General features: G+C 58.3%; 50 protein-coding genes and 2 tRNA genes (2 of these 52 only partly in view). 24 read left to right on the top strand and 28 right to left on the bottom strand.

Going from position 1 to position 57671, the window contains the following annotated elements; all coding sequences use genetic code 11:
* A protein-coding gene (locus PQR62_RS12570) for a cell division protein ZipA C-terminal FtsZ-binding domain-containing protein (RefSeq protein WP_408158287.1) crosses the window boundary here: on the bottom strand, window positions 1-871 show its 5' portion. The gene continues 467 nt to the left of window position 1, outside the view; the window shows 871 of its 1338 coding nt (coding positions 1-871); it begins with the start codon at window positions 869-871; its stop codon lies off the left edge, out of view.
* Window positions 872-1086: 215 nt separating this feature from the next.
* Between PQR62_RS12570 and PQR62_RS12565 the strand changes: the two genes are divergently transcribed.
* The gene (locus PQR62_RS12565) at window positions 1087-1272 is read left to right on the top strand and encodes a hypothetical protein (RefSeq protein ID WP_408158286.1); all 186 of its coding nucleotides are present in this window, start codon (window positions 1087-1089) and stop codon (window positions 1270-1272) included.
* Between the two features lie 191 nt (window positions 1273-1463).
* Here the strand turns inward: PQR62_RS12565 and smc are convergent, their stop codons facing one another.
* Window positions 1464-5000, bottom strand: coding sequence for a chromosome segregation protein SMC (gene smc / locus PQR62_RS12560; protein WP_408158285.1), 3537 nt, complete (start codon window positions 4998-5000; stop codon window positions 1464-1466).
* A 286-nt stretch (window positions 5001-5286) separates the two neighbouring features.
* A complete protein-coding gene (locus PQR62_RS12555; protein WP_408158284.1) occupies window positions 5287-7074 on the bottom strand; it encodes a methyl-accepting chemotaxis protein in 1788 nt (595 codons plus the stop codon).
* A gap of 132 nt (window positions 7075-7206) precedes the next feature.
* Here PQR62_RS12555 and PQR62_RS12550 point away from each other — a divergent pair, with 132 nt between their 5' ends.
* From PQR62_RS12550 to PQR62_RS12505, 10 genes are all read left to right on the top strand, one after another.
* Window positions 7207-7428 (top strand): hypothetical protein, encoded by a 222-nt coding sequence (locus tag PQR62_RS12550; RefSeq protein WP_408158283.1) that lies wholly within the window; start codon window positions 7207-7209, stop codon window positions 7426-7428.
* On the top strand, window positions 7425-8633 hold the full coding sequence (gene dapC, locus PQR62_RS12545) for a succinyldiaminopimelate transaminase (RefSeq protein ID WP_408158282.1): 1209 nt from the start codon (window positions 7425-7427) through the stop codon (window positions 8631-8633). The genes PQR62_RS12550 and dapC overlap by 4 nt, the downstream gene beginning before the upstream one ends.
* 85 nt (window positions 8634-8718) lie before the next feature.
* The gene (gene dapD, locus PQR62_RS12540) at window positions 8719-9555 is read left to right on the top strand and encodes a 2,3,4,5-tetrahydropyridine-2,6-dicarboxylate N-succinyltransferase (RefSeq protein WP_408158281.1); all 837 of its coding nucleotides are present in this window, start codon (window positions 8719-8721) and stop codon (window positions 9553-9555) included.
* 93 nt (window positions 9556-9648) lie between these two features.
* Window positions 9649-10008 (top strand): ArsC family reductase, encoded by a 360-nt coding sequence (locus PQR62_RS12535; protein WP_408158280.1) that lies wholly within the window; start codon window positions 9649-9651, stop codon window positions 10006-10008.
* A 2-nt stretch (window positions 10009-10010) separates the two neighbouring features.
* Window positions 10011-11138, top strand: a complete 1128-nt coding sequence (gene dapE / locus PQR62_RS12530; RefSeq protein WP_408158279.1) for a succinyl-diaminopimelate desuccinylase — start codon at window positions 10011-10013, stop codon at window positions 11136-11138.
* Window positions 11139-11263: 125 nt separating this feature from the next.
* Entirely contained in the window at window positions 11264-12154 is an 891-nt protein-coding gene (gene prmB, locus PQR62_RS12525; RefSeq protein ID WP_408158278.1) for a 50S ribosomal protein L3 N(5)-glutamine methyltransferase, read from the top strand.
* A gap of 234 nt (window positions 12155-12388) precedes the next feature.
* Window positions 12389-14440, top strand: coding sequence for an ATP-binding cassette domain-containing protein (locus PQR62_RS12520; protein ID WP_408158277.1), 2052 nt, complete (start codon window positions 12389-12391; stop codon window positions 14438-14440).
* A 253-nt stretch (window positions 14441-14693) separates the two neighbouring features.
* Window positions 14694-14822, top strand: a complete 129-nt coding sequence (locus tag PQR62_RS12515) for a hypothetical protein (RefSeq protein ID WP_408158276.1) — start codon at window positions 14694-14696, stop codon at window positions 14820-14822.
* 98 nt (window positions 14823-14920) lie between these two features.
* Window positions 14921-15736 (top strand): cystine ABC transporter substrate-binding protein, encoded by an 816-nt coding sequence (locus tag PQR62_RS12510; protein WP_408158275.1) that lies wholly within the window; start codon window positions 14921-14923, stop codon window positions 15734-15736.
* Between the two features lie 104 nt (window positions 15737-15840).
* The gene (locus tag PQR62_RS12505; RefSeq protein WP_408158274.1) at window positions 15841-16500 is read left to right on the top strand and encodes an amino acid ABC transporter permease; all 660 of its coding nucleotides are present in this window, start codon (window positions 15841-15843) and stop codon (window positions 16498-16500) included.
* Between the two features lie 170 nt (window positions 16501-16670).
* On the opposite strand, the gene PQR62_RS12500 is transcribed toward PQR62_RS12505, so the two are convergent.
* Complete coding sequence (locus tag PQR62_RS12500) at window positions 16671-16958, bottom strand: hypothetical protein (RefSeq protein ID WP_408158273.1); 288 nt, start codon at window positions 16956-16958, stop codon at window positions 16671-16673.
* Window positions 16959-17130: 172 nt separating this feature from the next.
* On the opposite strand from PQR62_RS12500, the gene ompR reads away from it, so the two are divergent.
* From ompR to PQR62_RS12485, 3 genes are all read left to right on the top strand, one after another.
* A complete protein-coding gene (gene ompR, locus PQR62_RS12495) occupies window positions 17131-17892 on the top strand; it encodes an osmolarity response regulator transcription factor OmpR (protein ID WP_408158272.1) in 762 nt (253 codons plus the stop codon).
* Window positions 17893-17995: 103 nt separating this feature from the next.
* A complete protein-coding gene (locus tag PQR62_RS12490) occupies window positions 17996-19360 on the top strand; it encodes a sensor histidine kinase family protein (RefSeq protein ID WP_408158271.1) in 1365 nt (454 codons plus the stop codon).
* Window positions 19361-19674: 314 nt separating this feature from the next.
* Window positions 19675-20007 carry a flagellar protein FlhE gene (locus tag PQR62_RS12485; RefSeq protein ID WP_408158270.1) on the top strand — a complete coding sequence of 111 codons (333 nt, stop codon included), beginning with the start codon at window positions 19675-19677 and terminating at the stop codon, window positions 20005-20007.
* A gap of 156 nt (window positions 20008-20163) precedes the next feature.
* Here PQR62_RS12485 and radA read toward each other — a convergent pair whose 3' ends face one another.
* Window positions 20164-21540 carry a DNA repair protein RadA gene (gene radA, locus PQR62_RS12480; RefSeq protein ID WP_408158269.1) on the bottom strand — a complete coding sequence of 459 codons (1377 nt, stop codon included), beginning with the start codon at window positions 21538-21540 and terminating at the stop codon, window positions 20164-20166.
* A gap of 42 nt (window positions 21541-21582) precedes the next feature.
* Window positions 21583-22662 carry an alanine racemase gene (gene alr / locus PQR62_RS12475; RefSeq protein WP_408158268.1) on the bottom strand — a complete coding sequence of 360 codons (1080 nt, stop codon included), beginning with the start codon at window positions 22660-22662 and terminating at the stop codon, window positions 21583-21585.
* Between the two features lie 462 nt (window positions 22663-23124).
* Between alr and lplT the strand changes: the two genes are divergently transcribed.
* Window positions 23125-24387 (top strand): lysophospholipid transporter LplT, encoded by a 1263-nt coding sequence (gene lplT, locus PQR62_RS12470; protein ID WP_408158267.1) that lies wholly within the window; start codon window positions 23125-23127, stop codon window positions 24385-24387.
* Window positions 24388-24472: 85 nt separating this feature from the next.
* On the opposite strand, the gene PQR62_RS12465 is transcribed toward lplT, so the two are convergent.
* From PQR62_RS12465 to tsaB, 4 genes are read right to left on the bottom strand one after another with little or no spacing between them, the layout of a single operon-like run.
* The gene (locus PQR62_RS12465) at window positions 24473-25504 is read right to left on the bottom strand and encodes a DUF1853 family protein (protein WP_408158266.1); all 1032 of its coding nucleotides are present in this window, start codon (window positions 25502-25504) and stop codon (window positions 24473-24475) included.
* A 28-nt stretch (window positions 25505-25532) separates the two neighbouring features.
* The gene (locus PQR62_RS12460) at window positions 25533-26621 is read right to left on the bottom strand and encodes a uracil-DNA glycosylase (protein WP_408158265.1); all 1089 of its coding nucleotides are present in this window, start codon (window positions 26619-26621) and stop codon (window positions 25533-25535) included.
* Entirely contained in the window at window positions 26618-27121 is a 504-nt protein-coding gene (gene rimI / locus PQR62_RS12455) for a ribosomal protein S18-alanine N-acetyltransferase (protein WP_408158264.1), read from the bottom strand. The genes PQR62_RS12460 and rimI overlap by 4 nt, the downstream gene beginning before the upstream one ends.
* Window positions 27118-27864: a tRNA (adenosine(37)-N6)-threonylcarbamoyltransferase complex dimerization subunit type 1 TsaB gene (tsaB, locus tag PQR62_RS12450; RefSeq protein WP_408158263.1), complete on the bottom strand. Its 747-nt coding sequence runs from the start codon at window positions 27862-27864 to the stop codon at window positions 27118-27120. Before tsaB ends, rimI begins: the two co-directional genes overlap by 4 nt.
* A gap of 109 nt (window positions 27865-27973) precedes the next feature.
* Between tsaB and PQR62_RS12445 the strand changes: the two genes are divergently transcribed.
* Window positions 27974-28399 carry a thioredoxin family protein gene (locus PQR62_RS12445; protein ID WP_408158262.1) on the top strand — a complete coding sequence of 142 codons (426 nt, stop codon included), beginning with the start codon at window positions 27974-27976 and terminating at the stop codon, window positions 28397-28399.
* Window positions 28400-28446: 47 nt separating this feature from the next.
* Here the strand turns inward: PQR62_RS12445 and PQR62_RS12440 are convergent, their stop codons facing one another.
* Window positions 28447-29355 carry a LysR family transcriptional regulator gene (locus PQR62_RS12440; RefSeq protein ID WP_408158261.1) on the bottom strand — a complete coding sequence of 303 codons (909 nt, stop codon included), beginning with the start codon at window positions 29353-29355 and terminating at the stop codon, window positions 28447-28449.
* A gap of 263 nt (window positions 29356-29618) precedes the next feature.
* Here PQR62_RS12440 and PQR62_RS12435 point away from each other — a divergent pair, with 263 nt between their 5' ends.
* From PQR62_RS12435 to PQR62_RS12420, 4 genes are all read left to right on the top strand, one after another.
* Window positions 29619-29897, top strand: coding sequence for a DUF4148 domain-containing protein (locus PQR62_RS12435; protein WP_408158260.1), 279 nt, complete (start codon window positions 29619-29621; stop codon window positions 29895-29897).
* 595 nt (window positions 29898-30492) lie between these two features.
* Window positions 30493-31746, top strand: coding sequence for an aspartate kinase (locus PQR62_RS12430; protein ID WP_408158259.1), 1254 nt, complete (start codon window positions 30493-30495; stop codon window positions 31744-31746).
* 144 nt (window positions 31747-31890) lie between these two features.
* Window positions 31891-31984, top strand: a tRNA-Ser gene (locus PQR62_RS12425).
* Between the two features lie 487 nt (window positions 31985-32471).
* Window positions 32472-33206, top strand: coding sequence for an MgtC/SapB family protein (locus PQR62_RS12420; RefSeq protein ID WP_408158258.1), 735 nt, complete (start codon window positions 32472-32474; stop codon window positions 33204-33206).
* Window positions 33207-33260: 54 nt separating this feature from the next.
* On the opposite strand, the gene PQR62_RS12415 is transcribed toward PQR62_RS12420, so the two are convergent.
* Window positions 33261-34463: a serine hydrolase domain-containing protein gene (locus PQR62_RS12415; protein WP_408158257.1), complete on the bottom strand. Its 1203-nt coding sequence runs from the start codon at window positions 34461-34463 to the stop codon at window positions 33261-33263.
* 467 nt (window positions 34464-34930) lie between these two features.
* Between PQR62_RS12415 and PQR62_RS12410 the strand changes: the two genes are divergently transcribed.
* On the top strand, window positions 34931-35830 hold the full coding sequence (locus PQR62_RS12410; protein WP_408158256.1) for an alpha/beta hydrolase: 900 nt from the start codon (window positions 34931-34933) through the stop codon (window positions 35828-35830).
* Window positions 35831-35979: 149 nt separating this feature from the next.
* The gene (locus PQR62_RS12405; RefSeq protein ID WP_408158255.1) at window positions 35980-36489 is read left to right on the top strand and encodes a DUF4118 domain-containing protein; all 510 of its coding nucleotides are present in this window, start codon (window positions 35980-35982) and stop codon (window positions 36487-36489) included.
* A 106-nt stretch (window positions 36490-36595) separates the two neighbouring features.
* On the opposite strand, the gene PQR62_RS12400 is transcribed toward PQR62_RS12405, so the two are convergent.
* The 7 genes from PQR62_RS12400 to PQR62_RS12370 all read right to left on the bottom strand — a co-directional run bounded on the left by PQR62_RS12400 (window position 36596) and on the right by PQR62_RS12370 (window position 44531).
* Entirely contained in the window at window positions 36596-37555 is a 960-nt protein-coding gene (locus PQR62_RS12400) for a TRAP transporter substrate-binding protein (protein ID WP_408158543.1), read from the bottom strand.
* Window positions 37556-37645: 90 nt separating this feature from the next.
* Window positions 37646-38770, bottom strand: coding sequence for a zinc-dependent alcohol dehydrogenase family protein (locus PQR62_RS12395; RefSeq protein ID WP_408158254.1), 1125 nt, complete (start codon window positions 38768-38770; stop codon window positions 37646-37648).
* Window positions 38771-38838: 68 nt separating this feature from the next.
* Complete coding sequence (locus tag PQR62_RS12390) at window positions 38839-39714, bottom strand: HpcH/HpaI aldolase/citrate lyase family protein (protein WP_408158253.1); 876 nt, start codon at window positions 39712-39714, stop codon at window positions 38839-38841.
* On the bottom strand, window positions 39714-40904 hold the full coding sequence (locus PQR62_RS12385; RefSeq protein WP_408158252.1) for a CaiB/BaiF CoA transferase family protein: 1191 nt from the start codon (window positions 40902-40904) through the stop codon (window positions 39714-39716). Before PQR62_RS12385 ends, PQR62_RS12390 begins: the two co-directional genes overlap by 1 nt.
* 98 nt (window positions 40905-41002) lie before the next feature.
* Window positions 41003-42379: an MmgE/PrpD family protein gene (locus PQR62_RS12380; RefSeq protein WP_408158251.1), complete on the bottom strand. Its 1377-nt coding sequence runs from the start codon at window positions 42377-42379 to the stop codon at window positions 41003-41005.
* Between the two features lie 9 nt (window positions 42380-42388).
* Window positions 42389-43549, bottom strand: a complete 1161-nt coding sequence (locus tag PQR62_RS12375) for an acyl-CoA dehydrogenase family protein (RefSeq protein ID WP_408158250.1) — start codon at window positions 43547-43549, stop codon at window positions 42389-42391.
* A 121-nt stretch (window positions 43550-43670) separates the two neighbouring features.
* On the bottom strand, window positions 43671-44531 hold the full coding sequence (locus PQR62_RS12370; RefSeq protein WP_408158249.1) for an HTD2 family dehydratase: 861 nt from the start codon (window positions 44529-44531) through the stop codon (window positions 43671-43673).
* Between the two features lie 341 nt (window positions 44532-44872).
* On the opposite strand from PQR62_RS12370, the gene PQR62_RS12365 reads away from it, so the two are divergent.
* A complete protein-coding gene (locus PQR62_RS12365; RefSeq protein WP_408158248.1) occupies window positions 44873-45835 on the top strand; it encodes a LysR family transcriptional regulator in 963 nt (320 codons plus the stop codon).
* Window positions 45836-45952: 117 nt separating this feature from the next.
* Here PQR62_RS12365 and PQR62_RS12360 read toward each other — a convergent pair whose 3' ends face one another.
* Window positions 45953-46717, bottom strand: coding sequence for a sulfite exporter TauE/SafE family protein (locus PQR62_RS12360; RefSeq protein WP_408158247.1), 765 nt, complete (start codon window positions 46715-46717; stop codon window positions 45953-45955).
* A 401-nt stretch (window positions 46718-47118) separates the two neighbouring features.
* Between PQR62_RS12360 and PQR62_RS12355 the strand changes: the two genes are divergently transcribed.
* Window positions 47119-47208, top strand: a tRNA-Ser gene (locus tag PQR62_RS12355).
* Window positions 47209-47379: 171 nt separating this feature from the next.
* Here the strand turns inward: PQR62_RS12355 and PQR62_RS12350 are convergent.
* The 8 genes from PQR62_RS12350 to PQR62_RS12315 all read right to left on the bottom strand — a co-directional run.
* Window positions 47380-48861: an SIR2 family protein gene (locus PQR62_RS12350; protein WP_408158246.1), complete on the bottom strand. Its 1482-nt coding sequence runs from the start codon at window positions 48859-48861 to the stop codon at window positions 47380-47382.
* On the bottom strand, window positions 48858-49355 hold the full coding sequence (locus PQR62_RS12345) for a TIR domain-containing protein (protein WP_408158245.1): 498 nt from the start codon (window positions 49353-49355) through the stop codon (window positions 48858-48860). Before PQR62_RS12345 ends, PQR62_RS12350 begins: the two co-directional genes overlap by 4 nt.
* A 209-nt stretch (window positions 49356-49564) precedes the next feature.
* Window positions 49565-51319 carry an ATP-binding protein gene (locus PQR62_RS12340; RefSeq protein ID WP_408158244.1) on the bottom strand — a complete coding sequence of 585 codons (1755 nt, stop codon included), beginning with the start codon at window positions 51317-51319 and terminating at the stop codon, window positions 49565-49567.
* A 77-nt stretch (window positions 51320-51396) separates the two neighbouring features.
* Window positions 51397-52356: a hypothetical protein gene (locus PQR62_RS12335; RefSeq protein WP_408158243.1), complete on the bottom strand. Its 960-nt coding sequence runs from the start codon at window positions 52354-52356 to the stop codon at window positions 51397-51399.
* A 2-nt stretch (window positions 52357-52358) separates the two neighbouring features.
* Window positions 52359-54035: an AAA family ATPase gene (locus PQR62_RS12330; protein WP_408158242.1), complete on the bottom strand. Its 1677-nt coding sequence runs from the start codon at window positions 54033-54035 to the stop codon at window positions 52359-52361.
* A 12-nt stretch (window positions 54036-54047) separates the two neighbouring features.
* Window positions 54048-55223, bottom strand: a complete 1176-nt coding sequence (locus PQR62_RS12325) for a restriction endonuclease subunit S (RefSeq protein ID WP_408158241.1) — start codon at window positions 55221-55223, stop codon at window positions 54048-54050.
* Complete coding sequence (locus PQR62_RS12320) at window positions 55223-56767, bottom strand: type I restriction-modification system subunit M (RefSeq protein ID WP_408158240.1); 1545 nt, start codon at window positions 56765-56767, stop codon at window positions 55223-55225. The genes PQR62_RS12325 and PQR62_RS12320 overlap by 1 nt, the downstream gene beginning before the upstream one ends.
* A gap of 32 nt (window positions 56768-56799) precedes the next feature.
* On the bottom strand, window positions 56800-57671 hold the 3' end of the coding sequence (locus PQR62_RS12315; RefSeq protein WP_408158239.1) for a DEAD/DEAH box helicase family protein. 2578 nt of this gene lie beyond the right edge of the window; only the last 872 of its 3450 coding nucleotides appear in the window; the start codon falls outside the window, past its right edge; the stop codon is at window positions 56800-56802.

The following is a 57671-nucleotide window of genomic DNA, read 5'->3' as shown; positions in this document are numbered from 1 at the left end:
TGATGACGTCCATCATGTCAGGCAGTTCAGGTTCGCCGTTCAGGCTGTCGGTCAGATCGCGCAGACGCATGACCATTTCCGAGTACTCGATTTCGTTGAGCGCATTGCTGCGGTTGGCCAGTTGCACGCCGGCCAGCAGCGCCGAATACACGCCGCCGTGCGCAATGCCTTCCCACTCGCCATCGGCGGTGCGGCCGATGAAATGCACCGGCTTGTTGCCGACATGGCGCAAACTCTGCAGCGCGGGCAACAGTTTGTCGCCGCGCACCGCGGTATCCAGCGCGATCGGGATATTGCAGTCGATCAGCTCATCCACCGGCAGATCGCGCTGTGCTTGCGGCTGCAGTTTGACCTGCATCTCAGGCGGCGGCGCAAAGCTCGGCATGGTGTCCTGCTGCTCTTCGGCGCCGGCGATGATTTGCGCGACCGTCGATTGCGGCGCGGCCGCCAGAGTTTCGGAGATCACTGCATCGCGATCATGTTCAGCGTCGCGCGTGGCCACCGGCGCATCACCGAGGTAAGGCTCTATCTGTTCGTGTGCAGAAGCCTCGTTCATATAGGCTTTCACCGGTGCCGACACCGGCTTGCGTTCGGGGATCTCATACAGGCCCGGTTCGGCGCGCTCATCTTGATCATCGTGATCATGTTGTCCGCCGGCTTGCGCCCGCGCCTCGCGCGCGGCCTTACGTTCTGCTGCGGCGAGGCCGTCGGCTTCGGCCTGATCCGGCGTCATCAGCACGTCGTCATGGGAAGAAGAAAAAGCGCGCTCGACCGTCTTGCGCGCCTTGTGCTCCTGCCATTTGTTATAGGAGAAAACGGCCACCACAAAGACGCCGCCGATCACAATCAGGCTGGTTTGAAGATCCATCATGCTGTATGCACCTTCAGGCTGGCAGGGGAAAATGCAGCGCGGCAAACAGCGGCGCTACCGGGAATGTAACCAGGGGCAAGACTGCGCATGCGCATAGAAATGCCTGACTCAAAAAAACTGCTCATTGAAGGAATCCGAAATCCTAAAAGTCCAAGAGGCTGATACGCGGCTTTGCGCGCTTGCGCCATGCATTCCAGGAGAAGCAACGCAGTCCGATGCAGCATCGGTCGGCGGGCTTGATATCCGCCGCGCCGATGGATGACCTGAACATCGGCGCAGATACTGGTGAAGCGGGCAGCGGCAAGAGTCGCGATCAAGATTTTATTATTTTTTCCGGGCTGATTATTATCGATACGGCCTGCATTTTCGGCACGGCACGCACTGTTCCGCACTGTCCATAACCAGCCGCAATCCATATCCGGCAAGGCCGACGCGAGCGCCGGAGGGTAAGACAAGGCAGTCAGGGTAGTGTTCCGCCCGGGGCTTGTCAAGCCGACAAAGGCCCGTGAGCCCCGCGCCAAAACTGCTTGCCGTTCCTTGCAAAGCCGTCGCCGGGCGCCGGCTTGCATGAATGACAAGTAACTCCCTTGCATCAGGCCGCCTGCTCCGACGACGAGAAGTTGGAGGCCGCTTCCATGTCGACTGCCACGATGCGCGACACACCCTGCTCCTGCATGGTCACGCCGATCAGTTGCTGCGCCATTTCCATCGCGATCTTGTTGTGCGAGATGAAGAGGAACTGGGTGTGCTCGGACATGCGCTTGACCATGTTGGCGAAGCGTTCGGTGTTGGCATCGTCCAGCGGCGCATCGACCTCGTCCAGCAAGCAGAACGGGGCCGGGTTCAACTGGAACATGGAGAACACCAGCGCGGTCGCTGTCAGCGCTTTTTCGCCGCCCGAGAGCAGGTGAATGGTCGCGTTCTTCTTGCCCGGCGGTTGCGCCATGACCTGCACGCCGGAGTCCAGAATCTCGTCGCCGGTCATGATCAGCTTGGCCTGGCCGCCGCCGAACAGAATCGGGAACAGCTCCGAGAAGTGACCGTTGACCTTGTCGAAGGTATCTTGCAGCAGGCCGCGTGTTTCGATGTCGATCTTGTGAATCGCATCCTGCAGCGTGGTGATGGCTTCGTTCAGATCGGCGTGCTGGGCGTCGAGGAAGTTCTTGCGCTCGGAAGCCGTCGCCAGTTCGTCCAGCGCGGCCAGATTGACGGCGCCCAGCGCCGTGATGGCATTGGTCAGGCGCGTTACTTCGCCTTGCAGATACTGAGGGCGCATGTCGCTGGTCAGCTTCTCGGACAACGCCGCTTCGTCGGCCTGCGTCTCGGCCAGCGCCTGCGAATACTGTTCCTGATTCAGGCGCGCCGCCTGCTCCTTCAACTGCAATTCGGTGATGCGGTCGCGTTGCGGCTGCAGGCTGCGTTCTGCCTGCATGCGGCTTTCTTCATGTCCGCGCAATTGCTGCGACAACTGATCCAGTTCGTGGCGGGCATCGGCCAGCGCACGTTCCTGCTCGGTGCGGCGATCCAGCAACTCCTGCAGACCGGCCTGCGCAGCCTGATCGTCCAGACTTTCCAGTTCCAGGCTGCCTTGCTGCATGCTGGCGAACAGTTGCGCCGCCTGCTCCAGCGCGGTGGCGATGTTGCGCTTGAGTTCGTCGATCTTGCTGCGATGCGACTTTTCGGCGAACTCGGTTTCCTGCGCGCTGCGTTCCAGCTCGCGCAGACGCTGACGGGCGTCGTTGAGCTGCTGTTCCTTGCTCAGATAATCGGTCTGGCCGTTTTCGTGCGATTCCTGCAGTTCGGCCAGCTCGATGTCGAGCTGCTCGAAGCGCGCTTCGGATTCAGCCTGAATCTGTTGCTGCTCGCCTTCCTGCGCCTGAATTTCCGCAAGGTCGGCCACGATCTGGGTGCTGCGCTGGTTGAAGCGCTCCTGCACTTCGGTCAGTTTCATCACTTCGATCTGCAAGGCATGCGCCGACTGCGTCAGGCCGTTGACGCGCTGACGCAGTTCCTGCAAGCGTTGCGAAGCGCTGCTGAGCGCAGCTTCTGCGCGCACTGCGCGAGTCTTGGCTTCTTCCGCCAGCATGTATTGCGCACGCTGCTGCTTGGTGATGTTTTCGATTTCCTGCTGGCGCGCCAGCATGCCGTCCTGCTCCGAATCGGAGGCATAGAAACGCACGCTGGACTGGCTGATCACGTGGCCCTGACGCGTCACGAACAGCGCGCCGGCCGGCAACCTGGCGCGATCGGCAAACGCGGTCGCGGTGTCGTCGGCGATGTAGATGTCGTTGAGCCAGTCCAGCATCAAGGCGCGCAGACCGGGATCGTTCAGTTGCAGCAGATTGATCAGCGGCTTGAGGCCGGGTACCTGTTGCGGCGAATCTTGGGCAGCGCTGATGCCGGCATTCGGCGCATACAGCGCCAGTTTGGCCGGCGGTGCGTCGCTGAAGAAGGCCTTGGCCCAATCCAGATTCGACATTTCCAGCGCCGACATGCGTTCGCGCAGCACGGCCTCCAGTGCGGTTTCCCAGCCCTGATCTATGTGCAGCTTCTGCCACAGGCGCGGCAACTCGGCCAGACCGTGCTTTTCCAGCCAGGGCTGGACCTTGCCTTGCGCCTGCACGCTTTCCTGCAGTTGCTTGAGGGCGCTCAGACGCGCTTCGAGCTGGGCATTGCTGGAGGTTTCCTTGCTGACCAGCTCTTGCGAGGTGCGGCGTTCCTCTTCCAGACGCGGCAGTTGCTCCTGCGCCTCTTCCAGCTGCATGCTGCCTTCTTCCAGCGAAGCCTGCTTTTCTTCCAGCTGCATCTTCAGATTCGCCAGATGCGACTCGTCCGGCAGGTTGAGGCCGTTCTTTTCCTGCATCAGGCGTTCGCGACGCGACGCCAGGCCGGACAGAATATTGGAAGCATTGCGTTGATGCGTCGATTGCAGTTCGATCTGCTGCTGCACTTGCATGATCTTGGCGCGCGACTCGGTGGTCTTGAGCTGCGACTCACGCCATGCCTGCTCCAGCGAGGGCAGTCTGTCGTTGGCGTCGTGCACAGCCTGCTGCGACTGTTCGACGCGCATGCCGAACTCTTCCAGCGCGATCTCGGCTTCGGCCAGCTCGTCCTGCTGCTGCGAACCCTGGCGTTGCCACTGGTCGCGCTGCGCGGTGAGCGAATTCAATTGCGACTGCAGACGATTGCGCGATTCGATGACGAACTTGATCTGCGCTTCCAGACTGCCGATTTCGGAGTTGGTCTGATACAGATGGCCTTGCGCCTGATGCAAGCGGTCGCCGGCGCCGTAATGCGCCTGGCGCATGTGTTCCAGCTCGAGCTCGACGTGGCGCAGCTTGGCGGTCTGCTCTTCCAGATCGATCTGGGCGCGCTCGATGTCCTTGAAGAATTTCTCTTGCTCGGCCTTGGCCTCGTTCTTGCGTAGCAGCCACAGCAGCTTCTGCTTTTCTTCCTGATCGTTTTGCAACTCGTGGAATTTCTTGGCGACCGCGGCCTGCGCTTCCAGCTTTTCCAGATTGGCGTTCAGCTCGCGCAGAATGTCATCCAGACGCACCAGATTTTCGCTGGTGTCGTGCAGGCGGTTTTCGGTTTCGCGGCGGCGCTCCTTGTACTTTGAGACGCCGGCGGCTTCTTCCAGGAAAATCCGCAGCTCTTCAGGACGCGCTTCGATGATGCGCGAAATCATGCCCTGCCCGATGATCGCGTAAGCGCGCGGGCCAAGGCCGGTGCCGAGGAAGATGTCCTGAATGTCGCGACGGCGCACCGCCTGATTATTGATGTAGTAGCTGGAAGTGCCGTCGCGCGTCAGCGTGCGCTTGACCGCGATCTCGGCATACTGGCTCCACTGCCCGGCGGCCTTGCCCAGCGAGTTGTCGAACACCAGTTCGACCGAAGCCCGACCAGCCGGCTTGCGATTGGTGGAGCCGTTGAAGATGACGTCCTGCATCGATTCGCCGCGCAGTTCCGAGGCCTTGGACTCGCCCAGCACCCAGCGCACCGCATCGATAATATTTGATTTGCCGCAACCGTTAGGCCCCACCACGCCCACCAGCTGGCCCGGAACGTGAAAATGAGTAGGATCGACAAAAGACTTGAATCCAGACAGTTTAATGGAAGTTAAGCGCACGTTATCGACTGATCAAGCTGTTTTAGAGAAGACGGACAAAATTCGCCGCAGAAGGCCGGTATCATAACATTGCAGGTGCACAAAGCAGGTATTTAGCGCGTCCGGCGGCCTTCCGGGATATCCGCGAGCGGCGCTCAGGTCAAGTCAGCGGCGCGCCGCCACCTTCAACTTTATTCAGGCTTGAAGCAAATCGATTTCGATTTCAGCCCGGCAATGCAAACGGGCCGGATGATCCGGCCCGTCTCGTCATGCTGATCTACTCACTGCCCGGCTAAACCACACCCACTCAGAAAGTCTCCCAACCGTCCTCATCGTTTTGCGGGGCCGCCGGCTTCCTGGGAGCCGCTGCGGCAGCGGCTGCCGGCTTGGCGCTTGCGGGCTTGGACGGCGCAGCAATACGCGGCGCGGCGCTGCTGTTGTTGCGTGCCGCCAGCGGCTTGGCAACTACCGGCGGACGTTGCACCGCCGCTTTCATAGACGGTGCCACCGGCATCGCTGCGGCATGGCCGAGTCCGGCGTCAAATTCGCTGTCGGTGCGGAATACCGCCACCGCCACCTTCAGCTTGCGCGCCTGATCTTCCAGCGAACCGGCCGCTGCGGCCGCTTCTTCCACCAGCGCAGCATTTTGCTGAGTCACCTGATCCATCTGGATGATGGCCTGGTTGACCTGTTCGATGCCGCCGCGCTGCTCTTCCGACGCCGAGGCGATCTCGCCGACGATATCGGTCATACGGCGTACCGCGCCCACCACTTCATCCATGGTCTGGCCGGCGCGCGCCACCTGCTCCGAACCGCTGCCGACGCGCGAGACCGAGTCTTCGATCAGTTCCTTGATTTCCTTGGCGGCCTGCGCGCTGCGCTGCGCCAGACTGCGCACTTCGGACGCCACCACCGCGAAACCACGGCCTTGCTCACCGGCGCGGGCGGCTTCCACCGCTGCGTTCAGGGCCAGAATATTGGTCTGGAAGGCGATGCCATCAATCACCCCGATGATGTCGGCAATGCGGCGCGAGCTTTCGGTAATGCCCTGCATGGTCTGCACCACCTGCCCGACCACCTCACCGCCGCGCAAGGCGATATCGGAGGCGCTGTTGGCCAGTTGCCCGGCCTGACGCGCGTTGTCGGCGTTCTGCTTCACTGTGGAAGTCAGCGTGTCCATGTTGGACGCGGTGGTCGCCAGCGAACCGGCCTGCTGTTCGGTGCGCGAAGAAAGGTCGAGATTGCCGGCGGCAATTTCGCGGGCGCCGACATCGATGGCATCGGTGCCGAGGTGAATGCCCTTGATCACGGTGGCCAGACGTTCACGCATGCTGGCCATTTCAAACAGCAGACTGCTCTTGTCGCCCGGCCGCGTCTGCACCGCCACGGTCAGATCGCCGCCGGCGATGCGGGTGGCGATATCGACCGCGTAGGCCGGCTCACCGCCCAGACTGCGCGTGATACGGCGAATGATGGTCAGCATCATGGCCGACACCACCACGCCCACGATCACCAGTATTCCCAGCAGCTTGAACAGACTGGAGCGGAATTCAGCCTCGACGTCATTCATGAAGACGCCCGATACCAGATTCCAGTCCCAGGTCTGGTTGTGAATCAGATAACTCAGCTTGAGTGTGCGATTGGTATCGTCCGCGCCCGGCAGCCGGCCCATGTATTCGACGAAGCCGCGCTGCTGTTCTTTGCCGACCTTGACCATTTCCACGTAGTAAAGCTTGCCGTCGCTGTCCTTGCGGTCGCCCACATTCTTGCCAACCACCGCCTTGTTGGTCGGGTGCATCAGCACCACCGGCTTGGAATCGAACACGAACAGATAGTTGTCGCCGTCATAACGCATCGCCGAGATGCGCTCCAGCGCGCGCTTCTGCGCTTCCGCCAGTTCCAGCTTGCCGCCGGCCACGTCCGCCACATAGGCCTTGACCACACCGTCGGCCGCCTCGACCACGCGCCGCAGACCGGCCTTGCGCTCTTCCATCATGTTTTGACGCGAGTTGAACGCCGACCAGGTGGCCAGCACCAGCAAACCGGCCCACATGACGACCAGGGCCAACAGCAATTGGGACTTCAGACTTTTCATTTTCTTCTCCGCTTGGGATCCACGCAGCAATTTAGGCAAACCTCGACAATAAACGCTGGCAGCCAGGCACCAAGCCGAGAACAGATGAACTTAGCCCCTTCGATTGCAGAAATTGCCCACAGGAAATAATCGATGAACAAGACTTTCGGTGAAGCCGCTCAAACCGAAGCGCGCCCGAAGTTTGCTCAAATCGCAAGCCACCACCTGTACGCGGCGGACAAGTATAATGGCGGGCTTCGATCCGTTCGCCGCCGCCAATCCATCGCGCGGCCAGCCGGCAGACCGTCACACCGTCTGAACATCGAACCGTCGAACCCTGGTTTGTCGCCCTCATTTTCTTTGCCGCCGCCGTGAATCCATTACTCGATCAGTTGCAACCCTATCCTTTCGAAAAGCTGAAGAAGCTGTTCGCCGATGTCACGCCCGCAGCCGGCCTCAAGCCGATCAGCCTGGGCATAGGCGAACCCAAGCATCCGACGCCGGAACTGATCAAAAAGGCGCTGACCGACAATCTGGCCGGTCTGGCAACTTATCCGAGTACGCTGGGCACCGAGGCGCTGCGCAAGGCCATCGCCGGCTGGCTGGAACGCCGCTATGACTTGCCCAAGATCGATGCCGCCACGCAGGTATTGCCGGTCAATGGTTCGCGCGAGGCCTTGTTTTCGCTGACCCAGACCGTGGTCGACGCCTCGCGTCCGGGCGCGCTGGTGATGTGCCCGAATCCGTTTTATCAAATTTATGAAGGCTCGGCCTTTCTGGCCGGCGCGCTGCCCTACTTCGTCAACTCCGACCCGGCGCGCAACTTCGCGCCCGATTTCAGCCTGGTGCCGGAAGACGTCTGGGCCCGCGTGCAATTGCTGTTCGTGTGCTCGCCGGGCAATCCGACCGGCGCCGTGCTGTCGCTGGACGACTGGAAGGAATTGTTCGATCTGTCGGATCGCTACGGCTTCGTGATCGCCTCCGACGAGTGCTATTCGGAAATCTATTTCAAGGACGAGGCACCGCTGGGCGGCATGGAAGCGGCACACAAGCTGGGCCGCAGCGATTATCGCCGTCTGATCTCGTTCTCCAGCCTGTCCAAGCGTTCCAATGTGCCGGGCATGCGCTCCGGCTTCGTGGCCGGCGATGCCGCCATCCTGAAGAAATTCTTGCTGTACCGCACCTACCACGGCGCGGCGCTCAATCCGGCGGTGCAAGCCGCCTCGGTGGCGGCCTGGAACGATGAAACCCACGTTCAGGAAAACCGCGCCAAGTACATTGCCAAGTTCGCTCAGGTGACCCCGCTGTTGCAGCAGGTCATGGATGTCGCATTGCCGGACGCCAGCTTTTATCTGTGGGCGCGCATCGACCAGAGCAGCGGCTTGTCGGACGTCGAATATGCCAGGCGCCTGTATGCCGAATATAATGTCACCGTTCTGCCGGGCAGCTATCTGGCGCGCGACGCCCACGGCGTGAACCCCGGCGCCGGCCGCATCCGCATGGCGCTGGTCGCCGAAGTGGAAGAATGCCTTGAAGCGGCGCACCGCATCGTCGAATTCACCCAGAAACTGAAAGCCTGACACCTGAAGGCCCGGCGCATCTGATCCGGGCCATCCGGCCAGCCATTTTTTCTCATTTTTCATCCAACCGTTCATAGATATCAACATGACACAATCCATTCAGCAAATCATCGATCAGGCGTGGGAAGACCGCGCCAGCCTGTCCCCGAAGTCCGCTCCGGCCGACATCCGCAATGCGGTCGCCGAAGTGATCTCCGGCCTGAACGATGGCACGCTGCGCGTCGCCGATCGTCAGGGCGTCGGCCAGTGGCAGGTCAACCAGTGGGTGAAGAAGGCCATCCTGCTGTCGTTCCGCCTGGAAGACAACGTGGTGGTCTCGTCCGGCGTCGCCGGCTATCCGCAGTTCTACGACAAGGTGCCGACCAAGTTCGCCAACTACACCGCTGAAGACTTCGCCAAGGGCGGCTTCCGCGTGGTGCCGCCGGCAGTGGCGCGTCACGGTTCCTTCATCGGCCGCAACGTGGTGCTGATGCCTTCCTACGTCAACATCGGCGCTTACGTCGATGAAGGCGCGATGGTCGACACCTGGGCCACCGTCGGCTCGGCTGCCCAGATCGGCAAGAACGTTCACCTGTCCGGCGGCGTCGGCATCGGCGGCGTGCTGGAGCCGGTGCAGGCCGGCCCGGTCATCATCGAAGACAATTGCTTCATCGGCGCCCGTTCGGAAGTCGTGGAAGGCGTGATCATCGAAGAAAACTCGGTGCTGTCGATGGGCGTCTACATCGGCCAGTCGACCAAGATCTATGACCGCGAAACCGGCGAAGTGCATTACGGCCGCGTGCCTGCCGGCTCCGTCGTGGTGCCGGGCAACCTGCCGTCCAAGGATGGCAAGTACAGCCTGTACGCAGCGATCATCGTCAAGAAGGTCGATGCCCAAACCCGTTCGAAGACTTCGATCAACGAACTACTGCGCGGCGAATAATTCCTGACGCAGTGTAGTACCCCGCGCCGCGCCGGCTGTCGAGTACGCCGGCGCGGCGTCGTGTTCTGAAGCATCCCCATCGAGAACGAAAGCATGGCAAAGAACATCACGCTGTACGGCATTCCGAACTGCGACACCGTCAAGAAAGCCCGCGTGTGGCTGGACGAGCAAGGCATCGCCTATACCTTCCACGATTTCAAGAAGGCAGGCCTCGACGCGGCGCAGGCGCAAGCCTGGCTCAAGGACGTCGAGCGCGACGTGCTGGTCAACCGCAAGGGCACGACCTGGCGCGCACTGACCGACGAGCGCAAGGCAGCGATCACCGACGACGCGGCTGCAGTCGCACTGATGGTGGAGAACCCTTCCGTGGTCAAGCGCCCGGTGCTGTTCGACGGCAAGCAATATCACGTCGGCTTCAAGGCCGACCAGTATCAACACATTTTTGAAGACTGATCATGAGCAAGACGCTGGCCCTGACCCAGGAACTGATTTCCCTCTCCTCCGTCACCCCTGAAGACAAAGGTTGCCAGGCGCGGCTGGCGGAACTGCTGGCGCCGCTGGGCTTCGTGTGCGAAACCATCCAGTCCGGCGAGGTCACCAATCTGTGGGCGCGCAAGGGCACGGCGCAGCCGCTGCTGGTGTTCGCCGGCCATACCGACGTGGTGCCGACCGGCCCGCTTGAAAAATGGCAGTCGCATCCCTTCCAGCCGACCGAGCGCGACGGCAAACTGTTCGGGCGCGGCGCGTCCGACATGAAAACCTCGATCGCGGCAATGGTCGTGGCCTGCGAAGAATTCATCGCGGCCCATCCGGAGCACAAGGGTTCGATCGGCTTCCTGATCACCAGCGATGAAGAAGGCCCGGCCACCGACGGCACCGTGGTGGTCTGCAACGAACTCAAAGCGCGCGGCGAGCAACTGGATTACTGCATCGTCGGCGAACCGACTTCCGCCAAACAGTTGGGCGACATGATCAAGAACGGTCGTCGCGGCACCATGTCCGGCAAGCTGACGGTCAAGGGCATTCAGGGCCACATCGCCTATCCGCAACTGGCGAAAAATCCTATCCATCTGGCCGCGCCGGCGCTGGCCGAACTGGTCGCCGAGCAATGGGATCAGGGCAATGAATACTATCTGCCGACCTCGTGGCAGATGTCGAACATCCACGGCGGCACCGGCGCATCAAACGTGATTCCGGGCGAGGTGGTGATCGATTTCAATTTCCGTTTCTCGACCGCCAGTACGGTGGAAGGCCTGCAGCAACGCGTGCATGCCATCCTCGACAAGCACGGCTTCGACTACGACCTGAAGTGGACCGTGGGCGGCCGCCCGTTCCTGACGCCGCGCGGCGATCTGAGCACCGCACTGGCAGCGGCGATCAAGGATGAAACCGGTCTGGAGACCGAACTGTCGACCACCGGCGGCACCTCCGACGGTCGCTTCATCGCGCAGATCTGCCCGCAGGTGATCGAGTTCGGTCCGCCCAACGACAGCATCCACAAGATCGACGAATACATCGAACTGCGCTACATCGATCCGCTGAAAAACATCTACCGCAAGACGCTGGAAAACCTGCTGGGCTGACGCTGCACCGACCCCGTCGGCAGCATGCATCGCCATTCCGGCCTACACCGGAATGGCGCAGTATTTTTAAAGACGCCATCGACCAGGGCGAACAAGCATCAGCGAACTCACCAAGAGATCAGACCATGACACCGAACAATTTTTCTACCGTACGCGATCTGCTGCGTTACGCCGTTACCCGTTTCAACACCGAGAAACTGTTCTTCGGCCACGGCAGTACCAACGCGCTCGACGAAGCCGCCTATCTGATCCTGCACACGCTCAAGCTGCCGCTGGATCAACTGGATCCTTTCCTCGATGCCCGTCTGCTGCAAAACGAAGTCGATGCCTTGCTGAACATCATCGAGCGCCGCTGCACCGGCCGCGAACCGGCCGCATACATCACCAACGAAGCCTGGCTCAGCGGCTATCGCTTTTACGTCGATCAGCGCGTGATCGTGCCGCGCTCCTTCATCGCCGAAATCATCCCCGATCACTTCGTGCCCTGGCTGCAGGATCCAGCCGCAGTCGAGCACATTCTTGATCTCTGCACCGGTTCGGCCTGCCTGCCCATCCTGATGGCGGATGCTTTCCCGGAAGCGCAGATCGACGCCGTCGATATCTCGAAGGATGCGCTGGCAGTGGCGCGCCGCAACGTCGATGATTACCAGATGCAGGCGCGCATCAATCTGGTCGAATCCGATCTCTACACGCAACTGCCGCCACGCAAGTACGACCTGATCATCAGCAATCCGCCGTATGTGAATTCGGGCTCGATGTCCAAGCTGCCCAAGGAATATCTGCACGAGCCGCAACTGGCGCTGGCCGGCGGCGACGATGGCATGGATCTGGTGCGCAAGATCGTGGCCGGCGCCGCGGAACGGCTGACGCCGAACGGCATATTGGTGGTGGAAATCGGCAATGAACGCGCCTTCGCCGAAGCCGCCTTCCCCGAGCTGGAACTGACCTGGGTCTCGACCAGCGCCGGTGACGACATGGTGTTCCTGCTGACCGCCGAGCAGTTGCAGCTGAGCTGAGAGGCATCCGGCGCAGGCTCGGATGCCAAGGCAGGCGGCGAGCGATGTCCCCGATGTCGCGTGCCGTGATTCGCGGATTCGCGGATTCACGCATTTTCGGATTCACGATTTCATTGATTTACCGATTGACTGATTGATTGATCGACTCTTGCAGGCGGCTTTCGCCTGTTCATTTTTTTGCAGCGTCATGCTCGTTTTTCGCGATGGCGCCGCGCCCTCACCTTTGATTTGGCAATGATTCGTTTCCAGCAAGTTTCCCTCGCCCGCGGCATCAAGCCTTTGCTTGAAAATGTCGACGTCACGCTCAATCCCGGCGACAAGATCGGTCTGATCGGCGCCAACGGCGCCGGCAAGTCCAGCCTGTTCGCAATGCTGCGCGGCGAGCTGCATGCGGATCAGGGCGACATCGACTTCCCCAGCAAGTGGCGCATGGCCTACGTGGCGCAGGAAACCCCGGCGCTGGATCGCGCTGCGCTGGATTACGCGATCGACGGCGACGTTACTTTGCGCAAGCTGGAAGCCGAACTGGCAATCGCCGAAGCGGCTCCCGAGAGCATGGAAAACGGCACCCTGATCGGTGAGCTGCATGGTGCGCTGGCCGATGCCGATGCCTACACCGTGCGCTCGCGCGGCGAACAATTGCTGATCGGTCTGGGCTTCACGCTGGAGCAGATGCAACAGCCGGTGGCCAGTTTTTCCGGCGGCTGGCGCATGCGCCTCAATCTGGCGCAGGCGCTGATGTGTCCTTCCGATCTGCTACTGCTCGATGAACCGACCAATCACCTGGATCTGGACGCCATCATCTGGCTGGAAGACTGGCTCAAGCGCTATGCCGGCACGCTGGTCATCATTTCCCACGACAGAGATTTTCTGGATGGCGTGGTCAACGTCATCGTCCACATCGACGAGCGCAAGCTCAAGCGCTACTCGGGCAATTATTCCGCCTTCGAACGTCAGCGCTCGGCCCAGCTGGAACTGATGCAAGGCATGCTGGAAAAGCAGACGCGCCAGCGCGCTCACCTGCAATCCTTCATCGATCGCTTCAAGGCCAAGGCCAGCAAGGCGCGTCAGGCACAGAGCCGGATGAAGGCACTGTCCAAGATGGAAGAGCTGGCGCCGCTGCGCGCAGCGGCCGAGTTTTCATTCGAATTCCGCGAGCCCTTGTCGGCGCCGAATCCGCTGCTGGTCATGGAAAAGGTCAACGCCGGCTATCGCATCGAAAATCCGGATGACGGCAGCTTCCAGGAAAAAGCCATCGTGCACGGCATCGACTTTTCTCTGCAGACCGGGCAGCGCATCGGCCTGCTGGGCGTGAACGGCGCCGGTAAATCAACCCTGATCAAGACCGTTGCCGGCGAGCTCAAGGCGCTCAACGGCACCGCACAATTCGGCAAAGGCCTGGTGATCGGTTACTTCGCTCAGCATCAGGTCGAAATGCTGCGCCATGACGAATCGCCGCTGTGGCATCTGGCGCGCATCGCGCCCAATGTGCGCGAGCAGGAGCTGCGCAACTTCCTCGGCAGCTTCAACTTCAACGGCACCATGGCCTCCTCCAGCATCGCCCCCTTCTCGGGCGGCGAAAAAGCGCGGCTGGCGCTGGCCCTGATCGTATGGCAACGTCCGAATCTGCTGTTGCTCGATGAACCGACCAATCACCTGGATCTGGAAACGCGAGAAGCACTGACCATGGCGTTGGCGCAGTTCGAAGGCACATTGGTTCTGGTGTCTCACGATCGCCATCTGCTGCGCGCGACCACCGACCAGTTCCTGATCGTGGCCGACGGCAAATTGCAGCCCTTTGACGGCGATCTGGACGACTACAAGGATTGGCTCTTCAAGACCAAGCTGGCGGCCAAGAATCTGGCGGCGACTGCGGCCACAAATACGGCAACGGCAACCCCGGCGCCGGTCAAGGCGATTGCAGTCGCTGCCGCGCCGGCAGCAGCAACACCGGCGCCGGCGCCGGCGGCCAAGGCTGCGCCCGAACCTGCAGGCGGCGACCGCCGCGAACAAAAGCGTCTGGAGGCCGAACAACGGCAACGCACGGCCGCGCAGAGAAAGCCGATTGAGACCCGCATCAAGCGCCTGGAAGAGCAGATCGCCAAGGCCAATGCGCGCAAGGCTGAAATCGATGCGCGCCTGGCCAGCCCTGACATCTACGACGACGCCAACAAGCAGGAACTGAAGACGCTGATCACCGATCAGGCTTACTGCATCAAGGAACTGGACCAGCTGGAAAACGACTGGCTCGGACAGCAGGAACTGCTGGAACAGATTCAAGCCTGAAGTTGAATCGGGTTCTGAAGATCGTTCCGATTCTGATCAATTTCTTCGCCAGAGACCGACGCGGCCCGCCGCAAGCAGCCGGAAGCTTGCGGCAGCCAACGATGGATTACTGCTCCACGATCCGTTCAAATCCACGGCCTTGCAGCTTGAGGCAGGCCGCTGCCCGGTCAGATCGACCAAAGCCCCATTTCCCGCAAGGCTCATCCGCGATGCAGGCCGGCGCTGAACAAGGGGCTGGCTCGGGCTTGAGCTGGTGCTGGTGCTGGTGCTGGTGCTGGTGCTGGTGCTGGTGCTGGTGCTGGTGCTGGTGCTGGTGCTGGTGCTGCGACGCGATGCGCCGGGGCATGATGCGAATCAGACGGCGGAAGCCGGCGCGGCATGAGCTTCTTACATGTTTGTCTAAAGCGAGTGCTTGCGAAAAATGAACCATGAGGCAATATGCACGTCCATGTTCATCTGTATTTCGAAAGGATAAGAAAAATGACAACGACAAGCTTGCGCACACTCATCAAACTGCCCCTGCTGCTGGCAGGCCTGACGCTGGCGGCGGCCAGCCTGAATGCGAGCGCTGCCGACGTGCTGGACAGCATCAAGTCGCGCGGCACCCTGAAGGTGGCGCTGGAAGGCAATTACCCGCCCTTCAATTTCAAGGATCAGAAGACCGGACAACTGACCGGCTTTGAAGTCGACGTCGCCAATCTGCTGGCAGCGAAACTGGGCGTGAAGCCCGAGTTCACCACCACCGAATGGAGCGGCATTCTGGCAGGTCTGGGCGCCGGCAAGTACGACGTCATCATCAATCAGGTCGGCATCACCGACGAACGTCAGAAGGCCTTCGATTTCTCTGACCCGTACACGCTGTCGAGCGCACAACTGATCGTGCGCAAGGACGAGAAGCGCGAATTCAAAAGCCTGGAAGATCTGAAGGGCAAGAAACTCGGCCTCGGCCAGGGCACCAACTTCGAGCAGAAGGCCAAGAGCATTCCCGGCATCGACGTGCGCACTTATCCCGGTGCGCCTGAATATCTGGCCGACCTCGCCAGCGGCCGCATCGATGCGGCGCTCAACGACAGCCTGCTGGTCGGCTATCTGCTGAAAAACGCCAATCTGCCGCTGAAGGGCGGCGCACCGGTCGGCACGGTAGACAAGATCGGCATTCCCTTCCGCAAGGGCAATCCTGAATTCAAGGCCGCGCTGAACAAGGCGCTGGCGGAGATCCAGAAGGATGGCAGCTTCAAGGCGGCATCCATCAAATGGTTCGGGATTGACGTCAGCAAGACACCGACCGCACAATAAGCCGTTGCCGGTTACAGCCTGACCGGCAGGCCGCCCGCACCGGGCTCGGCCTCACCACAATATCCCCGCGCTGCAGCGGGGATATTTTTATTTGACGGTACATCATGGAAATCTTCGAACTATTGCAACAAGCCATGCCGACCTTGATGAAGGGCGTCGGCTACACGCTGCTGTTCGCCCTCTCGTCGATGCTGGGCGGCCTGGTGCTGGGATTCATTCTGGCGGTGGCGCGCATCGTCCCCTGGCGCGCGGTGCATTGGCCGGCGGCGATCTACGTCAGCCTCATGCGCGGCACGCCGCTGCTGGTGCAGATCTTCGTCGTGTACTACGGCCTGCCGAGCGTGGGCATCGAATTCTCGCCGCTGGCAGCGGGTGTGCTGACGCTAAGCCTGAACGCGGGCGCGTATCTGTCGGAAAGCCTGCGCGGCGCCATCCTCGGCGTCGGCAAGGGGCAATGGAGCGCAGCCTACAGTATCGGCCTGACCTATCCGCAAACCCTGCTTCACGTGGTGGTGCCGCAAGCCGTACGCATCGCTGTGCCGTCCATGAGCAATACCCTGATCAGCCTGATCAAGGATACCTCGCTGGTGTCGGTCATCACGGTCACCGAGCTGATGCTGGCGACCAAGGAAGTGATTGCTGTCACCTTCAGGCCACTGCCGCTGTACGTGGCTGCGGCGGTGATCTACTGGATGCTGAGTCTTTGTTTCGAAGCCGTCCAGCATCGATTGGAGCAAAAGCTGGAGCGCGCGCATCGGAGCTGAAACGCAGCCGCAGGATGATGGCATTGCATACCGGCAATTCATACTTGCCGATCCATATGGTCTAAAGTGACGCAACTGAAAATAAAAAAGCCCGGAGGCAGAACCTCCGGGCTTTTTTGACTTCTGATGAGACGCTGCTGAGTGACCGGTAAATGGTGAGTCGGCAGTGCTCAGCGTTTTACGCGATAGATATCCTGTCCCGCTTCGTTGATCTGGCGTCGCAATTCACGCCGTTCATCAGGACTGAGTTTGCCGCGCCGCTGCGCCTCCTGCTCATTGGCAAAGTCGTTGCGCTGTCCGCCGCCGTTGCCGAATTGCGGTTGCGCGCCCTGATGCCTGAAATCATTTGATTGATTCGGCATCGGGCGACCACCTTCGGGAGGCCGGGCCACAGCAACCGACAACCCCAGCATCAGGATTGCGGCCAGACCAAGCTTTTTGATCACAACGATATTCATAACGCTTTTTTTCCACTATTCCGGGTAGACAATGATCTAACGGATCTGTTGTTTACCAGTGTAGGACGCTCGGCGCGATGGTATAAGATGATTAAAGTAAGGGATGTAACAGTTTGTAATCTTTCAATGAGCGCATATTGCCGAATTCCGCGAAGACGTTACCATAGGCCCCATGAATACGAATAACGCAGCTAATACTAATACGACAACATCGGCCAATCAATTCAAAATATTGGTAGTCGATGACGACATCCGCCTCCGAGATCTTCTCCGACGTTATCTCACCGAACAGGGCTTCAACGTTGTCACCGCCGAAAATGCGCAGGCGATGAACAAGCTGTGGATACGCGAGCGCTACGATCTGCTGGTGCTCGACCTCATGCTGCCAGGCGAAGATGGTCTGGCAATCTGCCGCCGTCTGCGCGGCGCCGGCGATCAAACGCCTATCATCATGCTGACCGCCAAGGGCGAAGATGTGGATCGCATCATCGGCCTCGAAATGGGCGCCGATGACTATCTGCCCAAGCCCTTCAACCCACGCGAACTGGTCGCGCGTATCAACGCCGTCCTGCGGCGCAAGGGGCCGGACGAGTTGCCGGGCGCACCTTCCGAAACGCCGGAGACCTTCGAGTTTGGCGATTTCATCCTCGATCTCGGCACCCGCACTCTGAAGAAAAACGGCGAAACGATTTCCCTGACCACCGGCGAATTCTCGGTGCTCAAAGTGTTTGCCCGCAATGCGCGGCAACCGCTGTCGCGCGAGAAGCTGATGGAAATGGCGCGCGGTCGCGAATATGAAGTTTTCGATCGCAGTCTGGACGTGCAGATTTCACGCCTGCGCAAACTGATCGAGCCCGATCCGGCCAACCCGCTCTACATCCAGACTGTATGGGGCTTGGGTTACGTTTTCATCCCCGAAGGGAAGCCGCGCTGACTGGTTCGTTTTGGCAGTACTTGCCTCGCCCGCTCTTGACTCCGTCGCTCAATATTCTGTCGCCCGACATTCTGTCTGTCCATAACCGGCCCGCTGTACGCCCATGAAAGTCAGAACTCAATTCGCATGGTTTAGCAACGGGCTGTTCTGGCGCACCTTCTTCCTGCTGACGTTCCTGATCACCGCCAGCATGGTGGCCTGGGTGGCGAGCTTCCGCATGGTTGAACGCGGCCCGCGCGCAGAACAGCTGGCGGCCCAGATTGTCTCCGTCGTCACCATTACGCGCGCCGCGCTGACCCACTCGGCGCCGGAGATGCGTCGCGAACTGCTGTTCGATCTGGCCAGCAACGAGGGCATTCGCATCTATCCGCTGGAAAAGTCGGACAAGGTGATGCCGCCCGACGATTCTCCCCTGCTTCCCGAGCTGGAATACTACGTCCGCCAGACGCTGGATGAAGACACGCTATTCGCCTCCAGCGTCAACGATGTGGAAGGTTTCTGGATCAGTTTCAAGATCGACGAAGACGAATACTGGCTGATGCTGGATCGTGGTCGTCTCGACCGCACCTCGAGTCTGCAATGGCTGGGCTGGGGTTCGATTGCGCTATTCCTGTCGCTGATCGGCGCGGTCTTCATTTCGACCCTGATCAACCAGCCGCTGGCGCGCCTGACGGCTGCGGCACGCGCGATTGCCAAGGGCAAGCAACCCGATCCGCTGCCGGAATCCGGCCCCACCGAAATCGAAGAAGCCAATCGCAGTTTCAATCAGATGGTGGCCGATCTGAATCGCGTCGAATCTGATCGGGCGTTGATTCTGGCCGGCATTTCGCACGACCTGCGTACACCGCTGGCGCGCATGCAGCTGGAAGTGGAAATGGCCAATCTGAGCGACGAGTCGCGCGACGGCATGCATTCCGATCTGGCGCAGATGGATGCCATCATCGGCCAGTTCCTCGACTATGCCAAACCCTCGGACGCCAGCAGTTTCATGCCCATCGATCTGAGCGGCCTGCTGCAGGATGCCGCGAATAACGCCATGCGATTGAGCGACGTGCGAATGCAAACCAAGATTCAGCCGGTGCTGGAAATCCCTGGCAACAGTACCGAACTGGAGCGCCTGTTCAGCAACCTGATCGAGAACGCCAGACGCTACGGCAAAACGCCGAATACCGATTGCGCAGAACTCGATATCAGTTGCCGCGCCGAAGGACATCAGGCCATCGTGGAAATTGCCGATCATGGTCTGGGTGTACCGGAACACGAACACGAACGTCTGCTGCGTCCCTTCACCCGCCTGGATACCGCACGCGGTCAGGCCAACGGATCGGGCCTCGGCCTCGCGATCGTGAATCGCATCGTCATGCGCCATGGCGGCAAACTGCTGTTGCACGGCCATGCCGACACTAGCAGCGGTCTGGTGGTGCAGATGAGCTTTCCGCTTTACGGCCAGTCGCGCCGTTACGGCTGAAGCAGCCTCACATCATGTTCAGCCTGCGATTCTTTGCGCTCAAAAAATTCATCCTCACAAGCGGATCAGGATCGCAGTTGCCCGTGCTCGCGCTGCTGATCCTCGCCCTTGGACACACTCCGGCGCAAGCACAGACCTATGTTGACCGCACTCTGAGCGTCGCGCCTGCGGCCTCTGCACATAGCGGAAATGGGCCAGGCGTGTTCATCATGGGGGCACCGGCACAAGCCGCCCCTGTAGCATCTACCACGCCGCCCCCTGCGCCCGCAGTCCCCGCTATCAACCAACGCTCCGCCTCTTACTCCAGTGAAGCGATGGGCCCTGGCATCGTCGCCAAAAATGCCGACTACGCGACGAGCTTCCGCGTGAGCGTGCCGGTGCCGCCGGGCGCCAGCATCAACAATGTATCGTGGAGATATGGAGTCGCTTCCAAGCCGGCCGGCTTCGAAGCGGTGCTGTGCTGGCAAGATCAGAACAGCTGCTGGAATGTCACGCGCAACGCCGCTGGCAGCACACGCTTCTTCAACGGCAAGGATGCCGCACGAGGCTTCACGCTCTACTATCGCGTGAAGGGCAGCGGCCCCTTGCCGGGGCCGGTCAACGGAGAAATGAATCAGGTCATCGTGACCTATGATCTGCCGGGCTGAGCCTGCGACTGCAGCACGCTCCGCAAAGCGAAATGCGAAGAGATCCGGCACTCGCCTCGCTTACAAATTGTGACCAGCGACTAACATCCATGGTTGTAAATCGGCACAGTCAGCACGCTGACCAGCCGGCCAATCAATCGCAACTCAATCGCCAATTCAATCATCAATATCGCGCGCCTTTTGCAAAGCATCGTCGATACGTTCGACCGGAATCACGCGCAAGCCTTCGATTTCCTGCTTGGGCGCGTTCGCCTTCGGCACCACCGCAATCGAGAAGCCAAGCTTGGCAGCTTCGCGCAAACGTTCCTGACCGCGCGGCGCAGGACGGATCTCACCGGCCAGCCCCACTTCGCCGAACACCACCAGACCACGCGGCAGCGGCTTGTTGCGCATCGACGAATTGATCGCCAGCAGCACCGCCAGGTCGGCTGCCGGTTCGGTAATCTTGACGCCGCCCACTGCATTGATGAAAACGTCCTGATCGAAGGCGGCGATGCCGGCATGGCGGTGCAGCACCGCCAGCAACATCGCCAACCGGTTCTGTTCCAGACCGACCGACAGGCGGCGCGCGTTGGGCACGTGCGAACTGTCCACCAGCGCCTGAATTTCCACAAGCAGCGGACGCGTACCTTCCTGCGTGACCATCACACAAGAACCCGGCACCTGATTGTCGTGCTGCGACAAGAACAGCGCCGAGGGATTGGAAACACCCTTCAGGCCCTTCTCGGTCATCGCAAACACGCCCAGCTCGTTGACTGCGCCAAAACGATTCTTGAAGGCGCGCACCAAACGGAAACTGGAATGTGTATCGCCCTCGAAATACAGGACGGTATCGACGATGTGTTCCAGCACGCGCGGACCGGCCAGCGCGCCTTCCTTGGTGACATGACCAACCATGATGATGGTGATATCCGACATCTTGGCCGCGCGCGTCAGTTGCGCCGCGCATTCGCGCACCTGCGCCACCGAACCCGGCGCTGAAGTCAATGCATCGGAATAGATGGTCTGGATAGAGTCGATCACCGCGACTTCGGGCTTTTGCTCGGCCAGCGTCGCCAGAATCTTTTCCAGCTGAATCTCAGCCTGCAACTTCAGCTCGCCGGCGTCCACCGCCAGCCGTTTGGCGCGCATGGCAATCTGCGATCCGGATTCTTCGCCGCTGACATACAGCGTTTTCTTTACTTTGGAGATATTCGCCAGCGCCTGCAGCAACAAGGTCGATTTGCCGATGCCGGGATCGCCACCGATCAGCGCCACCCCGCCCGGCACCAGACCGCCACCCAGCACGCGGTCGAACTCGTCGATGCCGGTGGTGAAACGCGGCACATCAATCGCTTCAATATCCGACAGGCTCAATACCGGCGCAGTTTGCGCCAGACTTTGCGGCTGCGACGAATAACGATTGACGCCGCCGGTCTCGATCAGTGTTTCCACCAGGGTGTTCCACTGGCCGCAGGCCGGGCATTGGCCCGCCCACTTATTACTGACGCCGCCACACTCGGTACAGGTGTAATTGGTTTTTGCTTTCGCCATTGAATCTCTGTTAAGCCTTTACTGTTTCTTTTGCTACCGCATTCATGCGGTTTCTTTGACTGCCACGCGCGCTGCCAGCGCGCACATCAATTCATAGCCGATGGTGCCGGCGGCGAATGCGACCTCATCGATCGACAAGTCCGCGCCCCACAACATTACCTTGCTGCCGACGCCGCTGTCCGGAACATGGCTCAGATCGACCACCAGCATGTCCATCGATACCCGTCCCACGGTCACGGTGCGCACGCCGTCCACCACAACAGGCGTACCGTTCGGCGCATGGCGCGGGTAGCCATCGGCGTAACCGCAGGCCACCACGCCGATGGTCATGCGCTTGTCGGCCACGAAGCGGCTGCCGTAGCCGACCGCATCGCCGGCCACGATGTGCTGTATGCCGATGATCCGGCTTTCCAGTGTCATCGCCGGCTTCAATCCAAAATCCTGGGCGCTGCCGCCACCCGGTGTTGCACCATACAGCATCACGCCGGGGCGCACCCAGTCGAAAGCGAATTCCTCGTGCAGCAGATCGCCGGCCGAGTTGCAGACGCTGCGCTGGCCGCTGAGGCCGGCAGTCGCGTCATTGAAGCGCTTGATCTGTTCAGCAAACGGCAGATCCGGATTGCCGGCGTCGTCGGCATTTGCGAAGTGCGTCATCATGGTGATGCTGCGCACCGAGGGCATGGCCTTGAGTTGCTCGTAGGCCGCGCGGTAGGCATCGGGCTTGAAGCCGAGGCGATTCATGCCGCTGTTCATCTTCAGATGGACGTCGTATTGCGCCTCCCGGGGGCCGGCTTCCAGCATCGCGATCTGCTCCTTGCAATGCACCGCAAACTGAATATCGTGCTGCACCAGCAGCGGCAGATCGCTGGCATCGAAGAATCCTTCCAGCAGCAGAATCGGCTTGCGCCAGCCCCACTCACGCAATTGCACGGCGTAATCGACTTCGACCAGCGCCAGCCCGTCAGCCTCGGCGAACGCTTGCATGGCGCGCCGCAAACCATGTCCATAGGCATTGGCCTTGACCACGGCCCAGGCCTTGGCGCCGGCGGCGTGCTTTTTGGCGACCGCCAGATTGTGTTGTAGCGCAGAAATACTGATCGATGCGAGGATAGGTCTTGGCATAAAACTGGGGATGGAGAGGAGAAGTGAAACCCATGGGCGGGGAACCAGCGGCCATTTTACCGAACCAAGTAGTCTTTAAGAATGCATTTCCTCGCGCCGGCATGATACAAAGCATCTTTTCAGGGAGCCGATCGGCAGATACTGCGGTCTAGGTATATACGCTGAGGAGCCGGGGGCCGTCAGGCCAACACTTAAGAACAGACGAGGCCATACCGGAGCTTGTTTTAGCGCGTGCAGGCCTGATCTGATGTCGACACAGCATTGAAGTCGGCTCGAATCCGCCGGCATCCGCCTGGATCGCGGCGCCGTAAAAGGCGCTGCAAGTTCCTTACCGCCAGCATCTCAGCCGCGTCCATCCGGGTGGCGAGAATGAATTGTCTTTACGTCCAGCCTAATCACTGAGACGTCATCTTTTCATGGTATAAAGCTAGCCGGAGATAATTTGTTACATCTTGGATACGGATGAATCGCGGTTTCTACACCATCATGGCGGCGCAGTTTTTTTCTTCGCTGGCCGACAATGCATTGCTGATTGCAGCCATCGCCCTTTTGGCGGAAATGCACTCTCCTGCGTGGATGACGCCGATGCTGAAGCTATTCTTCGTCGTCTCCTATGTTTTACTCGCAGCCTTCGTCGGCGCCTTCGCCGATGCCTTCCCCAAGGGCAAGGTCATGTTCATTACCAACATGATCAAGATCGTCGGCTGTTCCATGATGTTCTTCACGGTTCACCCCTTGCTGGCGTATGCGGTGGTCGGTTTCGGCGCGGCGGCCTACTCGCCAGCGAAATACGGCATCCTCACCGAGCTGCTACCCGCCGAAAGCCTGGTCGCCGCCAACGGCTGGATTGAAGGGCTGACGGTCGGCTCCATCATTCTCGGCACGGTACTGGGCGGCGCACTGGTCAATCCGCATATTTCAGGCGCGCTGCTGCAACTCGATTTCCCCTACTTCGATCTACCGATCGACACTCCCACCGAAGCCGCACTCTGCATCATAGGCGTGATCTACATCATCGCCGGCATCTTCAATCTCAACATCCCCGATACCGGCGCCCGCTACGAGCACCAGCAACGCAATCCGATCAAGCTGATCGTCGATTTCGCCGGCTGCTTCAACACTCTGTGGAAGGACAAGCTGGGCCAGATTTCACTGGCGGTCACGACGCTGTTCTGGGGCGCCGGTGCGACCTTGCAATTCATCGTGCTGAAGTGGGCGGAAAAGTCGCTGCACATGCGTCTCGACAAGGCTGCCATTCTGCAAGGCGTGGTGGCCGTCGGCGTGGCGCTCGGTGCGATTGCCGCCGCTCGTTTCGTGCCCTTGAAAAAATCGCTGAGCGTGATGCCTCTAGGCATTGCAATGGGCATCGTGGTGATGTTGATGACGACGGTCACTTCGGTCTGGGTCGCCTATCCGCTGCTGGTGATCATCGGTGCCCTGTCGGGTTATTTCGTGGTGCCGATGAATGCACTGCTGCAGCATCGCGGCCACGTACTGATGAGCGCAGGCCATTCGATCGCAGTGCAGAACTTCAATGAAAACCTGTCGGTGCTGACCATGCTGGTGCTGTATGCGCTGATGGTCAAACTCAATCTGGACGTCAACATCGTCATCATCATCTTCGGCAGCTTTGTGGCTTCGATCATGTATCTGATCATGCGCCGTCATGCCGCAAATCAGCGCGAGCACGACTCACTGTCGCTGATCGGTGAGCACAAGCACTGACACAAACACGAACCCTGCAGCAAAACAAAAGCCGGCATGTCAGCCGGCTTTTTTCACATTCAAATTCAATATACTGCCGCTGCGGTCAGACTCGCACCAGTGCATGCCGCACGCGCTCCGCGGCGCGCGTCTGCCAGTCGTCCGGCACGATGAAGGCGCGTTCAATCTCCATTACTTCACTGGCATCGGCGTCACCAGCGCGCTCACCCTGCGCATCGAGCGGCTCGCACAAGGCCAGCATCAGCGGCGCCGGTTCGCGCTGGAATTGCTGTTCCAGCACAGCCGGCAATTCTTCCGCACTCAAGGTGGCGTTGATGCCTACCCGCGCCGGCGCCAGCCAGCTCAGCCGCGGCAGCAACAGATAACGCAGAGCATGCGGATCTGTATCGATGCGCTGCTGCAATTCGCTGACGGTGGCCCAGAAGCCGCGGCAATGCTGCGCCGATATGCCCAGGCCGGCCGGCAACTGCATCGCGTGATGCCGATAAAACAGCCAGCCCTTGACCAGTGCCTGCGCTGAAGTCACCGGCGCCGGCAGTAAGGCCTGCGCGGCAGGATGCTGCGACAACATGAGTTGCTGCTGCATGATCTTGCGCATTTTGGCACCCAGCGAATCGGCCAGATTGGGGCCGACGAAGGCATCCGACTGCAGGCGATCGGAGTCGCTTTCCAGCAGATAGAACTTGGTTGCGAACTCCCAGTGCTCCAGGCCTTGCACGCCATTGGCATCGCGCGCGGTCTGCGGCCGCCGCACCAGAAAATCGAATTCGCCCAGAGTCTCGCGGCTGCCGCTGTCATTGCGCACCTGGAGATTGCCGGCGACCAACTGCCCATGCTGCTGCAGATAAAAGCCGAGCAGTTTTTCGGCATAGCGGCCGAGACGCGCGGACGGCTGATGCGCCAGATGCTGATGCAGCGCCTGCGGCTGGCGATCCAGCTCATGCAGCCAGCCGGCGACGCTTGCATCGACCTCGCCCAGCGTCGCAATACGTCCGCTCCAGCATGGCGCCTCGGCGTCCATCAGATCGGGCGCATCCAGCAGCCAGGCCAGTGCGCGCACATGGGGATCGCGCAAGTCAGGCCAGCGGCGCTGGAAGTTGCGCTGAAAAGCGGTCATGCGACGACGTGCGCCATGCAGGTCAGCATCATGCGCTAGCGGTGTGCTGACTGAAGCTTTCCATCGCCAGACAGAGATCAGCCCAGGTCTTGCCCTTGTCGCCCAGCTGGCGCAACAGATAAGCCGGGTGGTAAGTCACCACCAGCGGCAGATCCTGATAGCGATGCACGGTGCCGCGCAACTTGGAAACCGGCGTCGCCGGATCAAGGCCGAGCAGCGACAAGGCCGCAGTCTTGCCCAGCGCGACCAGCACGGTCGGCTGGATCAGCGCGATCTGGCGTTGCAGATAGGGCATGCAGGAAGCGATTTCCTGCGGTGTCGGCGGACGATCCTTGCCGTTGTCGTCGGTGGGACGGCACTTCACGATGTTGGCGATATAGGCGTTGTCACCGCGCTTGAGGCCCATCGCCAGCAGCATGTTGTCCAGCAGCTTGCCGGCCGGGCCGACAAAAGGTTCGCCTTGCTGATCCTCATTACGTCCCGGACCTTCGCCGATGAACAGCCATTTGGCCTTTTCATCACCAACGCCGAACACGGTGTTCTTGCGGCCATTGCACAAACCGCAGCGGCGGCAGGCAGCCACGGTTTCTTTCAACTCCGGCCATTCCATCCCGGCGATCCGGGCGATCTGCGGATCGATGGCGGGCTGAGCGTCATCTTCCTCATCGTCTTCACCGCGCGGCACAAAAATATGATCGACCGCAACGCCGGCCTGATCCATTTCATCCAGCCAGGACGGAGGACCGTCGTTATCGCCTGCGCTGTTGCCGGGACTGTTGCCGGAACTAAAACTGGGCGCAGGAGGCGGATTGCGGCGGCCGCCGTCGGATGACAGCGCGGGCATGCGCGTGGGCGGCGCGGACAGTTGCGGCATGGCAGGCACGGCTGGCCTGGATTGCTGCGATGGCACGGCCGGCGCGGCGGGTGCCTGCGGCAGCGGCGCACTTTCGACCGCAGGCTCGTGCATCAACAGCACAGACTCCGCCTGCATTTCGGCAGCCGGCGCAGCCAGCTCCCGACGAATCCAGACCGCGCCTATGCCCAGCGCTTCCAGCATCTGCAGCGAAGAGCCGGGAGCGGGCGCCGCAGTTGCTGCGGTATCGATGTCAGCGCTCATAAGACCAGACTCATCACGATTGCGTCCTCACGCATGAGACCGCCGGCCGGGTAGTAATTGCGGCGGCGGCCGAGTTCGGAAAATCCATAGCGGTTGTAAACCTTCATTGCGTGCAGATTGGAGGCGCGCACTTCCAGCAGCATGCTGGTCATGGCATGCTTGCGCGCCAGTGTAGTGGCCTGCTCCAGCAGCAAGCGGCCGAAGCCCTGGTGCTGCATGTCGGCGGCAACGCTGATATTGAGCAAGTGCGCCTCGTCGACCGCCAGCATCACCAGAAAATAGCCGATCAAGCGGCCGTCGGCAGTGCGCAGCGTCTGCGACTGGTAACCGCTGTAAAGCGAATCAAGGAAGTTGCCGCGGGTCCAGGGATGCGAGTAGATCTGCTGCTCGACGGCAACCACCTGATCGATGTCGTCCACCTGCATGGGCAAAAAATCGAGCTTGCCGAAACGCTGTTCCAGCATGTTCAGCATCGACAAACCTATGCCCTGTGCACTCATGCGGCATCCTTGGCGGCGACGGCAGCGGCGCCTTTCGCCTGCTTTTCGGCATCTCTGACTGCGCGCTCGGCGGTGGTCAGCGCGACCTTGTTGCGCAGGTAAAGCGGCTGCGCTTCTTGTGGGGCGATCGTATGGCCATTGCTGAAAGCGCGCAGGCCCAGTGCTGCGACATGCCTGGCGTGCGGCATCACGAGCGGATAGGCAGCGGCAAATTCACGCGCCTTGAAGGCATCGCTGAAATAATCGGCGTAAGCGTTCAGGCCATTGCCGCAGGCGACCGGCTTGCCGGCAGTTTGCACCTGATCGGCGGCCGACAACGCCGGCGCATGCAACTCGCGCCAGTCGCCGTCCACCAGTTGGTAGCGCGCCCAGTAAACCTCGCCCATGCGCGCGTCGAGAATCGCCAGCACCTCCTCCGCCTGATGCTCTGCATGACAAGCCTGCGCCATCGCGGCCAGGGTCACCACCGGCACTACCGGCAAATCGGCGCCGAAGGCCAGGCCCTGCACGATGCCGCAGGCGGTACGCACGCCTGTGAACGAACCCGGCCCGACGCCGAAGGCCAGTGCATCGCATTGCTGCAGTCTCAAACCGGCCTCGGCCAGCAAGGCCTGCACCAGGGGCAGAATACTGTCGGAATGTGTTTGCGCGCCGAGCGATTCGCGCGCCAGCAGCTTGCCGTCCTGCAGCAGCGCGGCGGACGCGAGTTCGGTCGATGTTTCAATGGCGAGTATCGTAGACATCTCGCTATTTTACCGTGCCCGAGGCCAATCGCCCTGCTCGGCACATGGATTCATTCGCTTGCGCCGGCGCAAACCGCGCTGCCAGCTGAACAAGGTAAAATAAGCCGCCATGTCCTACCAGATACTTGATCAAACCAACCGCCGCCAACTAGCCGATGCCCTGCGCAACGACACCTGGGTGGTGGCCTGCCTGTGCGCGCAATGGTGCGGCAGTTGCCGCGAATACGACGCCGCTTTCCGGGCCTGGGCCGAACGCTACCCCCAGCATCATTTCGTCTGGATCGATATTGAAGATCAGGCCGATCTGGTGGGCGACATGGACGTCGACAATTTCCCCACCGTGCTGATTCAACTGGGCCAGACCGTGGCCTTCTTCGGTCCGATGGAGCCGGACACCCGGCTGGCTGAACGCATTTTGCTGGCCCAGACTCAAAAAACCGACGGCGAATTGCAGCAGGAAGCCATCAGCTCGGCCGAGCGCCGGCAATGGCAAGAGGAATGCAGCCTGTTCGACAAGCTGCGCGATCTGGTCTGAGCCCTTCAGACCGGCACAATAACTCCCCCGTCCCAGCCTGAATTGGCTTACAGCCAGGCATCCGCCTCGGGATGCGGAAACATCTCCGAAATGTAATCCACAAAGCTGCGCACCTTGGCCGACATCTGCCGGCGACTGGAGTAAGCCAGCGAGATTGCGATTTCGCCTGCGCGGTGGTTCGGCAGCACCCGCTGCAAGCGGCCTGAGCGCAAGTCGTCGCCGAGGCTGAACGAAGGCCGCATTACGATCCCCATGCCGGCCAGCGCAAAATCGCGTAATAGCGTGCTGTTGTTGGACACTACCCTGCTGATGATGGCGACATCGCGCATCCCGTCTTCGGTTTCCAGATGCCAGTAGTGGCGCAGATGCTCATGAGAAAAATTAAGACAGATATGACTGGAAAGTTCATCGGGCGTCTGCGGCGCGCCATGTTTTTCGATGTATTCGGCCGAGGCGCACAAGATCGCCCTTGATACCCCCAACTTGCGCACCACCATGCTGGCATCGATCTTTTGCAGACTGCTGAAAAACCCCACGTCCATGCCCTCTTCCACCAGATCGACCGGGCGATCCGACAAGGTGATGTCCAGCACCACCTCGGGATAGGCTTTGGCATAGCCGGGCAGAATCTTGCCCAGTTGGGTCTGGCCGAAACCGGAAACCGAATACAGCGCCAGTGTGCCGGTCGGCCGCTTGGTCTCCAGCGAGACCAAGGCTTCGGCATCGTCGATTTCCGGCAGAATGTGACGTACGCGCTCCAGATAGGCCTGCCCGGCTTCGGTCAGCGACAGCTTGCGCGTAGAGCGATTCAACAGACGGGTGCCGAGATGCGCTTCCAGATCGGCGATGAAGCGGGTAGCGACCGCATTGGAGATTTCCAGATTTTCGGCCGCGCGCACAAAGCTGCCCTGCTCCGCTACCTTGGCAAAGACGCGCATCGATTGCAGCCTGTCCATTTTCAACCCCTTTATTGTTCCAGAAACAGAAATAGTCAATTCCGATTAAACCCATTTTTCTTTGATCGCGCAACTCGTACACTGCTTCCATCGGTTAAGACAAGCAATAGCAAGACATCTCAACCGGGGCCCGAAGTGCGTAGCCCTCTATGACGACCGGCAACGGCCGCCCGAATCAGTTGCCTCAAAGAAAATTATTTGGACATCAATTCGTTTTACGCATTTCAGGATTGGAAAATCCACTGTCAGAAGGAACAATCATCATGAACATCAAGCAAATCATCGTCGCCACTACTCTTCTCGCCGCCGCAGGCGCAGCAATGGCTGAAGCTCCATATCCGCCAGAAACCAAGTTCGTGTCGACCAAGACCCGCGCCGACGTGATCGCTGAGCTGCAACAAGCACAAGCCAATCACGAAATCGCTTCGCGTAACGAATATCCTATCGTGCGTCAGCCAAGCACCGGTCTGAGCCGTCAGGAAGTGAAGAGCGAAGTGCAGCAAGCACAACGCAAGTCGGACAGCCTGTATAGCGGCGCTTGATTCGACTGCGAAGATTGACAGCTTACCGGCTCCGCTCCCCGGAATCGTCAGCTGCAGATCCAGCTTTCAGCAGCTCTGCAATACCGATGTTTTAGTAGTCAGCATGCAGTCGTCTTTTTAGATGTACTGCCAGCCAACAAACATTTGTCCCTGCATCATTTGTTGTGATCAAGTTGTAGCGTTACCCGCTGTACCTGCAAGACCGCCGCACCTGTTGCCATATCCGCTGTCCTCCCCTCAGCCCATATGGCGGCCGGTGCCCCAAACCCTCAAGCGCCGACTTCAGTCTTACCTCCCGTCTCACCCGCCCTTATCCAACTCCTGCTTTGGCTCATCAGCGCGGACTCAGTCTCCACAACCGCATGTGCTCAATCTTTTATATCGTTTGAATGTTCATTCAGATGACTCCCGATTTGATTCGAATGATTCTCAGCAAGCCCGGGCCGCTTATTGCCGAACCGCCAAAATCGTCTTGTGCGCCTGCAAATCACAGCTTTTTCTTGTGAATTTCACGCCAGCCATGTAGAGTCAAGGGTTTGTTTTCCCCGGCCTAGCTCGCATTCCGTCAAAGTCAGGCCCCATTCTTTCATTCCCTATGGCTCTATACGTTCACAAATACGGCGGCACTTCGATGGGCTCAACCGAGCGCATCAAGAATGTCGCGAAGCGCGTTGCCAAATGGCACGACGCTGGCCATCAGATCGTTGTGGTTCCATCCGCAATGTCTGGTGAAACCAATCGCCTGCTGGGCCTGGCGAAAGAAATCATGGCTCAGCCCGAAGGCCGCGAACTCGATATGCTGGCCTCGACCGGCGAACAGGCTTCGGTCGCGCTGCTGGCCATCGCGCTGCAGGCGCTCGGCAAAGAAGCGGTGTCCTACGCCGGCTGGCAAGTGCCGATCAAGACCGATTCGTCCTATACCAAGGCGCGCATCCGATCGATCGACGACGTCCGCATCCGCAAGGATCTGAATGCCGGCAAGATCGTCGTGATCACCGGCTTCCAGGGTGTGGATGCCGACGGCAACATCACCACGCTGGGCCGTGGCGGCTCCGACACTTCGGCCGTGGCGGTTGCTGCCGCGATCAAGGCCGCCGAATGCCTGATCTACACCGACGTCGATGGCGTCTACACCACCGATCCGCGCGTGGTGAGCGACGCCCGCCGTCTTAACACCGTCACATTTGAAGAGATGCTGGAAATGGCATCGCTGGGTTCGAAAGTACTGCAGATCCGCTCGGTCGAATTTGCCGGCAACTACAAGATGCCGACGCGCGTGCTGTCGTCGCTGACTGACCCACTCATGTCGCTGGACGAAGAAACCGTTTCCGGCACCCTGATTTCGTTTGAGGAAGACACCAATATGGAACAAGCCACCATCACCGGCATCGCATTTTCCCGCGACGAAGCCAAGATCACCGTGCTCGGCGTGCCGGATCGTCCGGGCATCGCCTATCAGATCCTGGGCCCGGTCGCCGATGCCAACATCGAAGTCGACATGATCATTCAGAATCAGTCCTTCGAAGGCAAGACTGATTTCACCTTCACCGTGCCGCGCGCCGAATACGCAAAGGCCATTGATGTGCTGAACAACGGCGTGAAGAGCCACATCGGCGCCGCCAGCATCAGCGGCGACACCAAGGTATCGAAGGTCTCGGTGGTCGGCGTAGGCATGCGAAGCCACGTCGGCATCGCATCGCAGATGTTCCGCACGCTGTCGGAAGAAGGCGTCAACATCCAGATGATCTCGACATCCGAAATCAAGATCTCGGTGCTGATCGATGAGAAATACATGGAGCTGGCCGTGCGCGCATTGCACAAGGCATTCGATCTGGACAGCCCTAAATAATGCTGTCGGCGGCATAGGCCGCCGCTCATTTGCAGGACCTTCCCCGCTCTGCATAAATTATCGAGCGATGTGATTGACCAAATGCGGATGAGAAGTTATTATGCGTGACTTCGCTGAGGCAGCGCAGCAATTTGCCTTCAGTGTGGAGACGTGGCCGAGTGGTCGAAGGCACTTCCCTGCTAAGGAAGCATACGGGCTTAAACCTGTATCGAGGGTTCGACTCCCTCCGTCTCCGCCAAAATACGAACGCCCGCAAGCAATTGCGGGCGTTTTTATTTTGCAGTTCAATTTTCGTTTGCGCAGCAAACCCATATGCGGCGGCGAGTAAGCCGCCTGCGCGGCTTACGTGAGGGATTCGAAGGGAATCGCTTGCAAGCGATTCAGCGGCCTGCGCGGTGCAGGCGACTCCCTCCGTCTCCGCCAAAATACAAACGCCCGCAAGCAATTGCGGGAGTTTTTATTTGTACTGCGATTTCATCTCTCAGGCTTCCTCGCGTAAACGATTCCATCGTCCGACCGCTGCAGTGTGCGGGCGAGCTTGATTCCCCCTACGGTAAAAACACACCATCTCTGCCGCCTCACATCCTTGCTTTCATGCTGGACGCATCTCTCATCTGCTGATAATGTCTGCGCAAATTTTGCGCGGGACGATGTGCGCCGAAAACTCTTGCGAGTCTAGGCAGTTCCCGCACACCATTCATCTGCCATCACGCGAGCGACGCCCTATGCAATCCCTGCAATCTCTCCAAGCCCTGCAGAACATCAACCTGATGTCGCTGCTCGACACGCTCATCAGTCTGACCACCGCCTTCGTGCTCGGCAGCCTGATCGGTCTTGAGCGTCAGTACCGGCAACGCACCGCAGGCCTGCGTACCAATGTATTGGTCGCGCTCGGTTCTGCGGTGTTTGTCGACATGGCGAATCGCCTGCACGGGCATGACGGCGCGGTGCATGTGGTGGCGTATGTCGTTTCCGGCGTGGGTTTTCTCGGCGCCGGCGTGATCATGCGCGAAGAAGGCAATGTGCGCGGCATCAATACCGCCGCCACGCTGTGGGGCTCGGCCGCCGTCGGCGCAGCAGCCGGTGCCGATCTGATTCTGGAAGCGATACTGGCGACAGTCTTCGTCCTTGCCGCCAATACCTTGCTGCGCCCCATCGTCAACGCCATCAACCGCAAGCCGCTGGATGTGCCTTCGGTGGAAGTCACCAACACGCTGCACCTGATCGTCGAGCGCGCGCATCAGAAACTGGTGCTGGCGCAGCTCACGCAGATTCTCGACAGCAGCAAATATCCGACGCACGATCTGGAAGTCCGCACCTTTGGCGACGACGAAGTCGAGATCGAGGCGACGCTGGCGGCAACCTCGGTCAACGGCGACGAGCTGGAAGTGCTGGTGCAGCGCCTGGCGGCCATGCACGCCGTCAAGCAGGTGTTCTGGAGTCCGAGTACCACCGATTGAGTTTCTCTCGATTACAGAGGCTTACAACGCGCTCACAGGGCCGGCAATCAGACCTCAGTGCGCCTGCTTCTGCAGCGCGGCGACCATGCTGCGAAACGCAGCCACCGTCAGCGCCTCATCCTGTTCCGCGCCGTGATCGCTCAGCTTGACGATCACGGTATCGCTGACCGGATCGATATACACGTATTGCCCATGAATCCCGATCGCGGTGTAATCGCGCGCGTCGCCTGAGCCATTCAGGCGCGGCAGCCACCAGCCACGGCCATAGTCGAAATGGTCGTCGGCATGGCCGGTCGCCTCCGGTTTTTGCATCCACTGCGCCGGCAGAATCTGGCGTTCGCCAAGCTTACCGTTCCGCAAATGCAGCAGACCATAGCGCGCAAAATCGATCGCGCGCGCATTCACACAGCAGAAGCCTTTTTCGACTTGATTACGATCGCTGTCGATGCTCCAGCTCGCGGCATACTGCGCCCTCATAGGCTGCCAGATCTTGTGCTGCAGGTAGTGACTCAGCGATTCGCCGGTGGCCGCCGACAGCAGCATGCCCAGCAACAGATAATCGACGCTGCGATATTCGAATCCCTGCTGCGGCGTATAGGCAACGGTATCCAGCTCACGCACGAAGCGCCGCAGATCGGTGGTGATGTACATGTAGGCGATCCTGGAAAACACGCTGTCGTAACGTTCATCGACATGAATGCCGGAACGCATGTGCAACAGATCGTAGACCCGCAGCTTGGAAAAGCGTGCCGGCAGCTCCGGCAGATAAAGGCTGACAGGATCGTCGAGCGAGCCGATCTTGCCTTCGTTCAGCGCCACGCCGACCAGATCGGAGAGCATGGATTTGGCAAGCGAAAAAGACGGAAACACAGTATCGCGCTGCGAGCCACGCGGATAACTTTCGAACACCAGCGCGCCTCGATGCAGCACCAGCAAAGCATTGGTATGCGTGGCCTTAAGGAACTGCGCAAAGTCTATGGATTGTCCATCGCGCCAGGCAATCTGCGGCGCCAGGGCTTGCAACTGCTCCGGTAAAGGCTGCGTATCGACGGAATCCGGCGGCGGCGCAATTTGCACCTCGCTGCTGTCAAAGAATTTATAGCTGCCTGAAGGCGGCTCCCATTCCAGCGCCAGGGCCAGCAAAGCCGGTGGCGCCGGTATCCTGCTCAGGCGCGTTGCGGCATAGGACAACAGGGCAAGCAAGGACACTGAAATGACAATGAAGAGCAGCGTTTTCTGCAGCGTTTTTTTTGACATGAAGCGGCGACATTTCTCCAGAGAAATTTCATCAAGAAATTTTTCCAGGCATTTTTAATGAATAAGTGCGAAACAACATCGGCAAGCTATCAAGAAGCTATCAAACGCGCCGATGAATAGATGAGGAAGAAAAATTTCCGACAAATGCTCTCATCGGCCTGTCCACGCCGCAAGACTTTTGTACGTTAACTTGTCTGAAAAAGAAGGACAAAAAGACGGCTCCCCAAAGCCCCAAAAACGCCGCAAAAAATGCGTCCATGCGTGAATGAAAATGCATGAAATATGCAACGCCTGGCAACATTTTCTGTCCACGAGTAGACTAGCGATCGAAGTTAATTGATTTTTTGCATGTATGTTGAGGTTTTAGTTAAAAGAAAGCATAAGAAATGCTCCGGATCTGCAGCATAACGGGGGGCGAACGCATCGCCGGATAGAGCAGTGGGATGCTCATCAAATAAAACAGGTTTATGGAATCGAAGGCAAGCGTCGAAGTCAGCGACGACATCACTGAAGAACGGCCCTCCGGCCCGCACAAGGATCACGCCGTGATTCTGCTGCACGGCCTGTGCGGCTCCGCGCTGGAACTCGGCACCATTCCCAAGCTGCTCAAAAAAGCCAACTGTACGGTGGTGCTGCTCAATATCGACAACTACTCCGCTGCGCTGACCAACGAACGCGTCTCGCCAAACTGGATGGACTGGTGCGCCATCGTCGAGAGCAAGGTGTCGCGCCTCAAGGAAGAATTCAAGACGGTCTCCATCTGCGGCCTCAGCATGGGCGCCACGCTGGCGCTGGCGGTGGCATCGCGCAGCAGCGAATTGCTGAGCGTGGTGCTGCTGTCGCCAGTGCTGCAATACGACGGCTGGTCGGTGCCCTGTTATCAGAAACTGCTGGCGGTGGTCTACGACATGGGCTTTCGCAACTGGTCGTACAAGGAAAGCGAACCCTACGGCATCAAGAATTTCGAAATGCGGCGCCGTGTCAGCAATGCGTTGAAGAAGGACGGCGTCGCCGCAGTCGGTGCGGCTTCGATCCCCGCGCGCCATCTGCGCGCAGCGCAAAGGATGATGGCCTATGTACGGCAGGCCTTGCCGCTGGTGCGGGCCAATACCTTGATCATTCATTCCATCGACGATGAAACCGCCTCCCCGCGCAATGCCGAAATGATCCAGCAAGGCATCTCCTCTGAAGTGCGCAAGATGGTCTGGCTCGGCGATTGTTATCACATCATCACGGTCGACAACGAACGCGAGATTGTCAGCAATGAAACAGTGCAATTCATTCGCCGCAGCATCGATCTGCATGGCAATGAATTGTCGCGCAAGTACTTGGCGCACACCTCGCCGCTGAAAGACCGGCGTCAATAAATACAACAAAAACCGAAACACGGAATACGAGTTGCAGCATCGTCAGGCCGCTGCAAGATAAGTAATTTACTATTCACCAGGCCGCTTCATACACGGCGCTAAGGCAGAGCAAGACCATGGACACCTCAAGAACAAGCGCGAAAGCCCTCATGAGTCTGATCAAACTAAAAAATGCGAAAAGCTGGAGACCACAGGGGATACGTCCGGTGCTGGCCTGTGCACTGGGATTTATCATCGCCTTCGGCCTGCGCTATGCACTCAGCCCTTTCGTCGATGAATCGATGTCGATGCTGTTCTTCGCACTGAACTGCATCATTGCGAGTTATCTGTTCGGCTATTTCTATTCCTTCGTCCTGCTATTCGTCAGCGTGCCGACTGCGATGTTCTTTTTCCGCAAGCCCTTCTACACCATGGATGGCCTGAACCAGAAAGACATCTTCCTGGTTCTGGTCTACACCACCATCGTCATGCTGGCCTCGCTGATCATCGAATGGCTGCAACGCGAGCGCTATGCCGCCGTGCTGCAACAGCGCGTCTCGGAAACACGTTATCAGTTGCTGATCGAATCGGATCAGGCGCGCCGCGCTGAATATGCCGAGCAATTCGCCGCCAGCCAGGCACAGGCTGAAGCCGACAGCAAGCAGATGGTGCAAGGCTGAGGCACAAACTTCATCGGAAAACAGAGCGCTCAATAGAAAATGCCGTTCAGCCAACAACTGAACGGCATTTTTTTCCTGCTACCGGCAGACCAGCCGCCTTCTCGCCTTATTTGATACCCAGCGCCTCGGACTCCTTGTAGATCGCCTGAATCAGATCCTTGCCGACGCGCGACTCCATCGATTTGTGTACCGGCATCAGCGCCTTGCGCCACTCGGCTTTCTCGGCATCGCTCAGGTAATACACCTTGGTCTTGCCGGACGCCTTGATCGCGGCCAATGCATCTTCATTTTCCTTTTGCGCGATGGCATTGGCATACTTGCTGGCATCCTTCATTGCGCCCTCCAGCTCGCCGCGCACATCGGCCGGCAGCGAATCCCAGAACTTCTTGTTCACGATCACCGCATAGCCGATATAGCCGTGATCCGACACCGTGAGATTGCTCTGCACCTCATGCATTTTTTGCGTGTAGACATTGGAAGGCGTGTTCTCGCTGCCATCCACCACCCCGGTCTGCATGGCCTGATACACCTCGGAGAAGGCCAGCACCTGCGGATTGGCCTTCAGGGCACGGAACTGTTCGTCCAGCACCTTGGATGACTGGATGCGCATCTTCAGCCCACGGAAGTCGCTGACCTTGTGCAGCGGCTTGTTGGCGGTCATCACCTTCATGCCGTTATCCCAATACGCCAGGCCTTTGATGCCCTTGCCTTCCAGTTTCTGAAACAGGCCCTGCCCGACCGGGCCTTCCGTCACGCGCGCCAGTACAGCGCGATTGGGGAAGATGTAAGGCAGGTCGAACACTTCAAACTCCTTCACGCCCAGGGGGCCGAATTTCGCGAGCGAAGGCGCCAGCATCTGCACTGCGCCAAGCTGCAGCGCTTCCAGTTCTTCCTTGTCCTTGTACAACGTACTGTTCGGATAAAGCTCCACCTTCACGCGGCCCTTGGTCGCTTTTTCCGCCAGTTCCTTGAAGCGCTCCGCACCCTTGCCCTTGGGCGTATCGTTGGCCACCACATGGCTGAACTTGATCACGATAGGCTGCTGCGCCAGCGCGCTGCCCGACATCGCAAGTGCACCCAGCGTCAGCCATACACCACTCACGGCTGCGAATAATTTTTTGTTCATTAGCCTGTCTCCTCAATCATTTTAGTTTTGCTAAAACACAATCAGATCGCGCAAGCCCTCCCCTGAAGCAAGGCGGTCGAAACCGCTGTTGATTTCCGACAGCGGCATGCGCTGCCCCATCAGTTTGTCGACCGGCAAGCGGCCACTCCGATACAAGCCTATGTAGCGCGGAATATCGCGCAGCGGCACACAGGAGCCAATGTAACTGCCCTTCACCGTGCGCTCCTCCGCCACCAGGCTGACCTGTTGCAAGGCCCATTTCTGATCCGGCGCCGGCAAACCTGCGGTGACGGTCATGCCGCCGCGCCGCGTCATGCGATACGCAGCTTCCATCGCCTGCACCGAACCGGCCATCTCGAATGCATAATCGACGCCGCCCTTGGTCAAGGCCTTAACCTTTTCCACCGCATCGGGATCGCGCGCATTGACCGTGGCGGTCGCGCCCAACTGCTTCGCCAGTTCCAGTTTGCTGTCATGCAGATCCACCGCAATCACTTGGCGCGCGCCGGACGCCAGCGCGCCCAGCATCGCGCACAAACCGACTCCGCCCAGGCCCAGCACCGCCGCCGTGGTGCCGGCCTTGACCTCGGCCGTGTTCACGGCGGCGCCGACGCCGGTCAACACCGCGCAGCCGAACAAGGCGGCTTCCACCGGATCGATGTCGGCGTCGATCTTCACACAGGATCGCCGCGAAACCACGGCATGATCGGCGAAGGCAGACACCCCGAGGTGGTGATTCACATGCTGGCCCTGCCCATGCAAACGCATGGCGCCGGACAGCAACTGGCCCTTGGTATTGGTCTCGGCGCCGGGTTCGCACAAGGCCGGACGGCCTTCCATGCAGGGCATGCAATGCCCGCAGCTGGGCACGAACACCAGCACCACCAGATCGCCCGGCCGCAGATCGTTCACGCCGGCGCCGGTCTGCACCACTTCCGCCGAGGCTTCATGTCCCAGCGCCATTGGCACCGGTCGCGGCCGCGCACCGGTAATGACCGACAGATCGGAATGGCATAGCCCGGCCGCGCGTATCTTCACCAGTACTTCGCCGGGCCCCGGCGCATCCAGCTCCAGGGTCTCTATCTTCAGCGGCTGACTTTGCGCAAACGGCTGGACGTCGCTCATTGCTCTCAATACGGCGGCCTGAATTTTCATCTGTCTCTCCCGGTGGATGTGATGGCTTGCGAGGATTTTCGAGACATCAGATTACACCGAAGCCGACCTCAGACCGCTGAACCCTCAGTTGAATTTATTTCGCCCAGCCTTGCCAGAAAACGCTGCGCCTGCATGATCACCGGTTTGTCGATCATCTTGCCGTTCAGCGAGATCGCGCCGCCGTCGCTATGCGACACCGCCTGCATCACCGCACGCGCCCAGGCCGCCTCTTCCGCGCTCGGCAAGAAACCGCGATTGACCGCTTCAACCTGTCTGGGATGAATGCACAGCTTGGCGCCAAAACCAAGACGACGGGCACGTGCCACAGCCTCTTCCAGAAAGGCAGGATCGTCAAATGAAGTTGTCACGCCATCCACCGGCGGCGCAATATCAGCCAGCCGCGAAGCCAGCACCATCTCGACCCGCAGATGTGCCAGTTCGCTCTCCAGCGCATCGCATTGCATGCCGAGATCGACCTGCAAATCAATCGAACCAAAGGCCAGCCGCGCTACGCCGGGCTGGCGCGCCAGCTCGCGCATATTGGCAATGCCGGCCGCACTTTCTATCAAGGGCAGCACTTTTCTCTCAGCGTGCGTAGCCTGCATCGCGTCTGCCACACGTCGTAGCGAGTCGGCCGCCTCGGCCTTGGGCAAGACGATACCGGCCAGTGGCAAACCGGCAAAGCAGCGCAGATCGTCTGCATGCCATGCGCTATCGGCAGCATTGATGCGCACCCACAAGCGCGGCTGCGGGCCATGCTGCTGCAGCCAATCGGCCAGTGTGTCGCGCGCCTCGTCCTTGAGCGCCGGCGCCACCGCATCTTCCAGATCGACGATCACCGCATCGGCGCCGCTGCTCAGCGCCTTGCCGTAACGCTCGGGCCGATTGGCCGGCACGAACAGATAGGAGCTGGCGTCCTGGCTAACATGGATGCCGGCCTCCATCAGATCGCTCCGCGCTCGCGCATTTCGGCAATCTTTTGCGGTTGATAGCCGAGGCTGCCGAGGATGGCGTCGGTATGCTGGCCCAGCGCCGGCACGCCATCCATGCGGTATGCATAAGAGTTGTTGACGCCCGGCGGTAAAAGCGCCGGCAAGACGCCGGCCGGCGACGGCACTTCGGCCCAGCGTTCGCGCGCCGCGAGTTGCGGGTGCTGCCACAGATCCTGCATGCTGCTGACGCCGGCATTGGCGATCTGCGCCTGATCCAGGCGCGACAGCACTTGCTCGGCCGTCATGTCGGCAAACATCTTCAGGATCAGACTGCGCAACTCATCGCGATGCTCATGGCGCCGCGAATTGCTGGAGAACCGTGGGTCGCTCGCCAGCGCTGCATCCTGCAAAACCTGTTCGCAAAACACCTTCCACTCGCGCTCGTTCTGCAAGCCCAGCATGACGGTCTTGCCGTCGCCCGCCATGAACGGGCCGTAGGGATAAATCGTGGCATGCTCGGCGCCCGAGCGCACCGGCTGCGATGCGCCCTGATAAGCGTAATACATGGGAAAACTCATCCATTCGGTGAGCGCTTCCAGCATCGACAAGTCGATGTGGCTGCCTTCCCCATCGCGGCCACGCTTGATCAGCGCCGCCAGAATATTCGAGTAGGCGTACATGCCCGCCGCGATATCGGCGATCGAACAACCTGCCTTGGCCATGTCGTCGCGCGTGCCGGTCACCGACAGGAATCCGGCTTCGCTCTGGATCAGCAGATCGTAGGCTTTCTTGTCGCGATATGGCCCGTTTTCGCCATAACCCGAAATATCGCAGACGATCAGGCGCGGATATTTTTCGTGCAGCCTGGCGGCCGACAAGCCCAGACCTGCTGCGGCGCCGGGAGCGAGATTCTGCACCAGCACATCGGCCTGCGCCAGCAGGCCGTCAATTACATTCTTGCCATCTTCGTCTTTAAGATTGAGCGTCAGGCTTTCCTTGGAACGATTGGTCCACACGAAGTGCGAGGACAAGCCGTTCACGCGCTCGTCGTAGCCGCGCGCAAAATCGCCGACGCCGGGGCGCTCGATCTTGATCACGCGGGCGCCGAGATCGGCCAGTTGGCGCGTGCAGAACGGCGCGGCAATCGCGTGTTCCAGACTAATGACGGTAATCCCTTCGAGGGGGCGGGTGCTTGGCATCATGATGGTATGGGTCTCCGTAATCCGCTGAGCGGAACTCACAAAATTCTTCAACTGATCTTCTGATCTGTATTGTCGCCTGGGCTCTGTACACCAGCGATTCAGAACAATTCGCTCAGCGACTTCTCTTCATGCAAGTGCCAGGCGTGCGCAATGATCTTCCGGATTTCCTTGTCGCTGGCCGCCTGCGAAAAGCGGATCAGCTTGTGCGCCTTCAACTCCAGCTCTGGCCGCGTCAAGGTGTTGTCCGGATCGCCCTTGGGCACATCGACCGCGGCGCTGAGCCGGCGGCCATCCGTCGTCTCGACGTCGACGCGACCCAGCCAGCGCGCCGGATAGGCTGCATCGACTTCGTTATCGAACGTCATCTTCACCTTGCCGCGAAAATCGCTCACGCGCTTATCCTGCAAGGCCTGCTGCTCAAACTCGGTCAGCCCGGCCTGCTGATGTACCGCGATCAGGCCCAGCACCGTACCCATGGAAAACTTGGCCTGATGTACCGTCTGCGGATCGACCACCGGCCCCAGCACATCGATGGCGCCCTGATGCACGCGCGTATTGACGCTGGCGATCTGCTCATGACTCAAGCCTTCGCGCTGCATCAGCAACTGCAGGGCATCGGCTGCCGGATGCGTGTGGCGGCAGGAGGCATGGAACTTGAACGAAGTCTCCGCCGTGGCCCAGCGGCTGCCGAGACCGTCGGTCAGTCGCGAGGGATCCGCATCCGACGACATGCCGGCCGCCATGCCCTGGGCGCCCTCAAGAATGCGCTGGGCGCCGGTGAAACCGTCACGCGTCAGGTAAGCCGCGAGCAGACCATCGGCGGCAGCCTTGCCGGTATGCAGTTGTTTGGAATCCGCTGCATCGCGCAGGAACTCCCACAGACCAGCCGCCTGCGTGCCGGCCGAACCGAGTGCGTTGAGAAACTGCTCGGTGTTGAAATCCATCAGCTTGCCGACCGCCACCGCAGCGGCGACGGTGCCGACCGTGCCGGTGGTGTGAAACACGCGATAGTGCGAACGGCCTAGAAACTCGCCGATGCGGATGCCGGCTTCATAACCGGCAATCGCCGCCACCAGAAAATCCGCACCCGACTTGCCCAGATCCTGCGCCGCTGCCAGCGCCGCAGGAAACACCACCGCCGCCGGATGAAACACCGAACCGTTGTGCACATCGTCCTGCTCCACCAGATGCGAGGACGCGCCGTTCACCAGCGCCGCGAAATACGGCGAGCTGGATTTGCGGCTGGTGAGGATGGTGCTCTTGCCCTCGGCCGGGCCCATGCGCTCGGCATAGCGCTCGATGATCCCGATCTGGCGTGCGCCCTTGCCGGCCAGCGCCGAGGCGAACCAGTCCAGATACAGATCTTCGGCGCGCGCGATGACCGTCGCCGGAATATCTTCATAACGCAGGCTGGCCAAAAATCCGCTCAGCGTGCGCGATGGAAAATCCTTGGATGATGCAGCAGTCTGACTCATGAGATTCCCTTAGAACGAACGCGGCAGACCGAGTACGTGCTCGGCGACGTAGGAGTAAATCAGGTTGGTCGAAATCGGTGCAACCTGGTACAGACGCGTCTCGCGGAACTTGCGTTCGACGTCGTATTCGCAGGCAAAGCCGAAGCCGCCATGCGTCTGCAGACAGACGTTGGCGGCTTCCCAGGATGCCTTGGCCGCCAGGAACTTGGCCATGTTGGCCTCTGCGCCGCAGGGCTGATGCGCATCGAACAATTCGCATGCCTTGAAGCGCATCAGGTTGGCCGCTTCGAGTTCGATATAGCTGTCGGCAATCGGGAACTGCACACCCTGGTTCATCCCGATAGGCCGGTCGAACACGATGCGTTCCTTGGCGTATTGCGCGGCCTTGTCGATGAACCAGTAGCCGTCGCCGATGCACTCGGCGGCGATCAGCGTGCGCTCGGCATTGAGGCCGTCGAGGATGTATTTGAAACCCTTGCCCTCTTCGCCGATCAGGTTCTCGGCCGGGATTTCCAGATTGTCGAAGAACAGTTCATTGGTCTCATGATTGACCATGTTCAGAATCGGCCGCACTTCCATGCCCTTGCCTATCGCCGATTTCAGATCGACCAGGAAGATCGACATGCCTTCCGATTTTTTCTTGACCTGATCCAGCGGCGTGGTGCGCGCCAGCAGAATCATCAGATCGGAATGCTGGATGCGCGAGATCCAGACCTTCTGTCCGTTGACCACATAGCGGTCGCCCTTTTTCACGGCGACGGTCTTGATCTTGGTGGTATCGGTGCCGGTGGTCGGCTCGGTCACGCCCATCGACTGCAGACGCAGTTCGCCGCTGGCGATCTTGGGCAGATACAGCTGCTTCTGCTCATCCGAACCGTGGCGCAGCAAGGTGCCCATGTTGTACATCTGGCCGTGACAGGCACCGGAATTGCCGCCGGTGCGATTGATTTCTTCCATGATCACCGAAGCTTCGGTCAGCCCCAGGCCGGAGCCGCCGTACTCTTGCGGGATCAGCGCGGCCAGCCAGCCGGCCTTGGTCAGCGCATCGACGAATTGCTCGGGGTAGCCGCGCGCTTCATCAACCTTGCGCCAGTATTCGGCCGGAAAAGTATTGCAAAGATCGCGTACTGCGTCGCGCAAATCCTGATACGCGTCTGTCTGATACGACATGTGGTCTCCAGTCTGATGTAATGATGTGATCTCGCGTGCCGCCTGCTTCAGCGGGTCGGCCCACGAATGAATTTGGTAGTGACGGTGTCGCTGGCGATTCAGGGCGCATTCGGACGCACACTCAGGCCAGCAGCACCTCGGCCTGCATCGCCAGTTCGCCGCGCAGATTCTGCGCCCACAGCGTGGCGCTCTTGCCGTCCTCTGCCAGCTTGCCGCAGATCTCGAAGGCTTCGATATCGAACAGCGAGCCGACCGCGCGGAAATTGAATTCGCGCCATTGCGCCTGCGGCATTTCACGCCGCAGCAGATCGGCCAGCAAGGTGGCGATCAGCGGACCGTGCACGATCAGGCCCGGGTAGCCCTCCACCTCGGTGACGTAGCTGCGGTCGTAGTGAATCCGATGACCGTTGAAGGTCAGCGCCGAATAGCGAAACAGCAGCACCGGATCGGGCTCGATGCGACGACGCCATTGGGCATCGGCGGGCGCTGCTTTGGCCGCGACCGCCGCTGCACCAGGCTGCGGCAGATCGCGGTAGACGATGTCGTGTTCTTCGTAGATTGAGGTCTTGCCGCCATGGCCGATCTCATGCGCCACCGTGACAAAAGCCAGATTGCCGGTGCGCCCCTGCTTCACATCCACGCTCTTGATGCGCGAAGTCTTGCTGGCCTGCACGCCGACCGGCAAGTGTGCATCGAAGCGCAATCTGCCCCCGGCCCACATGCGGCGCGGCAAAGGAACCGGCGGTAAAAAGCCGCCGCGCTTGGGATGGCCGTCGTCGCCGACTTCGGATTGGGGGCACACAGTCCAGAAATAAATCCAGTGCCACAGATGCGGTAAAGGATCACCCTGCTTCGGTTGTTGCGGGCCATCCAGCGTGGCCGCCAATGCCGAAGCGAAAGCCGGATTGATATGGTCTTGATGAGTTTCGGTTTTATCCACCCATTGCCTCAGCATGGGCAGATCGAGTTCCTTGGATTGCATGGATGAGCGCCTGAATTGAAGTGCGCCCAGTCTGAGCCTTGCCCTCCGTGCATGACAATCTGTCATTTCTGAAGGGGGGCTACAGCAGAAGTTAAGCCAGCGCACAGCGGCGCGTGCTCTGCCTTTCGGGATTGATGCGCTGCACACCGAAGCCGCCGGACGCAATTCACAGGCGCATCGAGCACTTCGATTGCTGTGTTGCAGCACGCGGAACACCGCCATCACCAGTGCCACGACGCATGCCATTTCGGCGTAACATGAGACGCAATTTCCGGATGCAGTCTATTTGAACGACCGCACACGCCAGACAATTTCACGCATCGCCACCGACGGGATTCATCATGCTTTTCGACCTGACCGATCTGCGCCTGTTCATTCTCATTGCCGAACTCAACAGCCTCACACGCAGCGCCGAGCGCATGAATCTGTCGCTGGCGGCGACCAGCAATCGCATCAAGGAACTGGAAACGCGCTTCGGCATGCGCCTGCTGTATCGCGAACACAAAGGCGTGCAACTGACGCCGGCCGGCCAGACCTTCCTGCAGCATGCGCAGCAGTTCATGCAACAAGTGGAACGCCTCAAGAGCGACATGCAGCAGTACAACAATGGCATCAAGGGTTATATCCGCATCTTCGCCAACACCACGGCGGTGACCGAATTCATGCCGGAGATTCTCGGCAGGTTCCTGACGCTGCATCCGCAGGTCAACGTCGCGCTGGAAGAACGTCTGAATCACGACATCATGCGTGGCATACAGGAAGGCACGGCCGACATCGGTATCGTCGCCGGGCCGGTACAAGGCGATGGTCTGGAGATTCTTAATTTTTCAACCGACCGGCTGGTGCTGGTCACCGCGCTGGAGCATCCGCTGGCCGTGGCCGGAATCGGCCCGATTCCGTTTTCAGACACGCTGGAATACGAACACGTCGGCCTGCACGAAGGCAGCACCCTGCACCACTTCCTGAGCAAGATCGTTTCCGAGAGCGGACAACGACTCAAACTACGCATACAGGTGCGCAGCTTCGAAGCCATGTGCCGCATGATAGAAACCAATGTCGGCATCGGCATCGTGCCGCTGTCGGCCGCGCTGCGTCATCGCCACACCATGCAACTGGCGCTGGTGGAACTCAGCGATCCCTGGAGCGTGCGCGAGCGCAGCATGGTGGTGCAGAACATGGATGCGCTGTCGCTGCATGCGCGCAATCTGGTCGATTTCATCCGCGAACAAACCGCACAGACCGCCGCTACCGAAGACAATGTGACGCCGATAGGTGCTGCGGCCGGCAAGAAGAAAATCGCCTGAGAGAAAAGATATGCATCTCTGGACGATCTGAACACGCGCAAATGAAAAAGGCGGCTTACGCCGCCTTTGAAGAATGATCAGAGCATGATCAGGACAATACCGCCGAGTACCTGCGCATCAGCCGTGAATCATCATCCACAGCGACAACGCAATCAGCGCGCCGCAAAACAGAATCCGCAGACGCCGCTCAGGCAAATGGTGCGCCAGCGCCACACCCCATGAAATGCTGAGCACGCCGCCCAGCGCCATGGGGATCCCCACCGCCCAGTCCACATGCCCGGCGCTGGCATAAGTCCACAAGGCCACCAGCGTCCCCGGCGTCACCATCGCCAGCCCCAGCCCCTGCGCCGCCGTCTGCGTCGCCCCGAAGAACGCCACCAGCATCGGCACCGCCACGATGGCGCCGCCCACGCTGAAGAAACCGGCCGAAGCTCCCGCTGAAATGCCTACGGTAAACATATAATTTTGCGGCAGCAGAATGCCCGATTTCTCGGACTTGTTCTTGCGCAGCAGCGTCCACAGGTAATACAAGGCCAGCAAAGCCATGAACACCGCGAAACAGAAGTGCAGCGTGCGCGCGTTCAGGCTGGTCGCCAGACGTGCTGCAAAATAGGTAGTGAACACCGCCGGTACGCACATCATCAGCGCCGACTTCCACTCGATCTTGTTGCGTTGCTTGTAGCGCCAGAAAGCGATCATCACATTGGGCACGATCATCACCAGCGCAGTACCCTGCGCCAGTTGCTGATCCATGCCATACAGATAACCGAGCACCGGAATTCCGATCAGCCCGCCACCAATGCCGAACAGGCCACCGGCTACGCCGAGCACGGCGCCGAGAACGAAATTGAGCAGACCTGAAATAAGCAGTGAATCCATCATAGGGGTAAAGTACGCGTTCGGCTCAGACGCAAATACGGGCGGCATATCTGAGCATGCCGCTCTGAAAATTGCGCTGCATCTTGCAAAGCCATGTTCGAAAAGGAGACCGTTGTGAGTGGCGTAATTGTATTCGCGCTGGAAATCGGCGTTGTTCTGATCATCGGACTGGCCATCTACATGGTGATGAAAAAATAGCCCCCGCTCGCGGAAGCCCGCAGTGTAGCAGCCGGGCCGAGGCCTCACAAGGACGGGAGCATGCGCAGGCGCATGGCCGCAGGCACACGGCAGCAAGACAGGTCTCGCGGCAAAAATCGTCAAATTTCTCCGAGTGATGTATAATCCGCCGCTCGCTTGCAAGGCTTGGACGTATGCGCCGGCACCAAAGCACAGCAAAAGTTTCAGGAGGTTTGGGTGAGCGGTTTAAACCAGCAGTCTTGAAAACTGCCGACGGGGTGACCCGTCCGTGAGTTCGAATCTCACAGCCTCCGCCAGAACACCATATAGAACGGGCCTCTCAGGCCCGTTCTATATTTAATCCCACATAAAAACCCACATAAAGAAATTGCCATACGATCGTTGCAGGTATGACTTTGTCTTTTTTAATTTCAGCTGCTCGTGGATTTGTGCAGCGATAGCTCGAAGTGGATTTCAGTTTAAATCCGTCAATTCTTAGTTGAGGCTAGCCTTTCAGCGCGCTCCAAAAGGGTTCCAATTGCATCTGAAACCTCTTGGATACTGGCGTCAGGTTTGCCAAGCGTAGCTAATTCCGCTTCACAGTGGATTCCTGGAAGATAGCGATGAGGGTCGGTAGTGGCGGCCTCCCAAATCTTGCGTGCTATATGACCACTAATACCCACTGGAATGATTGGCTTTCCAAGACTTAGTGCTATCTGCACTTCTTCCTCGACACCTGGAGACAGCATCGGAGCATCGTTGTTATCGGCCTTATTACCGGCAAGAACAACAATAGCTCCAACACGGGAAATCAGATCTTCCCGATGACGCTTGAAGGCATCGGCTCTGGTCGATAACGGCGCATTGCCAGGGAACGGCCGAATCAGGATTCGGTCAGCAGGTTGGGCCTGAGTACTTTCATATACTGCGTGGAAGGCGCCTAGAATCGTCTGTTCGGCTATGCCAACACCGAAGCCAGACACAAGGTTAAATCCCCGCCCAATGATAGTAGCCCCTAGCAGACGACTCAGTTGATCTAAGCTCTCACGTCCCAATGGTGCCGGATCCTTTGCAGCTCCGGCAACGAATACTCCTCGACGCATGACGTAAGCCTCAAGTGCCCTCAAAAGATGTGGAATATCGGCGTAATCGTCAACCCAAATGGTTTGAATCCCATAGCGCCGAAGATCTGCACTTTGAAGTTCCGCCTTCCGACGGTCATACTCCATGTCTTCCGAAGGTCGCCGACCTTCTGGGCAGATTTTCGGCGGTCGGCGGGTAATCCAATAGTGGGCACGCTGATTCTGCCCCAGTTGCTCGCGAACCTTTGCCAAAATTCGTTCGACATTAGGGTCTGTAAAGCTAAATCCCAAAAAGAGCAACGTCTTCTCAATGAAATCCCCTTTCAAGCTGTCTGTGAACAACCGGCGCGTTGTGTCGTAGATCTCGTAGTCTTGCTTGGTCAGCACAGCATCATGCGGCTGCGTGATGCAACCGTGCATCTTGTAAAGCGTGATATCACGCCCCCTACGGGCCTGCGCCAAATTCTGGATAGACAGTTTTACTTCAACGCGACGGCCGGCGGTCTCATATGCCTTTTCCAGCAATTGGTCATAGTTAGTGGTCCAGACCGTGTCGATTGGCAAGCGCCCCAAGATGTCATGCACGTGCGTTTTGGTGGCATCTCGAGTGAAAGCGTCGATCAATTGCTGATTTAACTCGTAACGGCCACCGTTTCCGTTGACGTGATATTGCGCCAAGGCAAGTAGATCGTGCTCCTTACCGATGTCTAGATCGAGTTCCTCCGCAACATTGCGTAGGAGTGCCTTCCAGTCTACGAACCCAGCACTTCTGGACACCCCGGCACCGACAAAAAGTGCTGCTTCGCCGTTTAGCACTTTGTCGCCAAAGTTGACGATAAAGCGACGCTGTTCCCGCTCGGCTGCGAATGCGTAGTTTGGCGTATTCAATTTTTACCCCGGATAGCAATCGCACCCTCGATCCACGTCTCAATATTCTTTTTGATGTGGTCATAAACGTCAGTACTCACATTACCTGGTGGGTCATAGACTGTGACGATAGCGGAGAGCTTTCTGCCAGAGGGACCATGCGTGATGAAGTCAAACGGATTTGCGCCTTTACTGCTCGTCTTTCCGTCAACGCCTTTGAGATTGTGAATATGGATACCTAGCACGCCCTTGCCGGCATCCCACCCTTTTACGATCTCGTGATTGATCCACTTGCGATTGGCTGTGTTAGATCCGATCAGAACAACGATACAACTACGCCCGACCATCTGATCAGCGATCCATTTCTCGATCGCCTTTTCTCCTCCCTTGGTGACGGTTTCCCAATCGTTATCGCTCGCGGGCCTGTTGCCCTCAATTGCTCCAATGTTTCTTACCTGCGAAACGCGCCAGTTATCCGGGACATAGTGGAAGCTGTAAAAAACTTTACGTGCCATGATGCACATCCTTTCAGTCTTGAATGGCATCCACACCCTGTGGCTGCCTACGACTTAAGTAATGCGAACACCATGCCAGAGAAAAAATCCTTTTATTTCAAACAGTTAGAAAAGGCTCACATCAGCATAATCAATGTAATTTTCAATTTTAATTACATTATTTCAATAAATATTACCAATAAGGCCGATTGACTTCCATGCAGAGATGCTCACGAGTATGCCGACAATTGCCAACTGATTGCTCGTCGCGCTGATGCAATGACGTCTGTGAACGTGAAAGCCTCGACCTCTGCTTCGCGCTGCGTGGTAGGGAAATCAGGTGATCTCCGCCCGCCTATCAACAGAACCTTGATCGGTTTGGCCATGTGCTTTGAAAGTTCATGCCGATAACTGATAGCTTGGATGTAGTCGTCATGGCTTAGAGCGTGGGACGGGCGTTTGAATTCGATCAACAGGCACAGACCGTTGAGATCTTCATTCAGCAACAGGTCGGGGCGATCAAGGGCCTTGCTCCCCTCGTACTTGCGGCCCAGCGCATCCTCAACTGTTCGCTTGAGCGTCTGATTCGAGCGGAAGAAGGTGTAGGTCATGCCCAAAATCCATAGATTGCGCTCAACCGCCTTGTGCATCTCGACCTCACGCGTTTCTGGATTGCGTGCAAGTGCCTCCAATTCGTCGAGGAATTGCATGCGCGCTTTAGCCTGAGTTACCAGCGTAGCCATGTCAGCCATGCCGAATTCATCGAGTGCCGCCGAGATAGCCACCACATCTCGCCGAGATGCGTCATGGATATGTGACAAGACGGCACCGTACTCTACGTGCTCAATAGCATCGAGCAGCACGTGAACATACTGCTCCAGTTTGCTGGGCTCTTCTCCGTAAAAACGCTCGAGAGTCCTACGCACTGCTTTATCGGCAAACTCACGACGATGCTCTGGCATCGCTGCCAACCTGTCTTTGATCGCCCTGTTGATCCGTGCCTGTGCTAACTGGATTTCACGGCTATATCGCTCCTTGTAAGCAGCAATCAGAATAGGTTGAATCTGCTCGGTGACGGCAGACAACAAGCTGCTGTTCTCGATCACGCTGTCCCAACCCGCGGTAACATGGTCGCGCAGGCCGTCAGCTTGTACCTCGCCATAGAGCTTGGATTTCAGCTTCTGGGGGAAGTCCTCTCGCTCTTCTAAGCCAAAAAAGGACGGCTTTCCCACAACCTTTCCGTCGACCCGCAGCACGATGCCGGCCTGCCGCTGTGCTGACCGTTCATCCGCGATGGCAAACCGAACCTGAACGAGGCCAACGCCAGCAACCTCCAAACTTTGGTCCGTATATGAACCGACAACGTCGTCAACACCAAGCAACTTTCCATCGACGTGCACAGTGAAATCGGCAGCGCGCCCGTACTCAAAGATCAGCACTTGCCGCATCCTCCCTGCATCTGGGAAGGCAAGCTCCCCGTGCAGGGAATACAGCTTAATGGTCGTACCGTGCGACTCAATAGCACACGGTTCTGTTTCTATATGGATAGGCAGGTGCTCAATGTCTTCGACACCAGCAAGATCCTTCATTCGGAGCGTAAAGCGGCTTAACGTTCCACGCGTGCAAGTCTCCAGTGTCATCTCAGTCGCAGCCATTAAGCCTGCGAACTTGCCAATGCCCTTGCGGCCTTTAACAAGACGTTGCTTACCCGCAGTCCTATCGCCGCGTTGCTCGCGCCGATCACGGGCGATGGCGAGATAGTGCGACTCGAGCTCAGCGCGCGTCATACCCGAGCCGTCATCTGCTATGACGATAGGCGCGTCCGTCATCGGCGCAGGCAATGAAATCGAGACGTTCTCGGCATCAGCATCCCAGGCGTTGTCCACCAGTTCCTTGAGTGCCTTCTCCGTCGACGGATATTCTTGACTAAGCAGCCGGGCCAATCTGGAATCAACTTGAAAGCGTGCAGTCTTTGCTGACATCATCTCCCCCTCAATCTGTCAAACAGAAATCTTCGTTGGTAATTTTTCCCTGAAAAAATAGGTAAAAATTTTTTGGTTTATTAGGTTATCTGAATTTTTCGCCGGCGCTGAGGATCACCTTCTGTGAACTCCTGACGGACGTCATCCGTATCGGAAGGAGATAGCATTGACCATCGCGTTGCGTCCCCCTTCTTTGTGGTATCAAAACCGTAGGGGACTGAGATACCCATCAGATTCGAGATAAGGTAGCGATCATGAAACTCATCCCAAATAAACACCTTGATTTTCAATATTTTCAAGACCGGATCTATAGCGACAGCGTCATGAAGCCTGTTTTTCCATTCACTTGCAGAGAGAAGTTTCTCACCTTGCGTAGGTTTAATTTGTCGATGCAATTCAATATCAATACCTGGGTTGACCGCAGCAATTTCTCTGAGAAGGATCAAGAAGTCTTTATAGTTGGCAGACTGCAGATCGAGGTAGGGATCAATGAACATAAGTGAACGGCTGTACTTAATCAGCGGCCGCAAGGTGCTGATGTATGCCGCGACGTTCCGATCGACCTTGATTGAGCAACCGTCACCGGAGAATGGGGAGCAAAATGGAATCTTCGAGATACCTTTGGGCAGGTGCTGATAGTCAGCCGCTTTTAACGGACCACAAAAATCGTCAGTACCGAAAAACTGAGAAATTTCCGGATCCGCCGCATGCGATGCTAGAGCCTCAAGTAACCACCCCATTTCAGCGACGGGGGGAGAAACCCCACTCGCCACTGTCTTGACAATCCGGCCATCCCGCAGGAGCTTTTTCAAGAGTTCGCGCGATCTAATGTGGAGCCCCTCTCGGCGATTTTCCAAGGTGCGCCCCCAATTTCCATCTGCAAGGTCACGTATCACTCCGAACCGCTCTATCCCCTTCCAAAGCACTACCAACGCGACATGCCCATGATTTTCGGCGGCGATGAACTCCCCATTGGCACCTTTGACTCCAAACGCTTCAGGGAAGAAAACATCCGGACTAAAAGCGAATTCACGTAGCATGCTCAGAAAGTCTCCCTGAGGGATTCCTCGAAAAGCCCCTTAGGCCAGGGCTTAAGGAACTCTCCGCGATCATTCATGCGCATTTCCATGATGGCCACACCTTTCCCCTCGTTCTGAATCAGATAGACCGCGATGTCATCAGCGCTCGCGGGGGGAATCTCCTTGGGGAGTTCGCCGTCTTGTGTTTGACGTATGCGCTTCATCATCCGCAGGAGTAATGCCTCACTGTGAGTTTCGATCAGAAAATTGCGCTGGAACTTACGCGCCGCTTGAAGAAATAAATCCCCGAGGCCAACTTGAACGCGAGGATGAATGTGCAGCTCCGGCTGTTCGATTAGCAGCAGAGATGCATGTTGATCTACAGCTGCCGTGACTATGGGAATCAGTTGAGAGAGGCCGACGCCAACGTCGTGCGGAGTCACCTTAACCTGATTTTTCGTGTCGATAAGCCATACACGACGAGTAACGGGCAGTGAATCCACAGAAGCCCAATTGATCTCAAGCGTGGAACTTGCCCCGGGCCGAACCGCGTCTAGATATTGAAGTGGCACCTCCCGTGATTCCTCTCGTTCAAGACCATATCCTGTCCCTAAACGATTCGACTCATACAGCCACGTATGCACTTCGGCGAGATGGCTTTGCGAACTCTCATGAAGACGGTACCAAGCGGCCAGTCCACCGTACCAATCAGCCTCGTTCGCTTCGCTCCCAAGATTCAAGCGTCGTTTGGGTATTGTTCTCAGCGGGCCAATTGCTCGTGAATCAGCTAGTAAGTCACGCAACACCTCTAGAGGCCCAACAATGAGCTCAGTCAAAATGCCAGGTGTCAATTCAAGAAGATCAACATCATCGACCTTATTTCCGAACTCTTCTCCGGAGAGCTCCTCGAACACAGGAGATGAGACAAGCTTCCCCCAACGTGGCAAACCGCTGCGAAATCCAGTTACGGGGTATGTCAGCAGGTCACGATGGGTGCTATGAATAGTGTACTCAGCAGCTAACTCTTTCTTTTTTTCCTCACGACGATTTCCGATTTCCTCTTGGCTAGCCCCAACAAGCTCGGCGTCCAGATCGTCGTCATCTTCGATTCTTGGAATCAACTTTCGTAGATTTAGATCAATAACCTCTGTTGAAGTGTCACCTGTTTGACTTTGGGCCGCTGATACAAGTAACGGGTTTCGAACATTGATGTATGCGAGCCTTTTTCTCCCAGCCGCAGCTTGCACGGTGTCTGGCATCACCAACGCTACATCGACTCCATTCAGGGAAACAAGATAATAGTCAAGCTTAGGGAGGTGATCCTGATCATCAACACTAAAACCGAACTCGATATGGGCGTCTTTGAGTTTGTCGCTAATAGAAATTGCAGATGCTGCTTCATATTCAGGCAAATCAATGCTATCGAGATTCAAGCTATACCCCAGCACCATACGACTCCCAGTACGGTGCTTGTGAAGTAAATTCAAGAACCCTCCGAGATCTATATCATCGGCTGCGTATGGAGAACCCTTTGGATTCAAATCATTATTTTCCAATACGCCCCGCATGAAATGCATCGAATGCAGCACTGAACTCTTGCCTACGCTATTAACACCATAGAGCAAGGTAACGGGCTTGATGGGAATTTCGATCGGACCTTCAATACCTTTAAAATTTCTAATTTGCAAGCCGGTCAGCATGTTTCATACCCCCTATACCTCGGCCGTACCGAAAAACTGATGGCTCAACGCCGACTGAAGCGCCACAGACTCGCGAAGGAACTTTTGCTGCGTATTTAAGCGGATCTGCACTGCCTCAACGATTCTGGCGTACTTGTTCTGCAACTCGATTGGCGGTAGTAGCAATGGAATATCCTGCATCTCTTGGGCGTTTATGTTAGCCATACCAACAATACTCTTTGCACGTCCTGCCAGAGTTCGCTTTCCGTGAGCAGAGTTTAAGTATCCCGAAACATAATGTGGGTTACCGCGCCCATTCATCCGCACGCGAACGAGATAGCCTGCAATTGCCATTGACTCATCCCGCATGTAGACGGCTGTCTTACCCACCAATTCTTTGCTATTGGTCCGATTGAAAAGTAAATCTCCGCGTTGAGCCAGGTATTTGTGAGCAGTCTCACAATCCAGATCCACGTACTTCAAAGACGAAAAATCCCACCCCCCTTCATAGGTGATATTGTTCATTCGGAGAATGGGATACTTGCCAGCTTCCTGACTGGCCTTTTCAGATGTGCCGTAGTTTGCTGATGCAACCACGTCGCGAATGGTACCTAGGTCAAATCCTTTAGGATTGGAACCCGGATCACCAAACATGTGGATGAAAACTGACATCAGGAATTCGTCCGCAAGGCGAAGAGCCTCTTGACGTTTTTGGAGCAGGCCAGCAGCCTTATCAAGAATGCGGGCAATGCGTCGTTGTTCGGCAAGGGCTGGGGGATCAAACAACTGTGTTTTAACTATTTTGTCCGAAACTGCCGGGTACGTAGCACCAGTAGCCCGCTGAACCAGTCGCCGCACAGTTGACTCGGAAGAGAGCCAATGGAAAAGGAAACGCTCGTTTAGAAGATCGCGATCAGGGCGAAGTACGCAGAAACCAGTTGATGCAATTGCGCCGTCTAGCGATTCCGGAACCAAGGCTACAGTATTCAGATTTGGCCTAACAGTAGAAACTATTACATCTCCTGTAGCAAGAATTTGGCGGGCTCGACTGGGTGCAATATCCGTGGTCAACACCTGAGGCGAGGCAATTTTTCGCTGATCACGATTAATCGCAGAAATATCAACGTAGGTAAATTCGTTTTCGCCGAACACTAACGCAGGATCTGCACTTCGCACAGGAAGAAGAAATGATTGAAGAGTGCTTGACATCAGATTAGACCATCCAGATCTTCGATGTCAGACTGAATCTCCACCTCCAATAGGCGCAGCCTTTCCAGTAGTTTCCGTGGCGATTGGTGCTTTTGAATCTGGAAAACTTGCTGACTATATCGATTAATCGCAAGATCAAAGCCCCCAGCCCGAATCTCATCTGCCGGGACTTGAAATGCCTTCGCGGTGCGATCACTGAAATTGCCTATTCCTTCGCACCAGTCTCGATACTTCGCTAACACATCCGGCAAGTCCCCCTTACCGTCACCGATCTGCGTCCGCTTGTCATCTAGCGTGAACCCGTCCGACTGCAAATCGTAGAAGAACACAGATTCAGTCTTGCCGCCTTTAGCAAATATAAGGATAGCAGTAGACACACCGGCATATGGTTTAAACACACCAGAGGGTAACGAGATCACCGCTTCCAACTGGTTGTTCTCAATCAGATGCTGGCGTAGCTGTAAATGAGCCTTGCTGGCGCCGAAAAGAACTCCATCCGGAACAATAGTGGCACTACGGCCGCCGACTTTGAGCATGCGCAAGATGAGCGCCATGAAGAGTAACTCGGTCTTTTTGGTTTTAACGATACGCAACAGGTCTGGAGCCACATCTTGTTCATCCAGACTACCTTTGAACGGGGGATTGGCGAGAATCAGATCGAAGGCCCCCTTGGAGCCTTTCGGATGACGATCCTCAAAACTCTGGCTTAACGTATCTTGATAGTGTACGTCGGGCTCGCCAACGCCGTGCATAACGAGGTTCATGCTGGCAATGCGCAGCATCGTGGCGTCAAAGTCGTAGGCGTGAAACATGTCACTGTCTACATGCTTACGATGGCCTTGCTGCGAGAGCAGATCACCGCTATAGGTGATGTGCTCTTCCCCATCCAGCAGCTCTACATGTTTACCGGCCTCACTGGTGTACTCACGCAGGAGGTAGTCGTAGGCTTCGACAAGGAAGCCGGCGGTACCGCAAGAGGGATCACAGATTCGGTCAGTGGGTTGAGGCTGCATCAGGGCCACCATCAAGCGGATGATGTGCCGCGGCGTGCGGAACTGGCCATTGATACCGGCGGTGGTGAGCTTGCTAAGCAGGTACTCGTACAAGTCGCCTTTGGTATCGCCCCGCTCCAGCGGCAGCTCTTGCACTGCCGCCACGGCTTTGGAGAGTAAAGTCCCCTTTTGAATCATTAGCTGCGCATCTTTCATGAAGGATGCGAACATGCTGCCATCACCGGTACTGCGCTCGGCCAAGCGTCGGAAGTGTGGGAACACGCGGTCCCGCACATGGGGCAGCATCTTCTCGCTGCCGAAATGGCGCCACGTCTCCCAGCGGCAGTCCTGATCGTCTTCGCCGAAGCGGCGTGCAAAGGCATGGCCGGTCAATGAGGCACGCTTTTCGTCGGCACGCTCCTTCATGTCAAGCAGCCGGCTGTACATAAGGAAGGTGATCTGTTCGATCACTGTCAGTGGGTTGGTAATGCCGCCAGTCCAGAAATCTGTCCAGAGGCTGTCAATGCGGCTCTTGAGAGGCCCAGTGATCATGATGATGGTGCTTTCTACTATTTAACTAATTTTTAACTATCGGTCGCCTGCCGCAATGGTTCGCCAAACCCGCGCACCAATGCCACTACTTCATCGAGTTGGTGTGGGCTAGGGAAAACGCCACCAAGACCTTCAGCGTGCAGGGTGTTGAACGGTGCATCGAAGAGCTGAGCTACAGCAATGGCTCCGAACTGACGAATATGGTCCTTGAGCATCGAAAGGAAGCGCAATTGCTGGCTGCTCAGCGCGTGAGCCTGTGCAAACAAAGTGAACTTGGACTCGACGGCCTCATGATCCAGACCGACGATGGCACGCAGAATATGAGCCAACGGAATAGCCGTGTCAGGGAAAAAGTCGCGTAAGACGGACAAACTCACGTCTGGGTTGAGAGTGTGAAGCAGGCTATTGAGCTTGTCTAGTTCGTCCTGCGTGATGGTATCCCCGCTTCTTACCTTGAGCAGAACCGGATCTGTCTCAAATAAAGGTTCTAGCGCTGCTTGTACGGCCTTGCGATAAATGCCAAAGTCCACCGACTTTATGTTGGTGGGACGAATATGGGCCTGATACTCAGCCCTCTCCTCCTGAATGTCGAGTACGACCGTCGGGAGCGGTGGCTGAAAAACTGGCGCTTCTGCCAGTACCATCAGCTCTCGCAACGCCACGCGCATTGCATCCAGCGCCTCAAAGCTAGGTTGCTGCCAGAACGCTTCAGAGCGCAGCGTCTTGAGCTCTCCTGCTTTGGCCCGAACTGGATTCAGGTGTGGCGGTAGACGATCTATCCATTCAAGGACGTCGGCCCGATGCGGATTAGGCTTTTCAGGAGTGGCAATGGCAGCTGCCTGCACCTTGGCCAACAAGAGATCCCAGCGCAAGGCGTCGCCTTGGCCGCGTACATCGACAGCAC

The organism is Herbaspirillum lusitanum (assembly GCF_046025995.1).
Lineage (GTDB): Bacteria > Pseudomonadota > Gammaproteobacteria > Burkholderiales > Burkholderiaceae_D > Herbaspirillum > Herbaspirillum lusitanum_A.
This window is presented reverse-complemented; position numbering and strand designations above follow the sequence as displayed.

Excerpts from the sequence above, each read along its gene's own strand:
- PQR62_RS12565 (WP_408158286.1), top strand. The coding sequence starts at position 1,087 with ATGCAGCATCGGTCGGCGGGCTTGATATCCGCCGCGCCGATGGATGAC.
- PQR62_RS12555 (WP_408158284.1), bottom strand. The coding sequence starts at position 7,074 with ATGAAAAGTCTGAAGTCCCAATTGCTGTTGGCCCTGGTCGTCATGTGG.
- PQR62_RS12550 (WP_408158283.1), top strand. The coding sequence starts at position 7,207 with ATGAACAAGACTTTCGGTGAAGCCGCTCAAACCGAAGCGCGCCCGAAG.
- dapD (WP_408158281.1), top strand. The coding sequence starts at position 8,719 with ATGACACAATCCATTCAGCAAATCATCGATCAGGCGTGGGAAGACCGC.
- PQR62_RS12535 (WP_408158280.1), top strand. The coding sequence starts at position 9,649 with ATGGCAAAGAACATCACGCTGTACGGCATTCCGAACTGCGACACCGTC.
- dapE (WP_408158279.1), top strand. The coding sequence starts at position 10,011 with ATGAGCAAGACGCTGGCCCTGACCCAGGAACTGATTTCCCTCTCCTCC.
- prmB (WP_408158278.1), top strand. The coding sequence starts at position 11,264 with ATGACACCGAACAATTTTTCTACCGTACGCGATCTGCTGCGTTACGCC.
- PQR62_RS12520 (WP_408158277.1), top strand. The coding sequence starts at position 12,389 with ATGATTCGTTTCCAGCAAGTTTCCCTCGCCCGCGGCATCAAGCCTTTG.
- PQR62_RS12510 (WP_408158275.1), top strand. The coding sequence starts at position 14,921 with ATGACAACGACAAGCTTGCGCACACTCATCAAACTGCCCCTGCTGCTG.
- PQR62_RS12505 (WP_408158274.1), top strand. The coding sequence starts at position 15,841 with ATGGAAATCTTCGAACTATTGCAACAAGCCATGCCGACCTTGATGAAG.
- PQR62_RS12500 (WP_408158273.1), bottom strand. The coding sequence starts at position 16,958 with ATGAATATCGTTGTGATCAAAAAGCTTGGTCTGGCCGCAATCCTGATG.
- ompR (WP_408158272.1), top strand. The coding sequence starts at position 17,131 with ATGAATACGAATAACGCAGCTAATACTAATACGACAACATCGGCCAAT.
- PQR62_RS12490 (WP_408158271.1), top strand. The coding sequence starts at position 17,996 with ATGAAAGTCAGAACTCAATTCGCATGGTTTAGCAACGGGCTGTTCTGG.
- PQR62_RS12485 (WP_408158270.1), top strand. The coding sequence starts at position 19,675 with ATGGGCCCTGGCATCGTCGCCAAAAATGCCGACTACGCGACGAGCTTC.
- radA (WP_408158269.1), bottom strand. The coding sequence starts at position 21,540 with ATGGCGAAAGCAAAAACCAATTACACCTGTACCGAGTGTGGCGGCGTC.
- alr (WP_408158268.1), bottom strand. The coding sequence starts at position 22,662 with ATGCCAAGACCTATCCTCGCATCGATCAGTATTTCTGCGCTACAACAC.
- lplT (WP_408158267.1), top strand. The coding sequence starts at position 23,125 with ATGAATCGCGGTTTCTACACCATCATGGCGGCGCAGTTTTTTTCTTCG.
- PQR62_RS12465 (WP_408158266.1), bottom strand. The coding sequence starts at position 25,504 with ATGACCGCTTTTCAGCGCAACTTCCAGCGCCGCTGGCCTGACTTGCGC.
- PQR62_RS12460 (WP_408158265.1), bottom strand. The coding sequence starts at position 26,621 with ATGAGCGCTGACATCGATACCGCAGCAACTGCGGCGCCCGCTCCCGGC.
- rimI (WP_408158264.1), bottom strand. The coding sequence starts at position 27,121 with ATGAGTGCACAGGGCATAGGTTTGTCGATGCTGAACATGCTGGAACAG.
- tsaB (WP_408158263.1), bottom strand. The coding sequence starts at position 27,864 with ATGTCTACGATACTCGCCATTGAAACATCGACCGAACTCGCGTCCGCC.
- PQR62_RS12445 (WP_408158262.1), top strand. The coding sequence starts at position 27,974 with ATGTCCTACCAGATACTTGATCAAACCAACCGCCGCCAACTAGCCGAT.
- PQR62_RS12440 (WP_408158261.1), bottom strand. The coding sequence starts at position 29,355 with ATGGACAGGCTGCAATCGATGCGCGTCTTTGCCAAGGTAGCGGAGCAG.
- PQR62_RS12435 (WP_408158260.1), top strand. The coding sequence starts at position 29,619 with ATGAACATCAAGCAAATCATCGTCGCCACTACTCTTCTCGCCGCCGCA.
- PQR62_RS12430 (WP_408158259.1), top strand. The coding sequence starts at position 30,493 with ATGGCTCTATACGTTCACAAATACGGCGGCACTTCGATGGGCTCAACC.
- PQR62_RS12420 (WP_408158258.1), top strand. The coding sequence starts at position 32,472 with ATGCAATCCCTGCAATCTCTCCAAGCCCTGCAGAACATCAACCTGATG.
- PQR62_RS12415 (WP_408158257.1), bottom strand. The coding sequence starts at position 34,463 with ATGTCAAAAAAAACGCTGCAGAAAACGCTGCTCTTCATTGTCATTTCA.
- PQR62_RS12410 (WP_408158256.1), top strand. The coding sequence starts at position 34,931 with ATGGAATCGAAGGCAAGCGTCGAAGTCAGCGACGACATCACTGAAGAA.
- PQR62_RS12405 (WP_408158255.1), top strand. The coding sequence starts at position 35,980 with ATGAGTCTGATCAAACTAAAAAATGCGAAAAGCTGGAGACCACAGGGG.
- PQR62_RS12400 (WP_408158543.1), bottom strand. The coding sequence starts at position 37,555 with ATGTCGGGCAGCGCGCTGGCGCAGCAGCCTATCGTGATCAAGTTCAGC.
- PQR62_RS12395 (WP_408158254.1), bottom strand. The coding sequence starts at position 38,770 with ATGAAAATTCAGGCCGCCGTATTGAGAGCAATGAGCGACGTCCAGCCG.
- PQR62_RS12390 (WP_408158253.1), bottom strand. The coding sequence starts at position 39,714 with ATGGAGGCCGGCATCCATGTTAGCCAGGACGCCAGCTCCTATCTGTTC.
- PQR62_RS12385 (WP_408158252.1), bottom strand. The coding sequence starts at position 40,904 with ATGATGCCAAGCACCCGCCCCCTCGAAGGGATTACCGTCATTAGTCTG.
- PQR62_RS12380 (WP_408158251.1), bottom strand. The coding sequence starts at position 42,379 with ATGAGTCAGACTGCTGCATCATCCAAGGATTTTCCATCGCGCACGCTG.
- PQR62_RS12375 (WP_408158250.1), bottom strand. The coding sequence starts at position 43,549 with ATGTCGTATCAGACAGACGCGTATCAGGATTTGCGCGACGCAGTACGC.
- PQR62_RS12370 (WP_408158249.1), bottom strand. The coding sequence starts at position 44,531 with ATGCAATCCAAGGAACTCGATCTGCCCATGCTGAGGCAATGGGTGGAT.
- PQR62_RS12365 (WP_408158248.1), top strand. The coding sequence starts at position 44,873 with ATGCTTTTCGACCTGACCGATCTGCGCCTGTTCATTCTCATTGCCGAA.
- PQR62_RS12360 (WP_408158247.1), bottom strand. The coding sequence starts at position 46,717 with ATGATGGATTCACTGCTTATTTCAGGTCTGCTCAATTTCGTTCTCGGC.
- PQR62_RS12345 (WP_408158245.1), bottom strand. The coding sequence starts at position 49,355 with ATGGCACGTAAAGTTTTTTACAGCTTCCACTATGTCCCGGATAACTGG.
- PQR62_RS12340 (WP_408158244.1), bottom strand. The coding sequence starts at position 51,319 with ATGATGTCAGCAAAGACTGCACGCTTTCAAGTTGATTCCAGATTGGCC.
- PQR62_RS12335 (WP_408158243.1), bottom strand. The coding sequence starts at position 52,356 with ATGCTACGTGAATTCGCTTTTAGTCCGGATGTTTTCTTCCCTGAAGCG.
- PQR62_RS12330 (WP_408158242.1), bottom strand. The coding sequence starts at position 54,035 with ATGCTGACCGGCTTGCAAATTAGAAATTTTAAAGGTATTGAAGGTCCG.
- PQR62_RS12325 (WP_408158241.1), bottom strand. The coding sequence starts at position 55,223 with ATGTCAAGCACTCTTCAATCATTTCTTCTTCCTGTGCGAAGTGCAGAT.
- PQR62_RS12320 (WP_408158240.1), bottom strand. The coding sequence starts at position 56,767 with ATGATCACTGGGCCTCTCAAGAGCCGCATTGACAGCCTCTGGACAGAT.